The organism is Thermoplasmatales archaeon (assembly GCA_014361245.1).
GTDB lineage: Archaea > Thermoplasmatota > E2 > UBA202 > JdFR-43 > JACIWB01.
Window position 1 is genome coordinate 1 of record JACIWB010000007.1, and the last position, 42,648, is coordinate 42,648.

A 42,648-nucleotide genomic window follows, 5' to 3' on the forward strand; every position below is an offset into this window, starting at 1 on the left:
ACAATGGGCTCCTGAATACATAGTTGGCTATCCACCTGGTGACTTCGATATTTCCATAGGAGATGCAGTATTCATATTCAGAAATGAAGGAGGAATAATACAATGGGATGGCGGGCGCTCCTTGCAATCTTAATTCCAACAAATGCGGTTTTTCCGCAAATTTGATGAAAGTTAGGTTATATATTTCGAGGAATATTCAAAATTTAAATTTAAAATGCAAAAACTTCCCATGGCTCTATTTCACCATTTACTAAATAAAAAATCGGGTTTAGCTCCAAAACATCATAATTTTTATTGCATAAGAAGCTATACCTTTCTAAATCCCTTTTTTTTAATTTATTACAAAGATGAAGAAATTCAAATTTAACTTGTCCCGAAGTAACTGAAATTATTTTAGAAAGAGGTTTTTCAATATTTAATTTGTTTCTATCAAATATATAATTTCTTTTTTTAGCTTCTAAATATACATAATATAAGTAGGATTCTATTGCTAGGAGAGGGCTTTTGAAATTTTTAAATCTCAGCAATTGAGGATGATATTTATATCCTTTTGTTTTTCCTTCCAAAACTTTTTTGGCAAGCAATCCTTCACACCATAAAGCAACTATGCCTTTATTATCTAAATATTTTGGATGAATTGACCAGATCCTCATTTTTTCCTTATGTCAAAAAATATAACTTCTTCATATAAATCTTTTTAGCCCAAAATGCTAAATTTTATAAATATTAAAAACTTATAACCCTATGAAACTTGATAATAGGGATAAGATGGTTATATCTGTTGGGATTGCAATACTTGTTGTGGCAATAATTGGTATAGTATATCACGAAAGAAGTTATGTTTCAATGCAGGAAATTCAAAAAGAGAAATTCAGGGTTAGCTGGGTTGAATATAGTGATGAAATAAATGATGAATTCTATGTAGGGAAGGAAGGGATTGAACAGACATATGAAATAAAATTGAATGAAAATTATGCTGGCATTTCTTCACTGCATGCCTTGATTGAATGGGAGGATAACATAAATCTTCATGGTATAATTTTTAAATGGAACTGGACTGATAAGGTCGATGCAACAATAAGCGTGCCAGAAATGAATTTCTCGAAATCATATTCTGAATATGGAAAAATAGAAGCAAGTGTTAAAGGAAGCATACCAAATGATTTTATTTTTGAAGGAAATGAAACAGCCCTATATGAAAAATTAAAAGAATATGAAATTAAGGATGTTAAATGCAAAACAAGTTTTTCAATAACTCCAAAGCCAGTTCTTCTTGATAAAGGAAATGGCATTCAGATAAAGATTTTATATACCTATTACAAGCCAAAAATAGAAAAAATCAGCTAATCTTATATCTTAAAAAAGCAGCAATTCCGCCGAGCGCCGCCAGCTTTTTCCCTCCTTCATGAAGTTCGCTCACAAAAATTATATCAGCCCCTGTTTTTTCCGCTTTTTTAATCAGTTCCTCCTCATTCCTTACAAGAGAGTTTAATAAAATTAGCTTTTCAATTGCTCCAGCCTCAGCATATTTTTCAACCTCTTCCCTGCCGTAAGCAACATTTCCATTTTTTGAAATTTCCTCAAGAATTTTTTCAACAATTTCTATTTCCTTTGCAACCCTATTTTCTTCCATGAACTTTCTGACTATTCCTCTTTTTATCGCTTCATATACCCCAGCCGTGCCAGAATTGAAAACGCTGTCAACAAAATAATTCTTAATTTCATTTTTCGCAAAAGATAAAAATTTCTCTTTGGCAAAGCCAGCCCCAACTATTGCAATTGGCAAATTTATTTCCTTTATCTTTCTTAATATCTGTCCATAATATTCTTTTTCATTATATTCTCCCTTATAATCTTTTCCACATTTATCTGAAAAAATATGGAATTTCTCCTCAATTCCATATTCATGAATTACTGCAAGAGTTGCTTCGTCATCATCCATAACAAGAATTGCAAATTTTGGCTTTATTTCCTCCGCCTCCCTTAATCTTTTTAGATGATATTCTTTCCATTCCTTTTCTATTTTTATTTCCATATTTGGTTCAATTGAAAATGTATGATATGCTCCCGCCTCCTCGCCTTCAACAATTTTTCCCCTAATTCTCAGTATATCAGTGAATTCATGAAATTCTTTATCAGTTACTTCTATTTTAAGATAAACTCTTTCTTTTTCCTCTTTCTTTCTCCTTATTTTTTCGATGCTATCTTTTTTACTCCTGAAAGTATATCCTGATAAAAAATCTCCTTCTTCTATTACATTGTAAAGATGCCAGCAGTCGTTTTTGCTCTGAACAAGTAATCTTGCAATTCCCTTTTTTAAATCCAGTTCCAGTATTTTCATAAATTTTCCTCCTTTACAGACAATTCTCCAGGAGGCAAAACTTTCTGCAATTCTTCTATGCTCACGCCAAAAATTTCTGCAAAACTTTTTGCAATTTTATTTGGATTTTCCCTACCAGGAATAAAAACAACCCATTTTTTAGCAAGCTTTTTAATCGCTGACGGAGGACCACCCATTATCTTTATCTCTCCTTTAATTTCAACCAATCCAACCGCAATTTCAAGAGCGCACCTTTCATAATTCCTTTTTCCTCTTATCATAAATGCTCCAAGAGGCAAATACATGCCAGATTCAGCACTCTTTGAAACCTGCCACGGATAAACCCAGTAGGCATCGCAAGCAGTAAATTGACCCCATGCTTTAGAATATGAAGCCGCAAACTGACATGCTTCCTTAATTGTGTCTTCGCTTATCTTCAATGGCTTTCCATCCAAATCATGCGCCTTTATTATGCAGGACGGCGCCCCATGCACATCTGCATGCACATATATATCATTTTCCTTCAGATATTTCTTTACAATTTTTTCATTGCTTCTTGCATCCTTTCCTCCAATAACAATATTTCCATCTGAGGAGATGAACCACCTATAATTTTCAAACCAGTGTTTTTTTTTCTTTTTAACTTCTTCCTTAAATTTACTGATTCTAATTTTTGTTTCTTCTATTGCTTTCCTTGCCCCCTCTATCTTTTCCCTCATTTTTTTACTCTTTAAATATTTATCATTTGCATTTTCATAGACACTTTTTCTCGAATCTATCTTAACAATCATATTCTTCCCAATATAAGGTAATTCAACCTCTATAAATGGATACTTCTTCCTTTTTATTTTCTCCTTTTCTTCACCTTTCAATATTCTTTCAATTAATTCATAATTTGCAAAAATAGCATCTCCCTCTTCCCTATATCTCTTCTCTTCTTCTTCGAATTTCTTTATTGCTTCTTCCTGTTTCGCTATCTGTCTCTCTATTCTTTCTTTCTCTTCCTCCTTTTTTTCCTTTTCCTCCTTTTTTATTGAATGATAATATTCATCATATGCCTCGCTTATACTTTCAAAAAAAATTTTCTCATATCCTTCATATCTTTTTAGGGAATAAGGTAAAACATCTATAAATTCAGAATTTTTTATAATCTGTGGCTCAAATTTTTTCCCCTCAATTTTTTCAATAAATTTTCTAAAATCTTCATAACTTTTTATTTCCTCTGCATATATTCTTGGAACACCGTTTTCTATTAAAAAATTTAAAATATCCTCTCTTTTCATGAAATCTTCTTCAGAAATCTTCTTTGGATTTTTTGCAGAAGGAAAAATGTATTTTTCTCCTGGCTTTAATATCCTGTCTCTCCATTTTTGATGTGTAATAGGCAGAATTATTTTCCATTCTTCATCTAAAAGCAATATATTTCCAGGAGGAATTATTTCAATAGCCAGCCTGTATATTTTTTCCTTAATTATTTCAATTAAAACAATTCTATCCATTTCATACTGCTCTATCTTTGCTATCTTTCCCCCTCCTAAATATTTCCTTAAAGCCATTGCGAAAGGAGGTGGCTGCTTCTCTTCCTTCTGCCTGTATTTACTCAAGCATATCCATTTCCCGCTTTTTATAAAAAGCTCTTTATCCTTTAAATTTATGAAAATTTCATCATTTTTCTGATATATCTTTCCTACATATCTGCCCACCATGCTCTGGAGCTCGCTAACAATTGCATATATATCGACAGCATCGAGCCTTTCCTTCATTTTATCTGCAAGCAAGGCATTCCAAGAAGAATATACTCCTCCAGCGTTTTGTAATCCTGCCAGTCATCAAGAGGAATTTCAATAATATAATCTTTTATTGCATCATAAAACATATCCCCCAGAAATTCTGATTCGTAATAATTCTTAAAAAATTCTATTTCAAGATACCCAGAAAGAGTTTTAGTTGTATTGTATCCACTGAGCCCATATGAAAGCCCGCTCGCCCCAATAAATGCAACAGCACCGCCATGTCTCTTCTTTAAAAATTGCCATCCAAGGCATTCATATGTTAAATTAAATTGGGCTGTATGGCATGCATTTGCAAAAATTATTGGTAATTTCCTGTTGTAATAAGTATATACATCAAGTAAGGTAATTCCAATCCATTCATCGCTGTTGTGTGGATGCGTTGCCCAGCTATTTGGTGAGCCATGTCCAGAGAAATCTATGAAATCAATTCCCTTCATTATTTCCTTCCATATGTTTTTCCTGTTCAATGAGCCATCGCTTGCCTTCAACTTTATGCATTCAAAATCATTCATCGTGCCAGCTACAATCTCATTCAAATATTCTCCTTCATTGACATCCTCTCTATCAAATGTATCTGTGTCTCCACCGCAAAAAAGAATTCTTTTAACTTTATCGCTATTTTCATATTCAATAACCTTTTTTATAACATTTTTTAATTCCGCTTTACTCCTACAAGCAAATCTTCCAACATAAACATCTGGCATTAAATCAATTTTGTCATATCTTCCTTCATAATTATATTCAGCAAATATTCCATTCCCATTGCTGTCCCAGTCATCAAAAACAATGCTTCCATTCTCATATTTATAAATATCTGCAAAGTATAAATCGCTTATAAATTCATTTTCTGTAAATGGGGGGACATGGTCAATTGCATATGCGTATCTAACTGGCATGAGCCATTTCTCATTAAACCCAAAAGCCCTTCCTCCTACAAGCATAACATATTTTATTCCCCATTCCTCAATTGCATTTTTAATGAAATATTTCACTTTTTCAGCATCATCCCTGCCATTTCTCGCTACATTGCTACTGTAAATTTCATTCAACCCCACTGCTATTGTCTTTATTCCCTTGCTTTCCTTATGCTGCTTCAATGCTTCAATCTCGCTCAGCCATGCATCTGGTGAAATTATTAAAAAATCATATAGCGAGGCACTTTCAGTTTTTTCTGGCAAAACATAATCAATTTTTACATCAAATTCTGCATGCAAAACTTCATTTCTCAAAGCATTGTATCTGAAAGGATAAAGATATAAGGAAAGGAAAATTACTCTTTCGCCATTGTTTATTCCTGCATGAATTTCATATTCATACCAGCTTGAAGGATAAAACTCATCCTTGCTATATATTTCGCCCTCTTTTATTTCAAATTTTTTTGGATAAGGAGCGGGAGCTGGCTTTATTTTTTCCTTTAATTTTATCTTTTCAACATTTTTTTCCTTTACTATTACCTCCTTTATTTCAGTTCCAAACGGAAATACATATGTTTCATATTTATATGGCAAAACTGGATAGCCCTCTTTATAAATAAAATTTGTATAGCCAGCAAAGATATTTTCATTGCTTTTTTGAACTGCCACAGGAGCAATCATTACAAGAAATGTTATAAATGCTAAAACTTTCATAAGAATAATAGTTGTTTATATTAAAAAACTTATGGAGGCAGGGGGAGGGAGGAAAATAAAAAGAGAGGGAGGCATTTTCCCTCCCCTCGTAAAAATCATTATATAGTTTATAAACAATATGTAGCAAACATCGAACTGTCTAAGACATTTATCGAACATTGCATTTTATAATTCTTTTTTCAGTAATTATCATATCCATCCTTACATCATGTTCCTGATTAGGAATATTTTTCAAAACCTGAAAATCATAAGCTATTGCAATTCTTTTTGAAGGAATTTTTTTTAGCAGCCTATCAAAATATCCCTTTCCATAACCTATTCTATTTCCATTTTCATCGAATGCAATTCCAGGAACAATTATAATATCCATACCTTTGTTTTCTATTTTTGGATCTTTTGGTTGCAATATTCCATATGCTCCGCTTTCAAGCTCTTCCCATGAATTTATTCTGGCAAGAAATATTTCACCATTTTTTATAAATGGAACAAAAAGCTCCCTCTTTTTCGAATATTCTTTAATCAATCCATGTGTATAAACTTCGCTCCCAAATGAAATGTAGCATGCAATTCTATTTGCTTTTGAAAATTCTTCCAGGCGATAGAGTTTCTCCAAAATTATGTTGCTTTTTTCCAATATTTCATATGTTGAGAGAGAATTCCTTTTTTCAAGCAATTCTTTTCTTATTTTTTCTTTCATCAAAGCCCAAGTATTTCCTCAATTACTGCAAGCAAACCCTTTATATCCTGAACTTGTAAATCACCCATATGGGCTATTCTGAATGTTTTTCCCTTTAAATCACCATATCCATCTGAGATACGCATATAATATTTTGCGAGCTGCTCGTTCAGCTCTTTAACTGATATATTTCTTGTATTCTTTATGCATGTTAGGGTTTTTGATTCATAGCCTTTCTCTGGATATATATCAAAATATTTTCTTGCCCAATCCTGGACAATTTTTGCCATTTTCTCATGTCTTGCAAATCTATTTTCAAGCCCTTCTTCATTCAATATATAATCAAGTTGCTTGTTCAATGCAAACATCTGGGAAATTGGAGGAGTAACCATTGTCTGATTCTTCTGATGATATTTATAAAGTAATGTTAAATTAAAATAATAGCTTCTTGGAGGAACATTTTTTGCCCTTTCCAGAAGTCTTTCACTGACAGATGCAACAGTTATTCCAGATGGAAGGGCAAAGCATTTCTGCACCCCAGCAAGGCACATATCTATTCCAAGCTTATCCACTTCTATTTTAACTCCCCCCATAGCAGATACTGCATCAACCAAAAAGAGAACATCATCATATTTTTTCACAACTTCTGCAATTTCCTTTAAAGGATTCATAAGCCCTGTTGATGTCTCATTGAAAACAAGAGTTATTGCATCGTATTCCCCGCTTTCGAGCTTTTCTTCGACCATCTCCGCTTTTATTGCCTTATCCCAGTCAATGCTTAAAGCATCACACGGCACACCATTACCTTTTGTTATTTCATGCCATCTCTTTGAAAAAGCTCCATTAATCAAATTAAGGCATTTCTTCGCAACGCCGTTGCATACCGCCGCCTCCATTGCGCCCGTGGATGAAGACGGGAAAATGATGACGGGCTTTTCTGTATATAAAACCTTTTGCAATTTCTTTGTTATTTCCTCATATAGTTTGCTGAATTCTGCGGAGCGATGATATATCTGGGGGACAGCCATTTCCTGCAAAATTTCTTCTCTTACTTCTGTTGGGCCTGGGGTAAATAATTTTAGATGCCTCATATAGGTATATCCTGAGCAATACTTAAATTTTTACTTTATTCCAAAACCATTTTCTATCAGTTCAACAAACCTACTTATAAACCTTGATATGGTTGCTCCATCAGCTAAATCATGGTCAAAGGTAATAGTAAGATGTAAATAATCCCTAGCCTCAATTTTATTTTCAAAAATTCCTGGCTTTTTTGTAATTCCGTTTACAGCAACAAGAATGGATGTGGTTCCCCCTAAAGGAATTATCCATCCTGAAAATTTGCTGAACATACCTATGGATGTTACTCCAACTGTTCCCATATGTTTTTTCTTTGTAATTCCTCTTTTTCTAAGCAAAAATAAAATTAATTTTTTTATAAGATATGGTGATTTTATTACAAATCTTTCAGTAAAACTCAATTTCATGAGCACCTGCTCCTCTCCCTCTCCTTTTTGAGCATTCCTTATTTCCTCAGTTATTTCCTTTATGCTCTTTTCATTTGCCATCCTTATTACATATGCCATTGGAATATGCTCCCCATTAACTATCTTTTCAATAGGTATGGCAACATCTACATCATCAAATATAACAATTTTATTTCTTCCTTGCCTGTAGGCATTCAACTCTTTATGTTCAACGAGAGCTTCAGCAAGGCATTTTATTATCCATGCAGTAAAGGAAATATCTCTTCCCTCCTTTTTGTGTTTTTTAATAGTTTCCATAGATGCTGTTACATCTGCTTCAACTAAATAATGCAAGCTATGTTTGCGCCATCCCTCTCTTACTATAAGCTCAATATTTTTCCTGTATTTTGAAAATGGCTTTATTTGATAATTTCCAGCCTTGCTCACAAAAATAAAGGAGAAAGTCTATTTAAGTTTGAGCTTTCAAATGAAAAATAAATATAAATGCATTTATTATCAATGGAGAAATTAAATGAGATTGTTAAGGAATTAAAGAAACACGAAGCGAAAAGAGAGAAGCCGAGAATATGGAGGGAAAAAGAAATTCTGAATAATAAAATTGTTGATTCTTTTGCATTTATTTTGCATACTTCCGGCTGTGCATGGGCGAAGCAGGGAGGATGCACAATGTGCGGGTATTTCAAGGAAAGTTATGATGTAAGCGAGGAAGAAATAATTGAGCAGATAAATTTTGTTTTTGCAAATTATAGCGGGGAAGAAGTTGTTAAGATATATACATCTGGCAGCTTTCTTGATGAAAATGAACTGCCCGTAGAAATGCAGAATTATATAATCAATAAATTTGATAGAGCAAGCAAAATAGTGATTGAAAGTAGGCCAGAGTTTATAGAAAATCTTGAAAATTTAAAGCAAAAAAATATTGAAGTTGCTATGGGGCTTGAATCCGCAAATGATAAAGTGCTTGAATATTCAATAAATAAGGGGTTTAAATTTGAGGAATGGAAGAAGGCAGCTGAAAAAGTTAAGGAATATGGAAAAAGTTTGCGAGCTTATATTTTAATAAAGCCACCATTTCTTACAGATGAAGATGCAATAAAGGATGCAATCTATAGCGTGGAAAAAATAAAAGATATTGCTGACATAATTTCCTTCAATCCAGTTGCAATTCACAGCAAAACATTACTTGAGTTGTTATGGAGAAAGAATATTTATCGCCCTCCATGGCTTTGGAGTGTTGCAGAAATAATAAAGGAAAGCAAGGAAATTTATGATGGAATTATAAGATGCGACATTGTGGCGGGCGGCACGCCGAGGGGGGCGCACAACTGCGGGGTATGCGATGAGGCATTTTTGAGGGAGATAAAAAATTTTTCATTAAACCAGAAAATGGAAGAGGTAGAGTGCGATTGCAGGGAGGAATGGCTTGATTGGCTTGAGATTGAAAGATTTTTGATTTAATATGTTTTTAATTTTCTTCTATCAACTTTTACTCCTGCTGGGGTTATCATGAAGCGATTTCTGTCGATGCCTACTATATCACCATTTACATCACTTGCTACTCTTTTCATTTCATTTATTATTCTTTCTACTTCTATGCTATCAGCAGATACTGGAGAAATGTCCATAACAAGCATATTTCCTTCATAAACATGCTTTATAAGCTCTTTTAAGTCCTCGTATTTATGCACTTCAGCTATCCTGACATACATTTTTGCCTCTTCTTTTTTTTCAACGCCTGTTTCTTCAAGGTCTATATAACCCTTCTTCTGTCTTCCGAACATGTTAATCACGATAGAAAATACTTCACTGTTTTAAAAGTTTTTCAATTTTTCTTCAATCAGCTGGGTTAAATCTATTGCATCATATTCTTTAAGATGGCTGTAGCAATGAGGAGAAGAAGTTACGATTGTTGCGTTCTTTTCCTTTGCTTCTTTTGCAAGATATTTTGCAAGCTCATCAGCTTTTTCTGGAAAAGCTAATTTATATTCAATTTCTCCTCCACACCATCTTGCCATCTTTCTATTTTCTTTGAATTCAACAAGATTCCCAATCTTTTTTATTATTTCTCTTGGCTCTTCATAAATTTTAAGATATCTTCCCAAAAATTCTGAATCATGATATATATAATTTTTTCCATCTCTCTTAAAGCTGTAATTTGAAAAAAATTGACTTATATGTATTGGCTTATACTCATTGAATTCAATCATTCCATTAGGACATGAAAATATAATTTTTTCATAATTCTCAAGTTTTTTTTCCTTAAAATTTGTTCCAATTTTTCTGAGTGGATAGCCACAGCACTGACTTATTATTTTAATATCCTCGCCAATTCTATCAAAAATAGAAATTATAACATCCTTCATTTCTTTTTTAACCAGGCACCCCATAAAAAATGCATTTTTTCCATCTCCATATGAAAAGTTTCCTTCTCCAAAAATGTTATCGTATTTCTGAAAATTTTCATAAATTTTTTTATGCTCTGGCAACAAATTTTTTAATTTATATCTTGCCCCATTTATTATTTCAGCAATTTTTATATTTGAAGGGCAATCTTCCTCGCATCTTCTGCAAAGGGAGCAGTCCTGCAATATTTTAACTAAATCCATATCCTCCTTTATCTCACCGTTAATAAACCCGTAAGCAATCATTATTTTTCCCTTTGGAAAATCACTCTCCTTTTGAGCAAAGCTATAAGAATAATATGGCTTTTTACAGAAGCCACAAGCAGTGCAACAAAGTATTTCATCATAAATTTCCATGGTATGAATTAAAAATTTATATTTATTTATATCTGAGATAGGAAATTATGCTCCTCTTCCACTGCATCATTTTCCCAGGATTCATTATATTATTTGGATCTATCGCCTTCTTTATTTTTTCCATTGTCTCAGCATCCTCATCCATCCAGGGCGCCTTTGTTATGCCGATGCCGTGCTCCCCGCTCGCCAGCCCGCCGAGTTTTTTTACAGTTTTATAGATTTCATCTACCGCTCTTTCAGCATTTTTCCAGCTTTTTTCATCTCTTGGATTTAGAAGAACTTTTGTATGCAAGTTTCCATCCCCTGCATGCCCGTATGTGCCGACTATTATTCCATATTTTTTTGCAATTTTCTGGAATTCCTTTATTGCTTCTGGTATTTTTGAAATTGGAACGCACATATCATCAGCGAGGCTTACTGAAACCATATCATCGCCATATCTTGATAGGGAAGGCAGAATTCCTTTCCTCCCTTTCCATAGCTTTTGCATTTCCTTTTCATCATCGGTGAATTCTATCTCTTTGAACATTTTTTTTATTTTTTCTATTTCTTCCTTAACTTCACTTTCTTTTCCATCCAATTCAATGAAAAGCAATGCTTCAGCTTCTGGCAATCCAAGATTCATTGCCTTATTAACCGCTTTTATGCATATGCTATCCATTATCTCCAGGCTTGATGGGAGAATGCCACTGCTTATTATTTTAGAAACGCATTTACCAGCATCAATTACATCATTAAATGGCAATAAAGCAACTGCTCTTTTTTCTGGCAATGGAGCAAGCCTTATTGTTGCCTCAGTTATAATTCCAAGTGTCCCCTCGCTTCCAACAATAATTCTTTCAAGTTGATAGCCAGAAGAATTTTTCAGCGTTAGCCCGCCAAGCCTTTTCCTCCCATAAGGAAAAACAACCTCTAAGCCAAGAACATAGTCACGAGTAGCTCCATATTTTATTGCTCTTGCTCCAGATGCATTTACAGCAATCATTCCTCCAATAGTGCATACATCCCCGCTTCCTGGAGTTGGGGGGAAAAAGAAGCCATATTTAGCAAGCTCTTCATTCAAGCTCGCATAAATTACTCCTGGCTCAACAACACAATACAAATCATTTACATTTATCTCCTTTATCCTATCCATCCCAGTCATGTCAAGCAAAATGCCCCCATGCACGGGCACCGCCTGCCCGCATAGCGCAGTGCCTGCTCCTCTTGCAATCAATGGAATGCGATACTCATTTGCAATTTTAACTATTTTTTCCACTTCTTCTGCATTTTTTGGTTTTATAACAACATCTGGCATTGCATGGTGTATAGATGCATCAAAACCATAAGCATATAAATCACATTCTTTTAGAAATATCCTTGAGCCATCAATTTCATTAATTATTTTATTAAGCCATTCCATGTTGAAATAGTTGGATAGTATAAAATAGTTTAGGGAAATTGCGCAATTATTTTTAACAATGATTTTATTTTTTTATTTCCAAGGTGGTTTTGGATCTATTGATAATAAATGTCCTGATCCAACACAATTAATACCATGTTTTTCTCTTTCTATTCTAGTAAGATTGCCAGGATTGCTGAGATTTCTTACAAGGGTTAAAGCAGCATGCCATAGATAATAGTCCGAGCAACGAGAACCCTGCACTGTTTCTCCTCTTGGGTGTGTTCCATTAAATGTAACTCTCATAAATTCCATGAAATTGTTACGGGAATAAATCATGCGAGTGTTTGACCGTCTCTCTAGAAAACGTGGTCTATCAACAGAGTACATGTGGTTATTTACTGGTCTATCACTTTCATCGGTATTAACTGTGTCATCATTTGGCAATTCTACTTGATTTGGCCAATCTTCACTTTTATTTTCTACTCCTATGAAAATATGATAATGATCTAAATAATGTATCTGGCGAGTAATGTCAAAACATATTCTGCTTATATTTCCTATTCCACTTGGATATACAGTGAATTCAATTCCAATTACATTTCCATGCCACCAATTACCATCAACTTGGAATCTTCTTAAACCAAAGCCCCCAGCGCTATCAATAAGCCATCTAACATTGCCTTGCATATCTGGCCATACAGTATTATCCCATTTATCACTTTTATCATGTTTTACATCTGTAACTTCAGACCATATTCCAGTTAAACATACTATATCTCTCGCTCCTGAATAGCTCAATGTAAATGTTATTCCTCTCATTTTTAAATTTTTTGGATTTTCTTCTGTTATTTCAACCCACACAGTTTTTGGTAAATCCTTAACTTTAAAAACCCATGTATCTGGTGGGTTTGTTGGCCTAATTTCATTATCCTTTACTTTTGTATCCCAAAGTTTTACAGCATCCTTGTTCGGACCAGATTTTACCAAAGTTACATCATCATCTGGTTTTACTCCAGGCCCTGTTGGTGGCCATAAGACCATTTTCGCCAAATCAACTTCATCTCTTCCCCTATATGTTGCTATTACTGGATTTTGGTCTTTGTCTCTTATACTATCTCCATTTGTATCCTGTATATTTGTTACAGTAAAAGCACCCTCACTCTCTTCTCTATCTTCTGCAACTTCATTTCCCCCTCCAGCTCCTTCTAATCCATCGTATATGGTTAAATTTATCCTAACAAGTGGGTTAAGTGTATATATTACCTCTGCTTTTCCATTATTTCCAGCAACATCGCTCACCTCAACTTTAATTATATTCCATCCATCTCGCAATGTAATTGGAATTTCAAAAGGATAATAAGTTGGCTGTAATTCAAGATACCAACTGCTTCCTGTTGCTCCTCCTTCCCATTCATGTATATACCCAAATTGCATTATTCCAACATTATCTGTGGCATATCCTACAACCCTTATATTTGGCTCAGTAAAAGTTGAACCATCTGGCGGATATGTTATAATTACTACTGGCGGCTGTGTATCCGGTGGAACATATGTTACATTTACTGAATCTGAACCACATCCTCCATAAGGACTGCAGAAAGTAACAGTTATTTTATTCCATCCAGGATGCAAGCCCCATATCTCTATCTTGAATTCAACATATTCCGCTGTTGGAAAATATGAAGAATTGCCAGTATATCCGCCTTCCCATTCCCATTTCCATTCCCAGTAATTTAATCCAAATTCATACGATGCATATCCAAGAACAATTAAATGAGAATCATTTAATATTGCACCATCTGGTGGCTGTGTTATTACAACAACTGGTTGGAGAGAAGAAGAATAACTGCCTCTATAAGTAATAGTTGCAATTACCTTATTTTCATCAGCCTTCATGATTAACTTTTCATTGGCCATAATGCTAAAAGCATTGCTAACAAATAGCACGCATATCGCTATACTTATCCACCTCTTATTTTTGTCCATCTTTACCTCTTTCCGCCCCCTGGGGTAGGGTCTTCCGCCTTCCGCCCCAGCCGTCTTAAAGCATAAAAAACAACAATAATAAAAATAGAAATTATTTATAAAAATTTTGGTTGAAGCATCCATAATTTTTTATTCTTGTTTTCTATTTCTTGCATGGATTGGTTAAAAGAAGCTTTATTTATAAGAGAGATGGCAAAAAAGAACAATGAATTTTTTGGTAATTGCCTTCCAATGATAGCATCTGAAAATATACTCTCTCCTCTCTGCCAGGAAATGCTCATAAGCGATTTTCACGGAAGATATGCGGAAGGAACTCCAGGAAATAGATATTACCAAGGGTGCTTATTTTTTGATGAAGTAGAAAAGAAAGCAATTGAATTAGCTAAAATTCTATTTGATTGTAAATATGCGGATGTTCGTCCAACTTCTGGAACAGTAGCAAATATGGCTGTATTTAAGGCATTTGCAGAGCCAGGAAGTGATGTAACTGTTCTTGATACTGCAAATGGAGCTCACATTTCATATGGCAAGTGGGGAGCTGCTGGCTTGAGGGGGCTTAATCTGCACTTCTATCCTTTTGATGAAGAGAAGATGAATATTGATGTTGATGGGGCAATAAAGCTGATAAGGCAAGTTAAGCCAAAGCTTGCTTTACTTGGGCAGAGTGTTTTTCTTTTTCCAACGCCTGTTAAGGAAATTGCTGAAGCTGCCCATGAGGAAAATGCAAGGGTGATATATGATGCAGCCCATGTTCTTGGCTTAATAGCGGGAGGAAAGTTCCAGCAGCCTCTTAAAGAAGGGGCAGATGTAATGACTGGTTCAACCCATAAAACACTTCCTGGCCCGCAAGGAGGAATAATACTTGCAAATAAAACAAAGGAAGAGGATAAGGAAATGAAATATCTTGACTGGGCTGTATTCCCTGGAGTGACATCTTCCTATCATCTTCACCATGTTGCTGCAAAGGCAATTGCTTTTGCTGAGCATTTGAATTTTGGAAGAGAATATGCTGGGCAGATTGTTAAGAATGCAAAGAAGCTTGCGGAATGCCTTTATAACCTTGGCTTTGATGTTTTAGGAAAGGATTATGGATTTACTGAATCTCATCAAGTTCTTTTCAGGGTTGGGAAAGAAAAAGGAAGGGAAGCAGCTGAAATACTCGAAAGAGGAGGAATAATAACAAACATGAACATGGTGCCAGGAGATGAGCATCCAGCGCGCCCATCTGGAATAAGGCTTGGAGTGCAGGAGATAACTAGGCTTGGGATGAAAGAAGGAGAAATGGAAGAAATTGCCGAGTTTTTCCACAGATTGCTTATAAAGGGTGAGGATGCGAGCAGGGTAAAAGAAGATGTTTTTGCTTTCAAGAAAAATTACAGAAAGATACATTATTGCTTCTATGGTAAAGATCCTTATGAATTCATAGAGATAATAAAATGAAAATAGCATTAACTGGCACACCTGGCACAGGAAAAAGCAGTGTTGCAAATTTGCTTGAAAAAAAAGGATATAAGGTTATCAGAATAGATGATATATATGAAAAATTTGTTGTTGGTTATGATGAGGAAAGGAAAAGCAAAATAGTTGATGAGAAAAAAATGGATAGAGAAATAAAGAAGATTAAGGAAGAGGGTGTGCTTATAATAGAAGGACATTTAAGCCATCTTTTGAGCGTTGATGGAGTAATTATTTTAAGATGTAATCCTGAAGAGCTTAAGAAAAGATTAGTTAAAAAAGGATGGGATGAAAAGAAAATAAGGGAAAATCTTGAAGCCGAAGCATTGGATATTATTCTACAGCGAACATTGCAGAAACATGAAAGAGTATGGGAAATAGATGTAACAGATAGAAGCAGTGAGGAGGTTGCTGAAGAAATAGATAAGATAATTAGGGAAAAATTGCCGCCACGCTATGGAAAAGTTGATTATAGCAACTGGTTGATTGAAAATGCTTGATAGATATAGAAGCAAGGTTGAAAAAATAATAAATCCAATTGCAAAGAAAATAAATTTAGAGGCAAATTTCCTTAGCTATCTTTCCCTTCTTTTTGCTTTTTTTGCTGGAATTTCAGCATATTTCTCATATGATTTTCCCTATCTCTTGCTCCTCTCTTCATTTTTTTTAATTATGAATGGCTTTCTTGATGCTCTTGATGGAGAAATTGCAAGAATTAAAAAAGAAGCCAGCGCAAAAGGTGATTTTGTAGACCATGCAATAGACCGTTTCTCAGATGCCTTCATCATAGGGGGCATAGCTCTCTCTCAGTGGATAAATAAATCTCTCGGAATATTTAGCATTACAATAATCTTTTTAATAAGTTATCTTGGCACCCAGGCGCAGGCAGTTGGCTATAAAAGAGTTTACTCCGGCCCGCTGGGGAGGGCTGATAGGATTATAATTCTTTTTTTTGCCTTAATAATTCAATTTTTTATTCGATACAAGCTTTTTGGCTTCTTTTTCATGGAATGGGTGATGCTCTATTTTATTTTTGCTGGAATTTTTACAGTTGTCCAGAGATATTTTGAAATAATGAAGTGGTTCGATAAATGAACAATAAAATTTATCTTTGGTTTTTTTTATTTTACCATGAAAAAATTATTAGTGCTTGTTGCTTTCCTTTTGTTTGTAAATTCAATAAACGCAATTCCCGTGAATGAATGGGAAAGAAATGTTGTCTATAGAAATATAACTCTTTTTGCTCCTGCAGTTGCGGAAATAAATGGAGAAAGCGTTGGAGTGCTTACTGAAATAAATGTTACGATGATGAATGGCTCAGGGAATGTATTTGTAACAACAAAACCAATGACACAGCTTGATATGCAGGGCTCCGCAAAACTTGCTGTATTTGTTGCCTGCTCACTTGCTGGAAAAGATGCAAAAGATTATGACTTCATATTCAGGGTTGTTTCCTCCTCGCCCATCGTCGGCGGCCCATCCGCGGGCGCAGTGATGACAGTTGCTGCGGTTTGCTTGCTTGAGAATTTGAGTGTTAGCAATGATGTTATAATGACAGGAATGATAAATCCAGACGCAAGCATTGGCCCAGTTGGAGGAATTCTTGAAAAAGGAGAGGCTGCTGGCAGTGCGGGCTTTAAATATTTTTTAATTCCAAAAGGGCAGAGCATACAATATAAGACGGTTGAGGAAAAAATTGGCTTTTTAACAATATATAGGAGCGTGCCAGTTAATGTATCTGAAGAGCTTTATAAAAAATACGGGATGAATGTTATAGAAGTAGAGGATATAAATGAAGCACTTGCTTATTTCACTGGTTTCATGTTTGAAGAGAAGAAATCCGATGTGCCAATAATATCTTCGGATTTTTATAGAGAAATAATGAAGCCAATGGAGGAAAAGGTTATAGAGGAAGCGGAAGAGATGTATGAAAAAGCTGAAGAAAATTTAAGCAAAACATCTTTACCATTAGGATGGCCATGGTATAATCCTCGTAGCATAGTTTCAAATTCTCTGGAAAATGCAAGAAAAAATCTTGATGAAGCAAGAAATGCATTATATAATGAATTTTATTATTATGGGATAAGCAAGGCATTTCAATCAAAAATAAACTCACTTTTTGTAATATATGCCTGCAATTTTTACAATGGTAAAGGAATTGAAGAAATAAGGAAGGAAGTAGAAGAAATTGTTAATAAGAGCATTTCAGATATGAAAAATGCGGAAATAAAAGGGCTTGAAAGTTTGCAATGCATTGGCTCAGCCCAGAAAAGAATTCTTGAAGCAGAAGAATATTTAAATAAAAGCGGAGATGATCTGTCTGTGCTATATAACCTTGCATATGCAAAGGAGAGATGTTTAACTGCTTACTGGTGGATGAATTTGAGCAATTATTTCAATGAGAGTTATAATATAAATGAAACATGGATAAAGGAAATTGCAGAAGAATATTATGAATATGCCCAGGATATTTTTTCATATGCAAATATTTTGAGCCAAGAGACGGGTTATTCAAGCAATTTTATAAGTAAGGCAAATGAAGCTCTTTCAAGAGCTAATGAGCAAAAAGAAGAATTTCCCTCAGCAAGCTTATTTAATTCTCTTGAATCAATAGCAAATTCAAATCTTGCAATAGAAATGATTGGTGTAAATGATTTGAGTGATAAGTTGAATAGAACAAGAGAAATGGCAAGTTATGCAATTCAGAAAGCAAGAGATGCCGGAATAGAGCCAATATTAGCAGTAAATTATAATGAATTTGCAAGAAGCATTGAAAGTGATGCATTAAATTCACTGGTTTATTATAAATATGCTTACATAATAGCAAATACTCTTTGCCTTTCAAAAGGATACAATGCTATAGGAATTGAAAAAGTAAATATAAATGCACCACTTCCCGAAGAAAATAAAGAAACTAAAGATAAAAATCAGTTATTTGCTGTGGCATTTATTTCTTTAATCGGTGGAATTTTAGTTGGTATTCTTTTCGCGACAAGGAAATATGAATAAAAATTGCTAAGAAAGAAAAATTTTATATTCAAAGAAGCGTATCTCCTTTCATGTGGGATATAGTCGGGCCATACTTTGAAAAATATCCTGCAAGAGCAAGAGTTGCAAATCTTCTAATTTCGTATGGGTTAAGCGTGGATAAGAACGGTAACATTTATTGTGGAAAAGTAAAAATTTCTAATTCAGCGATTGCAAGAGCACTAAAATTAGATAAAAGAACAGTAGACGGAACGATAAAAATGATAATTAAAGAGCCGTTTTTAAGAAAAATATTTTCAAATTTACAACCTATTTGCAATTTAAAATTTGCGGCATCAGTCATTAGAGAGTGGGATGTAGTGGAAATTTCCGTTGAAGATACTCATAAGCCAGGGCTTCTGGCGCCGATTGCGGCGCTGATCGCGAAAGAAGGAGTGAGCATAAGGCAGGTGGTTATAGGATACAGAGAGGATAGTTGGGAGGAAATAGTTTATTTGATTACTGAAAACCCAATCCCAGAAAAAACATTTAGAAAAATTAAGGATATAGAGGGGGTTAAAGAAGTAAGGCATCTCATTTTTTAATCTTTAATGTATAAATATAGCACATTAATGCAGTATGGAATACATCAATATCAAAAAATTTGTTTTTTCATATTAATTCCATCAAAAAACTTTTTATAAAGAAAATTTTATAGTTTTGGAGGCAGATAAAATGAAAGGAAAAATCGTATTAAGCATTGGGGTTGTGCTGGCAATGTTAGTGAGTTCTATAGCACCTATAGCAAGCTCTTTTGAGCTAGGAGAAACTATTACAAAAGAGCCAAGAGAAGTAAGAATGAAATTTGATTTCCTTATGCCAAAATTGAACAATGTGATGCTTTCTGGAAAAACTTATTCAGTTGTTGATATGGGATTGCCTACTATAGGAAATGCTGGGGAGCCAGAAATACCAGTAAAGCCAGTAAATGTATTACTTCCATATGGAGCTGAACTAAAGGAAATAAAAGTTATTGCGGATGAGCCAATTTTGATTGGAAAAGCCAAAATTACTCCAAAGCCATCATTAATTCCCATTGGAGAAAATGACTTTGTTTTAGTTGCAGAAGAGAATGAAGAAATATACAATTCAGACGAAATTTATCCTGGCTATCTATACAAGGAAGTAACAACTCAATATTTCAGGGGCTTTCCAGTAGTTACAATAAATTTATATCCAGTTCAGTGGAATCCATTGACTGAGGAGTTATATCTCTATCCAAACATGGAACTTGTTGTTGAATTGAAAGATGGGCAAGTAAATGAGCTATTCAGAGGAACAGAAGTTGATAGGCAGGAAGTTACAAAAATGGTTGATAATCCAAGAGAAGTTTTAACATATCCATTGCTTCCAAGCCATTCATGTGAATATGTTATTATAACAAATGAAGCGTTGAAAAATGCACCAGGCCCATATAATTTCCAGGCATTGGCAAATTCAAAAATTGCAAAAGGAATGAATGCAACAATTGTAACTGTTGAATGGATATATTCAAACTTTGGTGGAGTAGATAATCCAGAAAAAATAAGGAATTTCATAAGATGGGCGTATCAGGAATGGCATACTCAATATGTATTGCTTGGAGGGGATGCAGATGCTGGAAATGAAATTGTTCCAGTAAGGAGGCTTTGGAATGAAACATATTTTGGAAATTACAAAGCACACATACCATCTGATTTATACTATGCATGCTTAGATGGAAGTTATAATAGTGATGGCGACAGCTACTGGGGCGAGCCAACTGATGGAGAAGGAGGAAAAGATGTTGATTTAATTGCAGAAGTATATGTTGGCAGGGCACCAGTTGATAATGCAGCAGAGCTTGCAAACTTTGTAAGAAAAACACTTGAATATGATAGCTCGCAGGATCCTTATCTAAATAAAGTTTTGCTTTGTTCGGAATATGTTGGATTTGGAGGAATTGCAAATTATGGCTCAGTTTTTAAGGAAGAAATGAGAAATGGCTCAAATGCAAATGGCTACTATACAGTTGGTATTCCCGGAGATGAATACACTATTTTAGCATTGCATGACAATGAAACCTTTACTTGGAGTGTTGAACAATTAAAAGAGATAATAAACAGTGGCATCCATATAATAAACCATTTGGGACATGGAACAATCTCTACTCTAATGAAAATGGTTTCAAGCGATATAGCATCTTTGGAAAATGAAGGAAAATATTTCTTCCTATATACGCAAGCATGTCTTTCTGGAAACTTTACTTATAATGACAGCATAGCGGAAAAACTCGTTAAAAGTGAGAATGGAGCATTTGCAGTTATAACAAATGCTGATTATGGTTTTGGAAGAAGATGGACAACCGATGCCCCAAGCCAGGCATATGATAGAGAATTCTTTGATGCGGTATATGGAGAAAATATAAGGGAGATAGGAAAAGCAAATCAGGATTCAAAAGAAGATAATTTATATCGCTTGCAGGAAGACGGGATGAGATGGTGCTATTATGGATTAAATCTGCTTGGTGACCCTGAAATCGCAATAAAGGCGGGAGCAGTATATAATCATGATGTAGGCGTAAAATCAATAAATGAGCCAAAGGGAAAAATATCAACAGGAACGCATGCTATAAATGCAACAATTGAAAATTCAGGATTGAGCAATGAAGTTAGAGTCGATGTATTTTGTTCCATATACAAGCTCGACAAGGTCATCCACTTCTTTGATGATATGGAAAGCGGCTCAGCCAACTGGACGGTAATAGACAAAGATGGCGACGGCCATACCTGGACAATTTCTACAGCAAGATATAAGAGTCCAACCCACAGCTTTAGATGCACGGATTATACTACATACCTCCCGAATTCAATAGATGAACTTGTTTCCAAGGCAATTGACCTTAGCTCAGTTGATAATGCGATTTTGGAATTCTGGTATTGGGCGAAGAATGACTGGCTCACATATGCACACATGCCCTATGGTGACTATCTTACAGTTTATTTGAGCAGTGATGATGGTGTAACATGGGTGGAAGCAAAAACTTACATTACTTATACCTCCGAAAATTGGTGGTTAATGAGTATCCCGATAGAAAAATATGTTAATTTGACAAGCCATGTAAGAATTAAATTCACATTTGTATCGGATGCCCTCACTCATTATGAAGGAACGTATATTGACGATGTTGTTGTATATTCATGGGTACCTACAATAATGTATGAGGATGATACAAGAATATTAATAGACCCAGGGGAAAGAGAATTTGTTGAATTTGCTTATAACTTCTCATTTGAGGGCTTTTATGCAATAAATGTAACAGCATTCATTCCAGATGATGAATATCCAAGAAATAACTGGAAGAACATAACAATTGAAGTAAGAAATATAAAAGACGCTGGAGTAATTTCAATAAATTCTCCAGATACAAATATTCCTCCTGGAAGTTATACAGTGAATGCAACAGTAACAAACCTTGGAACAATTGATTTAACTAACCTGCCAGTTAATTGCACAGTTTATTACATAAATCAATCAACAATATTGGATGAGGACTTTGAATTTTTAACACCTCCAAACTTCAGAACAGGTTGGCTTGTAGAAGATACTAACGGAGATGGAACAAAATGGGTTACATCAACATCCTATCCATATGATGGTTTCAATTGTGCTTTCTATCAATCTCATGCATCAAATACAGCAAGTGATTGGGTATTTACACCCGCCTTAAACCTTAAAGGAGGAGCAAGTTATACTCTCTCATTCTGGTATAGAGCATACTCAGCATCTTATCCAGCAAGTATGCGAGTTATGATTGGCTCCTCTCAAAGTTCATCTGGAATGACAACATTGCTGTGGAATAATTCTTCAATAAAAACAACTACTTACACCCAGGCAACAATTTCATTCAGTGTAGAATCGACAGGAACATATTATATCGGCTTCCATAGCTACGGGGGAAGCAACGCTAATAGAAGAGTACATGTCGATAAAATATTATTGAATGAAGTTGCTTATGAAATCATCTACTCAAACGAGATAAATATAGCAAGTTTGCCAGTGAGGAAGTCAGTGAATGTCGAATTCTCATCGGTTGGTTTTTCAAGAGAAGGAGATTATATAATAAATGTAACAACAAAACTTGCTGATGATGAAGATACAACAAATGATTTAAAAAGCAAAACATTGAAAGTTATAAGCATTCAGGATGCAGGAATTAAACAGATTAACTATCCAACAGAACTGATAACAACAGGAAATGCAAATGTAAATCTAACATTAAAGAACTATGGAAATGTTCCATTAAATAATGTTGGGGTAAATTGCTTAGTTTATAGTGTAGGCACAACACTTGTAAAAGAAGGATTTAATTCAAGAAGCAGCTCCACTGCTTCGCCTGGCTGGACATTCAGCGGTGTTGGAAGGGGTACATCAACAGCTGCTCCTAGCCCGCCATATTATCTGTTGGCTACTCCTACTGGAGTAAAATATGTAATTAATAACTCAGTTCCATTTGGAAGCGGAAACTATGCGATGGAGCTATGGATTGCAAAAGACCAGGCAGCAATATCTGAGAGGGTGGAGTTCGTGAATATAAGCTATGGAAATTCATCAACTGGGCCATGGAATACGCTGTTTAGCATCAATTACACTTTATTAAATGCAATGGAAGTTGAAAAGTGGTACAGGGTAGTGGTTGATTTATCACCCTGTGCTAACGGAAATAGATGGATAAATATAAGTGCAACTCTTACAAAAACAAGAATCAGAATTGATGATGTATGGATATACAGCACAAATTTAGTTAGCTACGGCACCACTACAGTAAATCTTGATGTTGATGAGGAAAAATATGTTGAAATTGCTCCTTGCAATTTTGGAGAAGGAATTTACGATATAATTGCTACAGTGTCAGCAGATGCGGATATTTCAAATAATTTCTTATTCTTCAAAGCAAGAGCACACAACCTGAGCGATTTAGGTGTATTGTCCATAAATTCTCCGCCCGCAATAATTCCAACTGGATGGCAAGCGGGAAATGTAACAGTCAAAAACTTTGGAAACATTCAAAAAACAAACATACCAGTAAATCTATCAATTTATATACCAGAGACAACAATAATAAATGAAACCTTTGAAGGTTTGACACCTCCCAACTTCAGCCCGGGATGGGCAATTGAAGACGGCGGAGATGTTGGCGGAGGCAGTGGCAATAGCGTTTATCTAAAATGGGCTTCCTATAATAACTCGCTTTATGCTCATTCCTCACCAACGATGGCGTATTTCTATTTTGGAACCTCACCAAATAAAGATGCAAATGATTGGCTATTCACAAATGCTACATATCTTGAAGCAGGAAAGGCATACTGGTTAAAATTCTGGTATAGGGTAAGTCAACCATATATGCCAGCAAAACTCGATGTATGGGTTGGCTCCTCTCAAAGCTCATCTGGAATGACAAAGAAAATATGGGATAATTCATATATTAATAACACTGTGCATAATGAAGAGAGCATTATATTCACCGTCCCAGCGGATGGCGCATACTACATCGGATTCCATGTGTATAGCTATGTGCAGCGTGCTGCAGCAATATATGTAGATGATATACAGCTTATATCCTTGATACCTGTGTATAGTGAAGAAAAGACAATAACATCTCTTGCTCCGGACGAAGAAACTTATCTGAATTTTGGACCAATTTATGCATATCCAGAAGGAGAATTCATATTGAATGTCAAAACAACTCTTGAAGATGAAAATGTAACTAATGACGGAAAACACATGGTTGTTAAAGTTTGGAATATAGACGATGCTGGAACAAAATCAATAAATTATCCACCATCAGGGCTGTTATTGCTACCACCTGACCAATCAATTAGAGTTAATGCAACAATTACAAACTATGGAAATGTTCCACAGCCAAATATTCCAGTAAATTGCTCGATATCCAAACTCACATACTCCCCGATTCTTGAGGAGGACTTCGAAAGCGGTTTGCCATCTGGCTGGATAATTGAAAATGGAGGAGCCACAGCATATTATCCAGGCACAAACATACCCGCAACATGGACAGACCAAAACCCAGGACACAGAGTTCCGGAAGGCGGTTGCAGGGGCAGATTTATGATTGTAGATAATGACTATGCTGGATGGATAATTATGGAGGAAGGGCTTGTTACAAAGGATATAAGTTGTGCTGGCCAGAGTAAGGTTATACTTGAATTTGACCATGCTTGGCTGGGAGGACTGGCTACTGAGAGAGGATTAGTGCAGGTATGCTGGTATGATAGCCATGAGATGGAGTGGGTAAACACTACTATCGCAACTTTCACAGGCCATGATATAGATATAGGTCATAAAACATATGATATCACTTCGCTTGCAGCTGGTAAGACAATAAGAATAAAATGGTATTATAACAGCTACAGAGATTATGGTTTCTGGTGGATGGTGGATAATGTAAGAATTGGTGGTGAGCCAGCATATGATCTAAAATTCTGGGACGAAAAAACAGTTAATGATTTGGACCCAGGAGAAGAGGCATTTGTTGAATTTGAACCATGGAACTGGTTCAGCAGTGGAGCGGGATGGTATGCAATAAATGTGACAACAATGCTTGATGGAGATGAATTTCCATCTAATGACACAAAAACAACAATAGTATTCCTACAGGGTGCTTATGATGTAGAGGTAAGGGCAATTGAAAGCCCATTGCCAGGAATATATACAACAGGAACATCCTTTGCCGTGAATGCTACAGTAAAGAATGTTGGAGCAGAAAATCTGACAGATATTAATGTAATTTGCACAATAAGAAATTCAGCTGGCGATATTGTATTTACAGAAGAAAAAATAGTTTCAACATTAGCTTCTGGACAGCAAACAATTGTTGGATTTTCATCCTGGACAGCAAATATCGAGGACACATACACTATAAATGTTACCGCATCAATATATGGAGATGCAAACCTTGATAACAACTATAAGGAAATATCAATTGTAGTAAATAATATTCCAGATGCAGCAGTTGTTTCAATAAATTATCCAACAGGAACACAATTTACTGGAAGCTATGCAGTTAATGCAACAGTTGCAAACTTTGGAAATGTTCCAATTGGTTCATTTAATGTAAATTGCACAATAAGAAATTCAGCTGGCGATATTGTATTTACAGATGAAGAAACAGTAAGTGGCCTAGCTGTTGGACAGAAGGCATATGTAATATTTGCTCCATGGACAGTAAGCATTGAAGACACATATAAGATAAATGTGACAACAATGCTTGTTGGAGATGAAGATAACAGTAACGATTATCAGGAAATAACAATTATAATAAACGATATAGATGATGTAGGGATGACATCAATTAATTATCCACCACCAATAGTTCCTGTTGGAGAGCATATAATAAATGCAACAGTAAAGAACTTTGGAAATATTCCGAAGGAAAACATCCCAGTAAATTGCTCCGTTTATCTTGTTTCCAGCCCAGTAACCATCTTACAGGAAGGATTTGAAGCCAACCTAGAACCGCCCGCCGGCTGGAACGAGGTGGATGTGGTATACACTGGTGGAGATTGGAGCACAAGCGGAGCAACCACAGCATGCAGCCCATATTACGGATATTACATGGCAAGATTTAATTCTGGAAGCAGCGCCGCTCCAGGATCAGCGACGAGATTGTATCCCGACAGAATTGATTTCACGAGTTATTCAAATGTTATTCTAGCTTTCTGGATGTACCATGACACAAATAATCCTGCCAAGAAAGACAGAATAGTTATCCAATATTCACTTGATAATACAACATGGAATAACATAACCTCAATTTATAGATACGATGGTTCAAGTGGTTGGAAGCTTCATACCATAGATTTATCTCCTTATGTAGCGGGTAAAAATGCATGGGTAGCATTTATGGGAGTAGCACAGCAGGGAGGACATATCTACATAGATGAGGTATCCATTATTAGCGGAACACTCATTCCTGTTTTCAGTGAAGAAAAAATAGTATCATATTTAGATGCTGATGAAGAAAGCTACTTGACATTTACTCCAATAGATGCTTCTGTTGAAGGAATAACATTCCTGCTTAGTGTTAAAACCAAACTTGCTGGAGATGAAAATACAGGAAATGATGAAATACTCATGCTAGGAAAAGTATGGAACTTTGAGGATGTAGGTGTGGTGTCAATAAATTATCCAGCACAATTGATTGGGCCAGGATTGCATTCAGTAAATGCAACAGTTGCAAACTATGGAAATGTCCCAGTAGCAAATATTAAAGTTAATTGCTCAATAACACAAATATACGGTGATATCAAAATAATGGAAGGATTTGAAACGAGCTGGCCACCAGCAGGATGGAAGAGTGTTATAGTCAGTGGATCTGCTCCGTGGTCAAGATCTGGCATTTCTCACACTGGAAGCTATGCAGCATATTCACCATATCAGGCAGGTGAAAGATATCTTGCAACAGATGTAATTTCTCTTGGAAGTGGAGACTATACGCTTGAATTTTGGTTATACAGGACTCTTAACTCAATTACCGGAGAATATTTAAATATAAGCGTTGGACCGAGCCAAAATGGACCATGGACAACAGTGTTGAGCTTGGATTATAATGCAATAAATAACATAAGTGGATATAAGAAATTCACAGTAAACTTGTCATCATACGCTAATCAGGATATATCGATAAGATTCAACCATCTAACGAAAGGAGGAGCATCAATATGGCTGGACGATATAGTTGTGTATCGTGAGGGAGCTGGATTAGTTTTCGAAAATGAAAAAGAAATAACATATATGCAAGTGGGAGAACAGAAACATGTATTGTTTGATGCATTTAACTTCGAAGCAGGTCAATACTTGGTAAAAGTAAAAACAATATTAAGCGAGGATGAAAACATTTACAACGATGCGAAGGAAAAAGAATTTTTAGTTTTCACAATTATAGATGCTGGAGTTGTTGCAATAAATTATCCAACAGCTGGCGTATATATGCCAGGAAACTATTCTGTTGTAGCAACAGTAAAGAACTATGGAACAGTAACAGAGACATTTGATGTGAAATGCGATGTATATAAAGTCAGAAATGTAACCGCTTTATATGAAGATGTTGAAGGCGGATGGGATGGATGGGCTGTTTATGAACCGAGTGGAATAAATCTATGGCACATAAGCACAAGAAGATATGTAAGTGGAAGTCATTCATTTTATTGCGGGGACGAGCTAACAGGAAGCTACTATCCAAACATAGCTAACTTTTTAATATCCCCGGGAATAAATGTAGCTGGTGCAGTAAAAGTTACCCTAAGTTTGAAAGCATGGATTGATGTAGAAGATAGGTATGACTATTTCTATATCACGGTGAGCCCAGATGGTACCAATTTCTACATTGTCCAGGTAATTTCAACTTCTTCACGCGAATGGAGGAGTTTATCCTATGACATCACTAACTATGCATCAAGTGGAACAATATGGCTTGGCTTTATCCTCCAGAGCGATTCAGCTGTGCAATATGAGGGAGTATATCTTGACGATATTGTAGTAACAAAACAGTTAAGGGATAAGGTCTATACAGAAACAGTTACAGTGTATAATTTGCTTAGCGGGGCTGAAAAGCAAGTAACATTCCCACCATTTACAGCAGAGGAGAACAGCGTTTATGTAATAAATGTAAGAACACTGCTTGCTGGGGATATAAATCCAGGAAACGATACCAAAGAGGTAACAATTAGCACAGTTAATCTTCCACCAGTTACAACATGCAGTTGTGTTGGTTCAATGGGAGAAAATGGATGGTATGTTGGACCAGTTACAATCTATTTATCTGCAACAGACCCACAAGAAGTAAGGGCAACATACTATCGCATAAATGGAGGAGCATGGCAAACATACACTGGCCCAGTAAGTGTTTCAACTGAAGGATTGTATAAAGTTGAATACTACTCAGTAGATACCTTTGGAAGCACTGAAGAAATTAAATCATGCAGCTTTGGAATAGCTACTTCAATGCCAATAACAGAATGCATAATATCTGGCTTGCTTGGAGATAATGGATGGTATAAGAGCGATGTGCAGATTACACTTAAAGCAAATGCATACATATGTGGAGTAAAAGCAACATACTATCGCATAGATGGAGGAGCATGGCAGGAATATACTGGAACATTTACATATAGCGGAGAAGGAAATCATATTATAGAATACTACTCAATAAGCAACGCTGGAATAGTTGAAACACCAAAATCAACATCATTCAAGATAGATAAGACAAGCCCAACAGCAAAAGTTATATATCCAAATGGTGGCGAGGTTTTAGGAGGAATAATAACAATAAGATGGACAGCAAGCGATAACATTGGCATTGCAGGAATTGATTTGCTGTATAGCAGTGATGCTGGATTAACATGGAATGTTATAGCAAGCAATGTTGCAAACACTGGCTCATATAACTGGAATGTTGCTAGCTTGCCATACGGAAGCAACTACATGGTTAAAGTAGTTGCAAAAGATAACGCAGGAAATGTTGCAGTCGATACTTCAGATGGAACATTTACAATAAGCATGCCAAGTCCACCAACAGTAAGCATAATTAAACCAAGAAATGCCTTGTATATCTTTGATAGAGAAATAATTCCACTGCCAATACCAGTAATAATTGGAGGAATAACAGTTGAAGCAACAGCAAGCTCAAGCATAGGCATTGCAAAAGTAGAATTCTATATAGATGGAGCACTTAAATTCACAGATACAACCGAGCCATACTCGTGGCTCTGGGATGAAAGGGCAATAGGAACACATGAAATAAAAGTAATTGCCTACGATACCACTGGACAGAAAGCAGAAGACAGAATAAGCGTATTCATAATAAACTTCTAACCCTCTTCCCTTTTTTAATTTTTACAAAAACAATAAAATACAAATTTTTATTTACAAAACATGATTAAAGAATATCTTAAGCTATCACGCTCGTTTAATGTTGGGCTTACAGCTCTTGCGCCTGTGCTGGGGGCGTTTTGCAATGGTGAGAGCAGTGCTCTTTATCTTTTCCTCTTCTTTCTCGTTGGATTTTTTGGGCATTGCTATGGGTTTGCACTGAATGATATAATTGATTATAAAGTTGATTCTCTTTCTCATGAACTAAAGGAAAGGCCTCTTGTAAGCGGGGAAATAAAAATGAGAAGTGCTTGGATTTTCACATTTTTGATGCTTTTTATATCTTTGTCAATAGGATTTTTAATTTCATATCTCTATTCAAATTTTATTTCAATTTCAATTCTTGTTTTGTCCGCAATATCAATAACAATTTATGATTTAATAAGCAAAAAGTTTCCAGCAATGGACATTTTTGTTGCATTGGGCATATTTTTGCTAATTTTTTATGGAGCATACACAGTAAGCAATGATATAAAGGAAATTACCTGGATTGTTGCAATTCTTGGCACATTGCAAGTTCTTTTCATGCAATTCATAGCTGGCGGGCTGAAGGATGCGGAGCATGATTATAAAGCAAAAGCAAATACTCTTGCAATAAAACTTGGAGTAAGAGTAGAGAAAAAAATTTTCATTCCATTTTCATTTAAATTCCTTGCCTACTTACTTCAAATTATTTATCTTTTCTTCATTTTTTATCCTTTTTACAAAATATTTGAAGATGCTTTAATTCAGCTTATCATTCTTTCAATTTTGAGCATTTTAATGCTTTATATAAGCTATAAATTGCTCTCAATTAAGAAATTTGTTAGAGATGAAGTTAGAAAATATATTGGAGCACACTATTACATAAATTTTTCTCTTGTTCCAATAATGCTAACTGCAATAAATCCATTCATTTTCCTCCTTGCATTTGTTCCACCTCTTGCGTTTATAATTTCAAATATTGCAATTCATGGAAGCATGCTGCCAAAGACGATGTGATATGATGGTAAGGGTAATAAGAAATAAGAGAGAAGCAATTAAGGAAATGGAAAGAATAGGAGTAGAGAAAGAAGGAATAAAAATAATGTTGCCGAAATTTTTTCATCTTACTATAAAATTAAAGGATGTTGATGCAAGGGATGCAATAATTATAAAGCAGGAAATGCTTGCATTAGGAGGGGATGCTGCAATTTCAAAAAAATCGCTTCAAAGCTTGGAAAAGACGGATGTTTTGATTACAGGAAATGAAAAGCAGATTGCCTTGCTGTTAAAAAAATTGAAAAATCAGTATAGCAGATTAAAAAATGTATCAGAAGAGTTAGAGGAAATAATAAAGGAAAGAAAAATAAGCATAAAGATAGGCAAAAAAAATTTTCAATTAGGAAAGAGAACATACATAGTTGGCATACTTAATGTTACGCCCGACTCCTTTTACAACGGAGGAAAATATCTGGATTATGAAAAGGCAATAGAAAGGGCAAGGCAAATGGAAAAGGAGGGAGCAGATATAATAGATGTTGGCGGCGCCTCAACCCGCCCATTTGCTCAAGAAGTCGATGCAAAAGAGGAAATGAGGAGGGTTTTGCCAGTTATAGAAGGGATAAGGGGTGAGATAAATTTGCCGATTTCTGTCGATACTTATAAGCCAGAAGTTGCAGAGAGAGCTGTTGAAAAAGGGGCTGATATGATAAATGACATCTTTGCTCTAAGGAAAAAGGGAATGGCTGAAGTTATAAGTGAGCATGACTTGCCAGTTTGCATAATGCATATGAAGGGAGAGCCAAAAAATATGCAGATAGCTCCATATTATGAGGATGTTGTTGAGGAAATTTTATATTTTTTGAAAGAAAGGATAGATTTTGCGGTTAAAAAAGGAATAGAAAAAATAATAGTTGATCCAGGAATTGGATTTGGGAAAAGAACAGGAGGAATAGAAGACAATTGCGAAATAATAGCCCGCCTTTATGAGCTGAAAAGTTTAAAAAGGCCAATACTAATAGGCATTTCAAGAAAAACATTCATAGGGAATATAACTAAAACAAGCGTTGAAGAAAGGTTGCACGGAAGCCTGGGGGCTGAGGCAATAGCAATTGCAAATGGAGCAGATTTTATAAGATGCCATGATGTAATTGAAACTAAAAGAATGGCAATGGTTGTTGATAAAATAGTCAGACAATAAAATTTTATATATTCTTAATTGTTTTCCCTTAGGAAGATATAAAATGAAAATAAAATATATTGCATCTGGTCTTCTTTTGTTTTGTTTAGTAATATTAATACCATCCACGATAAAAGCAACTCCCCAATGCTCCAATTCACATAAATGGGGATGAGGATTTTGCAAACAAAGCAGGCAGTGAAAGATGGCGGGGCAATGGCACAGCAACTAATCCTTACATAATCCAAAATTATGAAATAGATGGTGAGGGCAAAGCTTATTGCATATGGATAGAAAATACAAGTGTTTATTTTGTGATAAGAAACTGCGCATTTTATAACGCAATATCATCTTGGCCAGCCCCGTGCGGCGTGGGAATATGTCTGAAAAACGTTACTAATGGAAGATTGGAAAACAACAAATGCTATGGCAATATTTACGGCATACGCCTTGTTGCTTACTCAAGCAATAACACCATTACAAACAACGACTGCTATGAGAACAATAAAGGCATACGCTTGGACGACTCAAGCAACAACAATGTAGCAAGTAACAATTGCTATAACAATTCCGAGGGAATATATCTAGATGATTCGAGCAACAACATCGTAGCAAATAACAAATGCTACGGTAATCTTGATGGCATATCTTTATATTCCTCTAGCGAAAAAAATATTATAGCAAACAATACCTGTTACGAGAATTTTTTTGCTGGCATTCACCTTTATCACTATTTAAAGCCCGGCTACCCAAGTAACAATAGCATAGAAAACAACAAATGCTATAAAAATCGTGAAGGAATATACCTCTCTTCATCGCACAACAACAGCATCACAAACTGCAGTGTTTATGACAACAGTTACGGTTTTCGTATTTCTTCTTCAAATATTCAAATTCACTATTGCAGTATCTATGGAAATAAAGAATACGGAATTTCTAATGAAAACTTGGAAGGAGAATATGAAGTAAATGCAACATACTGCTGGTGGGGGCATGGAAGCGGGCCATTTCATGAAACAAATCCCGGCGGCCAAGGAGATAATGTAAGTGATAAAGTTTTATTTATTCCCTGGCTTGAAAAGACAAGTGAAGGAGGCAATACTTCTCCTGAGAAGAAAGGAATTCCTGGCTTTGAACTATTTGCAATTGTTGGAGCAGTAGCATCCATATTGAATAGGAGGAAAAAATGAGGTGGATTCTTCTTCTAATTTCTCTTGCTATTTCTATTGGACCAATAGGAGCGGGCTTATTTATTTATCGAGATAACCTATCAGCTTTTATATTGCCAGAAAATATGGAATCAATAACGGAAGTCATGGGTAAGAGTCCTGAGATAGATTATATAAATTCAACAATTATTGATTCAACCCTGATATTGAAATTTAAAATTAAGAACCCCTACAATATGGATTTAACCCTGGAAGCTATTTATGCAGAAATTTTCTGCTCCTCTCATTCTTTCTATTTTGGCTCTATAAATTGGGACAGCTCATTTACAATTCGAGCAAATTCCTCCTCATATATTGATCTAGCTTTAAATTTTACTTCAGAAGGAAAGGAACATGTCTCTACAATGCATAAAGAAGATTTATATGTAGATATCAAAAACCTATCAATTGAGCTTCAAGGAATAAAAATATATAAGGAAGAAATAAGGAATGTGGGACCAATTTATATGGAGGGAATATGAAAATAAATTGGCCTGGATTGGTGGGAAGCATTGCAACATTTGCTTTAATTATATTTTCCTTCTTTTATCCATGGTGGGAACTTAAAATTGGCAACATAGGGCAAGCTGATATTTCTCCTATAAATTTAAAAATAGATTTATTTGGCTTGCAATTTAGAATACCAGCGATATATTTCATCAATTTGGCATGTCTTCTTTCTTTAATTGCATCAGCTATTGCCATGCTGATTTATTCCCTTCTTCCAGATAAAAATTATTCCAAAGATTTGCTGAAATTTGCTTATAAGAAACCATTAATTGTTTTGATAATTTTCTCTCTCTTCCTGCTTATTATTTTATATCCTATTAGATTGATGTTTTCCATCTATATTCCTATTAATGGTTCAACAAATGTTACTCTCCCAGCTGGAGATGCGGAGATAGAAGCCATTATTAAAACAGGATTTACTTTCCTTTTCTGGCTTGCAATAATATCTGCTTTGCTGTGTATTATTGCAAAATTTTATCACAGAAAATTTAAAGAGTAGCCACTCAGATCGCCCATCATTCTTCATATTTCAGAATTGCGTTTATCATCATTGTGGCAATATTAAATAAGCAAGAAAATTAAAACTTTTTGAAAAAAGTTAAAATTAATTTTTAATAAATTTTAAAAATGCTGAAAAAATATTGGCGTGAAAAAGATAGTAAGCATTGCTTTAATCATCCTTACTTTAATTCCTCCATCTCTTCCCAAAAATTTATCTTTTGAAATTATTTATCCAAAAAATTCTTTTCCAGCAATAGTTGAAAAAGGTTCATCTTTTGAAATAATCATAGAAAATGTTCATTTCAGCAAAATAGAGGCAAAAATTGAAACTGCATATGAGCCAATTGAAGATGAAATTCATCTTGAAATCGAAAATATATCAAAAGGAGAAAAAATATGCATAAAAGCAAAAATTCCAGAAATAGCTCATCCAGAACTTTATAACCTTACTGTTATAGTGGATGGCATCTCAAGGAAGGAGACAAGGGCGATAAAGGTTGTTGAAAATATATCAGGAAATTTTAAATTTGCCCATATAAGTGATTTGCATGTTGGGGATCCAAGAGGAGCAATGATAAATTTAAAGGAAAAAATTGGTTCAAGGGCAATAAAAAAATGCATAGAGGAAATAAATCTAATTCAGCCAGATTTTGTTATAATTACTGGAGACCTTGTCTTTGGAGCAAGATATGAAGAAGAATATGAAAAATTGTATGAAATTTTGCAGGAATTTGATGTTCCTACCTATATTTGCCCAGGAAATCATGATGGATATGTAAATAAGCAGGATGGATTTGAATTATGGAGCAGATATTTTGGATATAAAAATTATTCATTCACCTATGGAAATGCACATTTTATAGTGGTAAATTCATATGACTGGGATAAAAAAGATAGGATTGCCTTTTCATTTATCCCTTTAAACTGGGGTGGCTGGATAGATGATGAGCAAATTGAATGGATTGAAGAAGAAATGAAAAAAGGAAATTATTCACTAAAATTTATTTGCCTTCATCACAATCCTTTATGGGATACAGAAAATAATTCTCTTCTTGGCAAGGGATATTATGGAAGGGAAAAAATCCTTGATTTAATAAGAAATTATCGCATTGATTTTGTTCTTGCTGGGCATATACATGCTGACGACGTAACCTTTTTTGAAAACACAACATTTATTACAACAACTACTCCTTCAAGTTCTTGCAAGGATTACTGGGGATATAGAATTATCGAATTTCGGAACTGGAGCATTTTTTCATTCAACTATAAAGAGCCAAAATATTCAATTCCTTCATATATGCTGAATTATACCTATGAAGGGGATAAAAAAATTATAGTTGAAAACAATCTTGAAATAAATTTAACAGTTCATCTTAAATTTTTTGTTAAAAAAGGAAATTATAAGGTTATAAATGGTTCAGTTGAGCTAATAAGGGAAAAAGATGGATTCATGGAAATATATGTAAGGAGCGATGTTGAGGGAAAAAGCATTAATGAAATTTATTTAATCTGACTCAATTCTTGGGGCGAGCAGATAAACTATTTTTATTACTCCTCCAGACACCTCAAAACTCAGTTTAACTGGATAATTATTTCCAAGATTTATTTTTATTTCAGGACTTGCCTCTTTTGCAATTTTAATCATATCTCCAAGATAGTCTATCGGAAACATGCTTTTTACTTTTTCCTCGCATTTTATACTTACAAGCTCCTCCTTTGGAATTTTTAATTCTACACTGTCGTTATCTCCTTCCGCCTTCATTTCAAAATAATCTTTTCCTCCTTCAAGAATTATGTGGTCAGAAATTCCCTCAGCCGCTTTTATTATCCTATGCATTTGTTCTGTTGGAACAACAATTTCTGCTTGCAGCTCTAAAGAAGGAACTTTTGTATCAGGCATTTCTGAAGCATCGAGCAATCCAATCCTTTTTGTTATATTGCTAAAGCCTACAATCAGGCGCCCTTCTTTTTCATATTTTATTTCCACCATGTCATTGCTTCCCGCTATTTTTAAAATTCCAGAGAGTTTCTCTAAGTCAAAGGCTATTTCCTCCTCACCCTCCAATTTGTATTCATCGAAAGCATCCTTTTCTATCTTAAAGTCAATCATTCCGACATGTGCTGGGTCAACCATCCTTCCATATATTCCATCTTCCTTTATTTTTATCTTTGCTTCATCAACTAGTATCCCTATTGCATCAGTTATTAGTTTCATAAAATCCGCTTTTATTTTTCCTTGGAACATTGTTTAAATAATACTTTTCTATTTAAAAACATAGCGATGGTGATAAAATGCTGATTGATATAATAAAAAATAGGAGAAGTGTAAGGGAATATGAAGAAAAAGATGTCCCAGATGAACTAATTCTCGAAATAATAGAGCACGCCCGCCTTGCCCCCTCCGCAAAAAATCTTCAGGAATGGAAATTCATCATCGTAAAAGATAAGACTAGGAGGCAAAAGCTATGCGAGGCGGCAAAAAATCAGAAATTTGTGGCGGAGGCGCCTGTTGTGATAGCAGGCATCGCAACCTATACTGACTATGTGATGAGCAATGGGGTTACTGCCTGCCATGTTGACCTTGCTATCGCGATGGAGCATATTGCTCTTGCTGCTGCTGAAAGGGGCTTGGGAACTTGCTGGATAGGAGCATTTTATCAGGAAAAGGCAAAGGAAGTGCTTAAAGTTCCAGATAATTGTAAGATAATTGCGTTGATGACACTTGGCTATCCTAAGGATAGGCCTGTTGAAAAGAGAAGAAAGAGTATGGATGAAATAGTTTGCTGGGAAGAATTTAAATGAAAATCTGGCAGAAAATTTTGTTGATTTCTTTTTCAATATTTTTAATCTGCATATTTTTGATGTGGTGGATGAACTACGAGCCATTGAAAATAAAAATAAAGAATGAAAGGAATGAAACATTGAGCATAGAAATTAATCTTTTAACTTTGGATAACAAAGAGATTTTTAATCAGAGCCTTTCCTTGAAGGAAAATGAAAGCATGGTAATTGAGAATGTTACAAATATGGCAAGCAACTACTATATTGAAATAATAGCTGGAAATGAAAGCAAAAAGAAAAAAATAACATATGGAAAATATCATGAAGAAATAGAAATTTTTATAGGAGAGGAAATAGAAATTTTATGATTTACATTTCTTCCAGAGCTTCTATTCCAAGGAGATTTAAGCAATTTTTTAAAACCTGCCTTGTTGCATTTACAAGAGCAATTCTTTCCTTCTCTTTTTCATCTCCAATAACCCTGCAATCTCTATAAAATAAATTAAAACGCGCCGCCAGCTTATAGGCGTATTCCGCCATAGTTGATGGGTTTCTGTTTTCTATGCTTTCCTTAACAATTTCTGGAAAATATGCAATTGTTTTTATCAATTCTATTTCGCTTTCATGCTCATACCTTGGCTTAATCTTTTCGTATTTAACCTTTTTCAATATTGAACAGCATCTTGCATGTGCATATTGAATAAAAGGAGCACTTTCTCCTTCAAAATTCAGGGCATCTTCCCATTTGAAAACTATTGCTTTGTCTGGCTTAACCTTTATTATATTATATCTTATTGCTCCAATTGCAACATTTCTTGCTATATATTCAATTTTATCATCTTTCCTCCTCTTTTTTACTTCCTCTCTTGCTCTTTCAATCGCTTCTTCAATTAAATCATCCAAATAAATTACTCTTCCTTTTCTCGTTGACATTTTTCCTTCTGGCAAGCTAACAAATGCATAGAATATGTTTTCAGGAATTTTTTTGTTCAAAATTTTTAAAATTATTTCAACACATTTTGCCTCGAGCTTATGATCCTCGCCCAGAATATTTATCATTATATCTGCTCTGCTTCCTTTCCATATATGATACGCAATATCTCTAAGGGCATAGAGAGAAGTTCTATCGCTTCTTGTCAAAAAGAATTTATTATTCTTTCCATGTATTCCGAAAGGCTCTAAATCAAGATATAAGGCATTTTCCTCCTCCCTTATATATTCCGTAGAAGAAATTTCATCAATTAATTTTTCAACGCTTCCATCTATAACAAATCTTGATTCTTCAACAAATTCATCAATGCTAATATTTATATTTTTTAGTGATTCTTTTATTCCATCGAGAACTTTTTCATATACTTCCCCTATTTCCTTCAAAATTTTTTCATCCCCTCTTTCGCATTTCCTTACTATTTCATTTATTTCATTTTTAACTTTTTCATTCTTTTCCATCATTTCATAAGCCCTTTTATAATATTCAACAAAAAAATGGTCCAATTTTTTATTCTCCTCCTTAATTTTCAAATTTTTTACCCCCCAGAAAAGAATTGCAACCTGCTTTCCCATATCATCAACATAGTATTGAGTTATAACATCATATCCTCCAAACTTGAGCAATCTTGCAATAGTATCTCCAATTATCGGATTTCTTGCCCTTCCAACATGCAACGGCCCATTTGGGTTTGCTGAAGTATGCTCTACAATAATCTTTATACCTTTTTTTTCAAATCCACCAAAATTATTTCCCATTTCATCTATTAAATTTAGAGTTTCCTCTGCAACCCTCTTTTCATCTATATAAAAATTTATGTATCCGTTTATTGCTTCCGCCCTTTTAATCAACCCCCCTTCCATTTTTCTGCTTATCTCCTCTGCTACTTCAACTGGATTTTTTTTAATAATTTTTGCAAGAGAAAAGCATGCAAATGATGCATCTCCTACTTTCTGCTTCTCAATTTTTATTTCATGTTCAATTCCATAATTTTTTTTAATTGTATCCGCAAGCCTTTTTTTAACTTCCTCATAAAATTTTTCATATGTATATTTCATCTTACTTCTTTAACCATTTTTTTCAAAAACTCATCCCTTTTACTGTAAAGTCTTTTATGCTTCCTCCTCCTGTTTTTAACACTTGAAAAAAGTAAAGGAGCAACTATTGTTGCATCTCCATAAACAGTAACATATGTCTCTGATTTTGCATTTATCTTTTTCCAGGAAATTGCTTCTTGAGGGGTAGCCCCAGATAACCCGCCGTATGGCGGCACATCACTTGTTATCTGGATGAAGTAGTTATGTCCCCTTTCCTTCTTTTTAAATATCTGGCTAATCATTGGCTGGGTCTGCATGAAGAAATTTTTTGGTGCCCCCCCGCCAAGAATTACCGCCCCACTTTTTTTGCTGTTGTATATTATTGCTGTTGTTTCAAGGACATCCCTTTCGGCATCTGTATGAATTTTTTTATTTTTTGCCCTAAGATAAGCTAAATTCATTCCAATTGAAGAATCTCCAGGAGAAGGACAATATATTGGCACATCATATTTTGCACATGTTGCAAGAAGCGAAAAATCTGGCTTTTTGGAGTTTTCTAGCAATTTTTTTCCTAAATAGTTGTGTATTTCTGCTGTTGAAAAATTTCCTTCAATATCAAAATTTTCCTGTATATATCTATCTGTCTCAAAAAGGGTTTCAAGGGGAATAAATATATCATATATCCTTACAATTCCGTTTTTAGCGAGTTCGCGGTCATCCACATTAAAGCTTCCCTTATAAACTGGCAAATCAAGAGCAAAATGCATGTCATGATATAAATTTGCACCAGTTGAAATTATAAAATCAACAAGCCCTCGCCTCACCATTTCAATTATCGCCCCTCCAAGCCCCGCAGGAATAATTGCCCCAGCAAGGGTAAAGCATATTGTTGCATCCTCATCAATCATCTTTTTATATATCTCGCAGGCCTCAGCAAGGCGGGCGGAATTAAATGCATATCCATATGGTGAAAAAATAGGATTTATTTTCTTCATTTTTAGTCAACTATAAAAACAGCAGCAGCAACAACGCTCGTCCATAGGCCATGGATATCTCCTCTTGCAGTTTGTGTTATATTGCTTGCTTTAACAAATTTTCCGCTCATTCTGAAAACCTGCTTCTTTTCATCCCATGCTTTATTTGGGTCAAATTCTATTCCAAGAGTTGTTGCAAGCATTGTGGCTGCCAAATCTTCTGATTTTTCTCCCGCTATTTTTGCACATTCTCCAAAACTATGATATTCTGATAGATAGCCATATAAGTTTCTATCTTTAGGAATTGCAATTCCAACAGATGCAGCAATCAGGCGATTTGGTTCATTTGTTGAGTTTCTTGCAATAACGACATATGTTATCTGTCCAGGAGAAAGCAATTTTTTTCCTCTTTCAGCAGATATAATCTTGCAATGGGGGGGAACTATACTTGACACACTCACAAGGTTGCAGTGCTGGATACCAGCATTTCTTAATGCTAACTCAAAAGATTGAAGTTGATCCTTATGCTTCCCTACTCCCTTAGTAAGAAACAATTTTGTAGGAATCACAAAAGTAATTAAATTCGAATATTAAAGTTTAATGCTTTGCAAAAAATAGTTTTTCAAAAATTCATCCCATTGAGTAAATTTTGAAAAAGAAAGGTCTTCATAGTTGGATGGCAATTTTTTTAAAAGTATTGGCTTATTATAAAGAAATTCTTCCTCTGGGAAATATATACTCAATCCATTATCGAGCCCAGAAATTGTTTTTTTACAGAGAATAGCATCATTTATGCTTTTCATAATATCCTCGCAAATATTTTTTATTTCATCATTTTTAGAATAATTTTTTAGATTTTCAAGAAAATTGTATAAATCTATGTTGCAATCATATGCATATATTTCAATTGATAGCATATCATATATTGGATAGAAAATATGGTATTTTGGACTCCATTTACCGTATTCGTTTGAATTAATTCTTGCATATTTTACTGCCTCCATATCATTTATTATTGTTTTTGATAATTCATCCAATCCCTTTACAATTTTTTCTAACTTACTTAAATTTATTGCTGAAAGAGTTGTGTTTATTGTTACTATATTCAACTTTTTAAACGGCAGGATATCGAAAAATTTTGCTATAAAATTATTGCATGGATGATAAACCTTTGACTCAAAAAATTTTACAGTTTCTACAGCAAATTTTTCAGCATCCTCACGGAGAGTAGATATTACTTTCACATCTGGCCATATATCCAAAAATGGATTATCAGTTTCCATTGCCACAAAATAGTTTGCATAAGGAGAAATTTCATATGCTACCTCTATCATTCCTTGTAAGCATGCTACAAAACTAACTAACTCGATTTTCCTTTTTCCATCCTCAGTTATATTCTTCAAAACATTTCCCATTGAGGGAGTAGTTATAAGATTAAAATTTCTGTATCCATACCTATAATCAGGGCATATGCCTTGCCATCCAGGTCCAACAGAAATTATCAGGAGCGCATACCGTTTTGCTGGATAATTTTCAATTGAAAATCTGCAGAATTTTTCAAGCGTCTCACTTTTTCCAGTATCCGATTCTCTTTCCCATGGAAGCTCTATTAAATTGTCCTTTTCAATTTTATACAGAAATGTATCATTATCAGCGAATCCATCAACGAGCGCGACTATGTTAATCCTATCATTTTCTACCCTGCTAAGATTCTGTAGATATAATTTTGCATTATTACACATTTTGTTCTCTGTAGCAATATAAAACATCAGTGTCCATTCCTTGCCAGATTTGCCAGCATTTAATGGAATAACAGAAAGAATTATTATTATCGCAAATAGAGAAGAAAGCTTCATTTTATCCTCCCAAAATTCTTTTATATTCTTCCTCCATTTCCTTCCTTAATTTTTCCCCCATGATGTTTCCAGTAAATGCATCCGCTCTTGCAGCAATTGAAATTTTTGAAGCCAAAAATCTCGCTATCTTTCCTCTTTTATTTCTAGGAGCTCTATTTATCATTTCATGCTGGAAAATTATACCATGTTTCGGCGGCGGTGTGCTGTCTTTCAGGTGCCTGAAAAGAGCTCTTTCTGCTCCGAGAAGCTGTACTGTGCTTGCGGGCATTTTCGCGAGATTGTCTATGCTTCCTGCTTTTGAAACGAGCTTTGATGCTATTGAATGGCCGACAAGTGCTGTTAGATTTGGTGCAATTTCCTCCATCGCCATTTTTATGTAATTCTCCAAATCATCTCTTGCACTATTCAAAGATTTTATTACTTTCGCTATATTTTTGAGGTTTTTTTCCTCTTCCTTATCTATTTCTTCCCCGCCTATTTCCAAATCAAAAATTCTATCTATATCTTCATCAAATGAAAAATATTCATACCAGCTCCTCACTCTTTCAAGCAATATGTTTATAACCTTATTTATATCCTCTATTGCATTAACTGCCTCAACTATTCTTTTTTCCCTTTTCTTTTGCTCTTCTTCAATTTTTTTAATTGAAAGCTTTATGCATGCTTCTCTTAGCAAATTTTTTCCATAGCCAAATTCTTCAGCATTTATTTTAATTTCTCTGAATTTTCCATCTTTTCCAATTCCGAGCAATCTTTTTTCCCCAACAACTGGCTTATGTTCGGAAAATTTTATTTCTTCTTCGAGCAATTCATTTTTTGAAATTTTATATAGCCTTTTTGCTATTTCATCAGCATCCTTTGGAAAAAGAATTTTATCCTTAATCCTTTTTTCATCATAAAGAAATACTCCGAACCATTTTGTTGCCATGTATAGCATGAATATAAATCGGAAGTTATTCTAAAATTTTTGCTGTGTTGCACAACTAGTGGAAGCCATACTTCCACTAAATTTTGAAAAAAAACTGGGCTTTTTTACAAATTGATGAGCATGGCATAGAACACAAATTTCAATCCTGAGAAAAATGTTTCTTTAGCCTTTTGCTTTTGTGGAAGCATTTTCTCTTGTTTTGATGATTGGCTCTATTCCCTGCTTTTTTAGATAACTAAAATTCTTTCTGCTATCATAGGATTCATTTCCGTCATCCTCTCTATTTTTTATTGCCAATGGTTCTC

General features: G+C 34.8%; 34 protein-coding genes. 16 read left to right on the forward strand and 18 right to left on the reverse strand.

Annotated elements, in window-relative coordinates:
- Window positions 1–209: 209 nt before the first annotated feature.
- Entirely contained in the window at window positions 210–653 is a 444-nt protein-coding gene (locus H5T45_02135) for a hypothetical protein (protein ID MBC7128517.1), read from the reverse strand.
- A 91-nt stretch (window positions 654–744) separates the two neighbouring features.
- Between H5T45_02135 and H5T45_02140 the strand changes: the two genes are divergently transcribed.
- Window positions 745–1,347 carry a hypothetical protein gene (locus H5T45_02140; GenBank protein MBC7128518.1) on the forward strand — a complete coding sequence of 201 codons (603 nt, stop codon included), beginning with the start codon at window positions 745–747 and terminating at the stop codon, window positions 1,345–1,347.
- On the opposite strand, the gene H5T45_02145 is transcribed toward H5T45_02140, so the two are convergent.
- The 6 genes from H5T45_02145 to H5T45_02170 form a co-directional block, all read right to left on the reverse strand.
- Complete coding sequence (locus H5T45_02145) at window positions 1,340–2,341, reverse strand: mRNA surveillance protein pelota (GenBank protein ID MBC7128519.1); 1,002 nt, start codon at window positions 2,339–2,341, stop codon at window positions 1,340–1,342. The genes H5T45_02140 and H5T45_02145 overlap by 8 nt on opposite strands.
- Window positions 2,338–4,083, reverse strand: coding sequence for an NFACT family protein (locus H5T45_02150; GenBank protein ID MBC7128520.1), 1,746 nt, complete (start codon window positions 4,081–4,083; stop codon window positions 2,338–2,340). The genes H5T45_02145 and H5T45_02150 overlap by 4 nt, the downstream gene beginning before the upstream one ends.
- Entirely contained in the window at window positions 4,080–5,741 is a 1,662-nt protein-coding gene (locus tag H5T45_02155) for a hypothetical protein (GenBank protein MBC7128521.1), read from the reverse strand. Before H5T45_02155 ends, H5T45_02150 begins: the two co-directional genes overlap by 4 nt.
- A gap of 148 nt (window positions 5,742–5,889) precedes the next feature.
- Entirely contained in the window at window positions 5,890–6,438 is a 549-nt protein-coding gene (locus H5T45_02160) for a 5-formyltetrahydrofolate cyclo-ligase (GenBank protein ID MBC7128522.1), read from the reverse strand.
- The gene (locus tag H5T45_02165) at window positions 6,438–7,508 is read right to left on the reverse strand and encodes an alanine--glyoxylate aminotransferase family protein (GenBank protein ID MBC7128523.1); all 1,071 of its coding nucleotides are present in this window, start codon (window positions 7,506–7,508) and stop codon (window positions 6,438–6,440) included. Before H5T45_02165 ends, H5T45_02160 begins: the two co-directional genes overlap by 1 nt.
- Before the next feature lie 30 nt (window positions 7,509–7,538).
- Entirely contained in the window at window positions 7,539–8,330 is a 792-nt protein-coding gene (locus tag H5T45_02170) for a 2-oxo acid dehydrogenase subunit E2 (protein ID MBC7128524.1), read from the reverse strand.
- 72 nt (window positions 8,331–8,402) lie between these two features.
- Between H5T45_02170 and H5T45_02175 the strand changes: the two genes are divergently transcribed.
- The gene (locus H5T45_02175; GenBank protein MBC7128525.1) at window positions 8,403–9,362 is read left to right on the forward strand and encodes an archaeosine biosynthesis radical SAM protein RaSEA; all 960 of its coding nucleotides are present in this window, start codon (window positions 8,403–8,405) and stop codon (window positions 9,360–9,362) included.
- On the opposite strand, the gene sepF is transcribed toward H5T45_02175, so the two are convergent.
- From sepF to H5T45_02195, 4 genes are all read right to left on the reverse strand, one after another.
- The gene (gene sepF / locus H5T45_02180) at window positions 9,359–9,694 is read right to left on the reverse strand and encodes a cell division protein SepF (protein ID MBC7128526.1); all 336 of its coding nucleotides are present in this window, start codon (window positions 9,692–9,694) and stop codon (window positions 9,359–9,361) included. The two genes, H5T45_02175 and sepF, sit on opposite strands and share 4 nt — an antisense overlap.
- A gap of 21 nt (window positions 9,695–9,715) precedes the next feature.
- On the reverse strand, window positions 9,716–10,663 hold the full coding sequence (locus H5T45_02185) for a (Fe-S)-binding protein (GenBank protein MBC7128527.1): 948 nt from the start codon (window positions 10,661–10,663) through the stop codon (window positions 9,716–9,718).
- 22 nt (window positions 10,664–10,685) lie between these two features.
- Window positions 10,686–12,065 carry an FAD-binding protein gene (locus tag H5T45_02190; protein MBC7128528.1) on the reverse strand — a complete coding sequence of 460 codons (1,380 nt, stop codon included), beginning with the start codon at window positions 12,063–12,065 and terminating at the stop codon, window positions 10,686–10,688.
- Between the two features lie 72 nt (window positions 12,066–12,137).
- Window positions 12,138–14,033 carry an Ig-like domain-containing protein gene (locus H5T45_02195; protein MBC7128529.1) on the reverse strand — a complete coding sequence of 632 codons (1,896 nt, stop codon included), beginning with the start codon at window positions 14,031–14,033 and terminating at the stop codon, window positions 12,138–12,140.
- 153 nt (window positions 14,034–14,186) lie between these two features.
- Here H5T45_02195 and H5T45_02200 point away from each other — a divergent pair, with 153 nt between their 5' ends.
- From H5T45_02200 to H5T45_02255, 12 genes are all read left to right on the forward strand, one after another.
- Window positions 14,187–15,473, forward strand: a complete 1,287-nt coding sequence (locus tag H5T45_02200) for a serine hydroxymethyltransferase (GenBank protein MBC7128530.1) — start codon at window positions 14,187–14,189, stop codon at window positions 15,471–15,473.
- Entirely contained in the window at window positions 15,470–15,988 is a 519-nt protein-coding gene (locus H5T45_02205; GenBank protein ID MBC7128531.1) for an adenylate kinase family protein, read from the forward strand. The genes H5T45_02200 and H5T45_02205 overlap by 4 nt, the downstream gene beginning before the upstream one ends.
- A complete protein-coding gene (locus tag H5T45_02210; GenBank protein ID MBC7128532.1) occupies window positions 15,981–16,583 on the forward strand; it encodes a CDP-alcohol phosphatidyltransferase family protein in 603 nt (200 codons plus the stop codon). The genes H5T45_02205 and H5T45_02210 overlap by 8 nt, the downstream gene beginning before the upstream one ends.
- 36 nt (window positions 16,584–16,619) lie before the next feature.
- On the forward strand, window positions 16,620–18,497 hold the full coding sequence (locus H5T45_02215; protein ID MBC7128533.1) for a hypothetical protein: 1,878 nt from the start codon (window positions 16,620–16,622) through the stop codon (window positions 18,495–18,497).
- A gap of 50 nt (window positions 18,498–18,547) precedes the next feature.
- Entirely contained in the window at window positions 18,548–19,060 is a 513-nt protein-coding gene (locus H5T45_02220; GenBank protein ID MBC7128534.1) for an amino acid-binding protein, read from the forward strand.
- A 130-nt stretch (window positions 19,061–19,190) separates the two neighbouring features.
- Window positions 19,191–29,363, forward strand: coding sequence for a choice-of-anchor J domain-containing protein (locus tag H5T45_02225; GenBank protein ID MBC7128535.1), 10,173 nt, complete (start codon window positions 19,191–19,193; stop codon window positions 29,361–29,363).
- Window positions 29,364–29,423: 60 nt separating this feature from the next.
- The gene (locus H5T45_02230; protein ID MBC7128536.1) at window positions 29,424–30,401 is read left to right on the forward strand and encodes a UbiA prenyltransferase family protein; all 978 of its coding nucleotides are present in this window, start codon (window positions 29,424–29,426) and stop codon (window positions 30,399–30,401) included.
- Between the two features lies 1 nt (window position 30,402).
- Window positions 30,403–31,581, forward strand: a complete 1,179-nt coding sequence (gene folP / locus H5T45_02235; GenBank protein ID MBC7128537.1) for a dihydropteroate synthase — start codon at window positions 30,403–30,405, stop codon at window positions 31,579–31,581.
- Window positions 31,582–31,874: 293 nt separating this feature from the next.
- Complete coding sequence (locus H5T45_02240; GenBank protein ID MBC7128538.1) at window positions 31,875–32,750, forward strand: right-handed parallel beta-helix repeat-containing protein; 876 nt, start codon at window positions 31,875–31,877, stop codon at window positions 32,748–32,750.
- Window positions 32,747–33,250: a hypothetical protein gene (locus tag H5T45_02245; GenBank protein MBC7128539.1), complete on the forward strand. Its 504-nt coding sequence runs from the start codon at window positions 32,747–32,749 to the stop codon at window positions 33,248–33,250. The genes H5T45_02240 and H5T45_02245 overlap by 4 nt, the downstream gene beginning before the upstream one ends.
- Complete coding sequence (locus H5T45_02250) at window positions 33,247–33,777, forward strand: hypothetical protein (GenBank protein MBC7128540.1); 531 nt, start codon at window positions 33,247–33,249, stop codon at window positions 33,775–33,777. The genes H5T45_02245 and H5T45_02250 overlap by 4 nt, the downstream gene beginning before the upstream one ends.
- Window positions 33,778–33,924: 147 nt before the next feature.
- Window positions 33,925–35,292, forward strand: coding sequence for a metallophosphoesterase (locus tag H5T45_02255; protein ID MBC7128541.1), 1,368 nt, complete (start codon window positions 33,925–33,927; stop codon window positions 35,290–35,292).
- On the opposite strand, the gene H5T45_02260 is transcribed toward H5T45_02255, so the two are convergent.
- A complete protein-coding gene (locus tag H5T45_02260) occupies window positions 35,284–35,994 on the reverse strand; it encodes a DNA polymerase sliding clamp (GenBank protein ID MBC7128542.1) in 711 nt (236 codons plus the stop codon). The two genes, H5T45_02255 and H5T45_02260, sit on opposite strands and share 9 nt — an antisense overlap.
- 77 nt (window positions 35,995–36,071) lie before the next feature.
- On the opposite strand from H5T45_02260, the gene H5T45_02265 reads away from it, so the two are divergent.
- Together H5T45_02265 and H5T45_02270 are read left to right on the forward strand one after the other, a co-directional pair.
- On the forward strand, window positions 36,072–36,581 hold the full coding sequence (locus H5T45_02265) for a nitroreductase family protein (GenBank protein MBC7128543.1): 510 nt from the start codon (window positions 36,072–36,074) through the stop codon (window positions 36,579–36,581).
- Window positions 36,582–36,649: 68 nt separating this feature from the next.
- Window positions 36,650–36,928 (forward strand): hypothetical protein, encoded by a 279-nt coding sequence (locus H5T45_02270; protein ID MBC7128544.1) that lies wholly within the window; start codon window positions 36,650–36,652, stop codon window positions 36,926–36,928.
- Between the two features lies 1 nt (window position 36,929).
- Here H5T45_02270 and H5T45_02275 read toward each other — a convergent pair whose 3' ends face one another.
- From H5T45_02275 to H5T45_02300, 6 genes are all read right to left on the reverse strand, one after another.
- Window positions 36,930–38,606 (reverse strand): arginine--tRNA ligase, encoded by a 1,677-nt coding sequence (locus H5T45_02275; protein MBC7128545.1) that lies wholly within the window; start codon window positions 38,604–38,606, stop codon window positions 36,930–36,932.
- A complete protein-coding gene (locus tag H5T45_02280; protein MBC7128546.1) occupies window positions 38,603–39,580 on the reverse strand; it encodes a deoxyhypusine synthase in 978 nt (325 codons plus the stop codon). The genes H5T45_02275 and H5T45_02280 overlap by 4 nt, the downstream gene beginning before the upstream one ends.
- Before the next feature lie 2 nt (window positions 39,581–39,582).
- Window positions 39,583–40,137 carry an arginine decarboxylase, pyruvoyl-dependent gene (locus tag H5T45_02285; protein MBC7128547.1) on the reverse strand — a complete coding sequence of 185 codons (555 nt, stop codon included), beginning with the start codon at window positions 40,135–40,137 and terminating at the stop codon, window positions 39,583–39,585.
- A gap of 12 nt (window positions 40,138–40,149) precedes the next feature.
- Entirely contained in the window at window positions 40,150–41,415 is a 1,266-nt protein-coding gene (locus tag H5T45_02290; GenBank protein MBC7128548.1) for a hypothetical protein, read from the reverse strand.
- Window position 41,416: 1 nt separating this feature from the next.
- Window positions 41,417–42,352 (reverse strand): hypothetical protein, encoded by a 936-nt coding sequence (locus H5T45_02295; GenBank protein ID MBC7128549.1) that lies wholly within the window; start codon window positions 42,350–42,352, stop codon window positions 41,417–41,419.
- Between the two features lie 153 nt (window positions 42,353–42,505).
- Window positions 42,506–42,648: hypothetical protein (locus tag H5T45_02300; protein ID MBC7128550.1), on the reverse strand; the 143-nt coding region annotated here is incomplete at its 5' end.

Bases quoted from the DNA above. Each gene is read 5' to 3' on its own strand.
- H5T45_02135 (MBC7128517.1), bottom strand. From the start codon at position 653: ATGAGGATCTGGTCAATTCATCCAAAATATTTAGATAATAAAGGCATA.
- H5T45_02140 (MBC7128518.1), top strand. From the start codon at position 745: ATGAAACTTGATAATAGGGATAAGATGGTTATATCTGTTGGGATTGCA.
- H5T45_02145 (MBC7128519.1), bottom strand. From the start codon at position 2,341: ATGAAAATACTGGAACTGGATTTAAAAAAGGGAATTGCAAGATTACTT.
- H5T45_02150 (MBC7128520.1), bottom strand. From the start codon at position 4,083: ATGAAGGAAAGGCTCGATGCTGTCGATATATATGCAATTGTTAGCGAG.
- H5T45_02155 (MBC7128521.1), bottom strand. From the start codon at position 5,741: ATGAAAGTTTTAGCATTTATAACATTTCTTGTAATGATTGCTCCTGTG.
- H5T45_02160 (MBC7128522.1), bottom strand. From the start codon at position 6,438: ATGAAAGAAAAAATAAGAAAAGAATTGCTTGAAAAAAGGAATTCTCTC.
- H5T45_02165 (MBC7128523.1), bottom strand. From the start codon at position 7,508: ATGAGGCATCTAAAATTATTTACCCCAGGCCCAACAGAAGTAAGAGAA.
- H5T45_02175 (MBC7128525.1), top strand. From the start codon at position 8,403: ATGGAGAAATTAAATGAGATTGTTAAGGAATTAAAGAAACACGAAGCG.
- H5T45_02185 (MBC7128527.1), bottom strand. From the start codon at position 10,663: ATGGAAATTTATGATGAAATACTTTGTTGCACTGCTTGTGGCTTCTGT.
- H5T45_02190 (MBC7128528.1), bottom strand. From the start codon at position 12,065: ATGGAATGGCTTAATAAAATAATTAATGAAATTGATGGCTCAAGGATA.
- H5T45_02195 (MBC7128529.1), bottom strand. From the start codon at position 14,033: ATGGACAAAAATAAGAGGTGGATAAGTATAGCGATATGCGTGCTATTT.
- H5T45_02200 (MBC7128530.1), top strand. From the start codon at position 14,187: ATGGATTGGTTAAAAGAAGCTTTATTTATAAGAGAGATGGCAAAAAAG.
- H5T45_02205 (MBC7128531.1), top strand. From the start codon at position 15,470: ATGAAAATAGCATTAACTGGCACACCTGGCACAGGAAAAAGCAGTGTT.
- H5T45_02210 (MBC7128532.1), top strand. From the start codon at position 15,981: ATGCTTGATAGATATAGAAGCAAGGTTGAAAAAATAATAAATCCAATT.
- H5T45_02215 (MBC7128533.1), top strand. From the start codon at position 16,620: ATGAAAAAATTATTAGTGCTTGTTGCTTTCCTTTTGTTTGTAAATTCA.
- H5T45_02220 (MBC7128534.1), top strand. From the start codon at position 18,548: ATGTGGGATATAGTCGGGCCATACTTTGAAAAATATCCTGCAAGAGCA.
- H5T45_02225 (MBC7128535.1), top strand. From the start codon at position 19,191: ATGAAAGGAAAAATCGTATTAAGCATTGGGGTTGTGCTGGCAATGTTA.
- H5T45_02230 (MBC7128536.1), top strand. From the start codon at position 29,424: ATGATTAAAGAATATCTTAAGCTATCACGCTCGTTTAATGTTGGGCTT.
- folP (MBC7128537.1), top strand. From the start codon at position 30,403: ATGATGGTAAGGGTAATAAGAAATAAGAGAGAAGCAATTAAGGAAATG.
- H5T45_02245 (MBC7128539.1), top strand. From the start codon at position 32,747: ATGAGGTGGATTCTTCTTCTAATTTCTCTTGCTATTTCTATTGGACCA.
- H5T45_02250 (MBC7128540.1), top strand. From the start codon at position 33,247: ATGAAAATAAATTGGCCTGGATTGGTGGGAAGCATTGCAACATTTGCT.
- H5T45_02260 (MBC7128542.1), bottom strand. From the start codon at position 35,994: ATGAAACTAATAACTGATGCAATAGGGATACTAGTTGATGAAGCAAAG.
- H5T45_02265 (MBC7128543.1), top strand. From the start codon at position 36,072: ATGCTGATTGATATAATAAAAAATAGGAGAAGTGTAAGGGAATATGAA.
- H5T45_02270 (MBC7128544.1), top strand. From the start codon at position 36,650: ATGAACTACGAGCCATTGAAAATAAAAATAAAGAATGAAAGGAATGAA.
- H5T45_02275 (MBC7128545.1), bottom strand. From the start codon at position 38,606: ATGAAATATACATATGAAAAATTTTATGAGGAAGTTAAAAAAAGGCTT.
- H5T45_02280 (MBC7128546.1), bottom strand. From the start codon at position 39,580: ATGAAGAAAATAAATCCTATTTTTTCACCATATGGATATGCATTTAAT.
- H5T45_02290 (MBC7128548.1), bottom strand. From the start codon at position 41,415: ATGAAGCTTTCTTCTCTATTTGCGATAATAATAATTCTTTCTGTTATT.
- H5T45_02295 (MBC7128549.1), bottom strand. From the start codon at position 42,352: ATGCTATACATGGCAACAAAATGGTTCGGAGTATTTCTTTATGATGAA.